The sequence below is a fragment of the Pseudomonas sp. C5pp genome (assembly GCF_000814065.1).
Classification (GTDB): Bacteria; Pseudomonadota; Gammaproteobacteria; order Pseudomonadales; family Pseudomonadaceae; genus Aquipseudomonas; species Aquipseudomonas asiatica.
The window spans coordinates 1-54,980 of sequence record NZ_JWLN01000017.1; the positions used below are offsets into that span (position 1 = coordinate 1).

Sequence of the window (54,980 nt, forward strand, 5' to 3'; positions counted from 1 at the left end):
TTTTCTCTATTCGCCCCGATTCCGCCGACACTTACGATCCGGCCAGGATTTCCGGTACGCGTGATGGTGACGCGCGATCTAATCCTCGAACCGCAAGGAGATGCCCGATGAGCAAGTTGAAGCTAGGCGACATTCGCGACGACAAGCCCGTCAAGCTGACGATCGAGCTACCAGCGCAGGTGCATCGGGATCTGACAGCTTATGCGGAGATTCTTGCGGCTGAGAACGGGCGCAAACTCGAACCGGCCAAGCTCATCGCGCCCATGCTGGAGCGTTTCATGAAGACCGATCGCGGGTTCGCTAAGCTCAAGAAAGAGAACCGTTCGTCTTTGCTTCGATCTTCGCCAGACTGATGAATCGTCGAAGTGCCGGGTTATCGTTTTCTGGAAGCCATGTCAGAGAAAAAGGAGTTGGCTCACCATCACCCCCAATGGGAACATAGGTGACATTAGGGTAGGTAATCCCTCTACAGTGCTCGTAGACAAATGTGATGCCCAACCCCAGACCGACCAAACCCATGATCTCTTCGCGACTCAGCCGATTTCGGTGAACGAGTTCTGATTTTGCGAAAGCCGCAACGTGCCCTAGCCTGTGTGTATCGAAAGCCGTAAATGGCTCCGTCACCCAAAGAACATCAGAAGCCTCATTCAACTCTTCCCAGAGTATTTGATGACGTTCAGACCATTCGTGGTCCGTCGAGACCGCAAGAAGCATCCGCTCGCGCGAAAGTAAAACACTGTCTTCGACACTTGGCTTTGGCGCACGTGAAGTGATGATTGCGTCCACGAGGCGTTGGTTCAATAGAGTGGAGAGTTCGTTGCTGGACGCTCCAATCACCTGAATGGCGACATCGCAATGGGCTTCGATAAAAGCCGAAAACAGGTTTCGCACGGGTCCGCCGGAAAGGCAGGCTGTAATGCCAACGTCCAGTTTTCCAGTCATAGCAGTCCCAGCCATAGAGGCGGATTCTAGAGCGTCCTGAACCCCGGCAACAAGCATCCGGGATTGTGACATAAAACGCCATCCAAAAGGCGTCAGGCGCACTCCTGTCGTACGCCTTTCAAAGAGCGACAACCCAAGCATTTCCTCCAATTTCTGAATGCGTCTGCTCAAAGACGGTTGGCCAACGCCAATAGCCTCTGCCGCTTTACGAATGCTACCTGCCTCGCAGACAGACAGAAAACACTGCAAGTCAGATATACAAAGAGGTATGCCAGAACTCGGTTCCCCTGCACCTAATTTAAGGCGTCGAGACACGATGCAATCCCGCAACAAATACTAACTCCACCCCGTTGCTGCACGACTGGGGAGGGCGACAGGACGCGACGACTCTAGCTAGGAGATGCGCCACGTCACCGGAGCGAGTGGCGCGCGCTCTGAGTTTCGCTGCCACGATCAAACGACCCCGAGGATGACCATGGCCAGAACCACTTGGACTATCCACCCAAGGACGAAGGTCAATGTCCGAGCGACCGGAATACCCAGCGTGTAGACGACAAAGTGCGCCAGACGGGCGAAGAAGTAGAGCATGCTGAGTGTGATCGTGAGGCTAGAGGACAAATTCAGGGCGACGACTCCCAACACCAGAGCCGCGAAGATCGGAAAGTTTTCCATCGCGTTTTGATGGGCCGCCGTCGCGCGCTGCGCCCAGTCCGACAAGGGCTTATGCTCAGGGTTCGGATTTCCCAGCGATGCTGGTATCCCGATTACGGCAAAGCGGTTCAAGACATAGACCATCCAAAACAGGGCAGTCATGAGGCCAGTTGCAGCCATCCAGTGGATTTCAGTCATTATTGTTTCCTTTCGATGACGAGATCAGCCTGAAATGCGGGTCGCTCTAGCAACCCGATTTCAGGGCGGCGCGTTTTCCGGCCGATCAGGTGAGATGCCCCAAGTGGCCCCGTTTGGCCCAGATGCGACAGCCTGACGGGGATTGGATGGGCAATTCTGCCCCAGCCGGGAACCGCAGCCATGTGCCCGCGCCGCATAGGGTGTCGCCGTAAAGCAGCTCCCCTTCGATGACGAAAATCTCTTCGCCGGAAAAATCGCCGCGGTCAGCCCAATTGGTTCCTGGCGCAAGCCTCTCTGAAACGACCGTCTCGGACACATCCTGATGGAGCTGCGCGCGGGTCAGACCGTCCGTTCCGGTTGGCTCATATGCGAGGTCGTCAATATGCTTGTGGACGGTCTGGCGATCATCTTCTTGGAACTGGCGCAGCTTCACAAAAATCGTGCATCCATCCTTCGTGAAGGGCGCGTGCTTGCTGCCCGGAGGGTTGCGCACGTAACACCCGGTGCGGAAATCCCCGTCACCATCAGAAAACACTCCTTCAAGCACCAGATATTCTTCGCCCATGTCATGGGTGTGTTCCGGAAACGCACTTCCCGGCGCATAGCGGACCACCGAGCTTGCCCGGGCAACTTCGGCCCCGTCGCGTTCCAGAAAGCGGCGGTCAACCCCGGCTGTCGGAGAAGGCGACCACTCTTGTTCAGCAGAATGAACGATGGCCGGTTGAGAAAGATCAGTGTTTACACTCTCTGGTACACTGTACGTCATGATGAAGTCCTCAGAATTTCTCAGTCGCAGGGCGCATGTCGAATTCATGTGTCCAGGCTTTGGGGGATTGATTGATCAGCTGCAGATAGGCCGTCGCGATCGCGTCAGCGTCGAGACAATCTTCTTCCTTGATGTTGAAGCGTTCCTGGGCTTGGGGTCCCCAGATGATGCCATCGAGCACGGAATGCACGACGTGGATCCCTTGCGGGCCAAATTCGCGGGCAAGGGACTGTGCCAGGCCACGCAGCGCGAACTTCGCTGATGCGAAGGCTGCAAAGCGCGGATTGCCTTTGAGAGCCGCTGTTGCGCCGGTGAAGATCACTGTGCCGCTACCTGCAGAAACCATGCCGGGCAGCACGGCCCGCGCCGTGATCATTGCACCGAAGCAGGTCGACACCCAAGACGCCTGGAACTCCTCTGGTGTCAGTTCCAGAAAGGGTTTCGGGATGAGCTGCATCGCGTTGTAGATCAGCACCGTTGCAGGGCCATCCTGCCCGTCAATCAGCTCAATCGCCTTTTCGACACGCGCCTGATCGCTCAAGTCGTAAGGCAGGTGGGTGTAAGACGCGCCGAGGTCTTCTCCCTCAAGGCTGCTTTTCCGGGATAGGCCGTACACGTTGTAGCCATCCGCGATCAGCGTCTTTGCAATCGCTGCTCCAAAGCCCGGCGCCATACCGGCAATGATCGCAGATTTCTTTTGTTGTGAATCGTTCATGTTATTTCTCCTTGATCAGTTTCAGGCCTTGGCGGTCGGACGTTCAGAGACGCGCGCGTGCCACGCCGCGAGATGCGTGCAGTCAGCCGGGATCGAAATGCCAAACAGACCCGCAAAATCGACACCGCAGAGCGCCGTAATGTCGGCAAAGCTGAACGTGTCGCCAGCGACGAAGTCCCGTCCCTCCAGCTCTTGGTCTAACCAGCGCATGGTCTCTTCAACGCGCGGTTTGTTCGCCTCGCCCCATTCTTTATTGCGATAGCGATCCGCCTCGCCCAAACCGTCAGTGGCGTGATGGAAAAAGGTCGTGGCCGCCCCGACCAGGCCTTCTTCGACCCGCCGTTGCCACATCGCGACCAAAGCCTGGTCCTTCGGTGTTTTGCCAAGCAAAGACGGCTCAGGCTGCGTAGCCTCGAAGTAACGGGCAATCGCAACAGCCTCAGAGATGACCGCGCCGTCGTCGAGCTCGAGGCAGGGTACGGCTTTGAGCGGATTGAGCTTGGTGAAGCCCTCACTGTACTGCTCGCCCTTGAAGACATCGACCTGAGCGCAGTCGATATCGATCCCCTTCTCAGCAAGGAAAATTCTGATGCGACGTGGGTTCACTGCACCAGTGCAGTCATAGAGTTTCATGGCAGACCTCAAATTTAGACTAGGGTTGCATGGACTGTAGCGGTCAGGCTATTGATAGAGAAATTGCATCTCAGAATATGACCAATAGTTGGTGGCTATAAATGAACCTCAACCAGCTCCGATATGCCTCAGCGACTGCGGCCGAAGCTTCGTTCACCAAGGCGGCTGAACGATGCCATGTCACCCAGCCAACCCTTTCCAATGGGATTGCGCAGTTAGAAGAAGAACTCGGCGGAGCCCTGTTCGATCGCACAACCCGCAAAGTGAACCTGACCGCCTTTGGCAAAGACGTCTTACCGCTGATCGATGCAGTGCTTCAGTCGCAAGGAGAGTTGCAGGCCCGGGCAAAAGCCTTCTTCGATCCACAACATCAATTGCTTCGTATTGGATTGTCACCGCTGATCGACATGCGCCTCCTGACACAGGTAATTGCTCCATATCGAACAGAATTTCCCGATGTCGATGTCTTCTTTAAGGAGTGCTTTCTGGATGATCTGGATGCCCGTCTGGAAAAGGGGCAGATTGATGTGATGCTCTGCCCGTTTCTGCCGCATGAGCCCACGGCGCGCAGCACTTTCAGCACCGAGATTTACACAGAAGAGCTGCGATATCTTCCAGCCCGGTCGTCTGCCATGACCCAGGTTGATGAGGGTGCCGTCCTACTTTCACAGATCGCAGATGACACGTTCATTCTATCCTATGACGGATGCGGTCTGGCCAATGCAACGCGATCCCTTTTCTCCAGCGCGGATCTTCAGTTGAAGGAGTATTCCGGGCACACGATGAGCTATCACGTCATGCAGGAATGGGCCGATTTGGGCATCGGGTCCACCATTCTGCCGGGCTCCCGCATTTCGAGGGAGTTTCGGGATAAGACTTGTCGGGTCATGCTGGCGCCACAGCATCCAGCCTTGATCCGCATTGACGCACTTTGGAACCGTGCAGCGACCTATCCCAAACACATCAGCGCGTTCCATCAGCACCTGATCGAACGCGCGCCAAGCCTCGTGCGCGGTGCAGCCGCTGCTTGACGTTCAACCAGCCTTGGGGCGCGGTCATCTACCCCAAGGAACGGGTGATGCGAAACGCGCGACCAGTGCATCAATCGCGACCCGGATTTTGGGTGCATGGTCACGTCGTCGCGGCCACAATAGGTTGATGCTCCGGTCTACCATGTCCGAAAAAGACAACACTGGAACAAGAGCGCCTGATCGCAAGTGTTCACCGGCAAGCCAAGTAGATAGCCGCGCAATGCCATGCCCTGCCAAGGCGGCATCCAGAAGAGCCTCACCGTGATTGACTGTCAAACATCCAGCGTATGACTGCTCGACCATGTCACCGTCCTCAGTAACGAGATGCCAAGGGAGAAGGCGCCCACCATGCTCAAAGAAGATACATCGGTGCGAAGCGAGATCCTCCAGCTTGTCGGGTGTCCCGTGACGCGCGATGTAGGCTGGCGCTGCACACAGGATCGACGTCTGCTCCGCCAGCATTCTGGTGAGAATAGTGGCGCTGTCATCTGACGCGCCGATCCGCACAGAAAGGTCGAAGCCTTCCTCAACCAGATCGACAAAACGATCCGTGAAAGACAAGTTGAGAACCAAACTCGGATATTGAGTCGTAAGCTCCAAAAGCGCTGGAGCAGCCCATAGTCGCCCGAAAGAAACGGGCAAGCTTACTCTCAAAACGCCCGTCACTTCCCTGCGCCGCAAACTCATCGACGTCTCTGCAGCTTCAATGTTTTCAAGAATCTCCTTGCTCTTCAGAAAAAAGACTTTGCCCTCATCCGTAAGCGTGATCGAACGCGTCGTGCGCAGCAAAAGCTGTACACCCAGGCGTTCTTCAAGCCGAGCCACGCTCTTTGCTGCCGCAGACTTTGAAAGGCCCAAGGCCTGTGATGCTGCAGTGAAACTGCCCATCTCTACCGTGTAGACGAACGCAGAAATGCCTTCGACGCTGATAGACGGGAGGAGACGCATAAATTCACGATCCTTTTTCGCAAATGATAGGATAAGAATTCCCAACTAACTATATGAAATATACAATAGGCTGTGCCCAGATGTCACGTGATCGACAACAGATCACCTGCAATCGTGAGGTGCAGATTTCATGAAACAGAAAACGATGAGGGCGTGGGCGCTCAGGGAATTCGGCCTAAGCAACCTCGAAATGGTTGAAACACACAGACCGATTCCATCTGCGACGGAAGTTCTGATACGTGTACGAACAGTCTCGCTGAATTATCGCGACAAATTGGTGGTCGATGGGGCACTTTTGCCGGAACGGCCTAACATGCCATTCATTCCTGTCTCGGACTTTTGTGGTGCGGTCGTTGACGTTGGGCACAACGTCTCAAGCGTCGAGCCTGGAGACCGGGTGATTGGTAACTTCTGGACCGAATGGATTGACGGTCAACCGCCGCGGTCGATGCTCACCCATGGTTTGTCTTTGGGCGGACCTCTGCCTGGTGGGCTTGCTGAATACATCGTCATTCCGGAAGCGGCAGCTGTCAAAGTACCAAGTGATTTGACGGATGCGGAGGCCTCCACGCTCCCTGTAGCAGCACTGACAGCATGGTTCGCTTTCGCCGAAACCGGCAATGTCCGAGAGGGTCAAACCGTTCTCGTCCAGGGCACAGGGGGCGTTGCACTTGCCGGATTGCAGATTGCGCAAGCGATCGGCGCACGCGTAATCGTTACTTCGCGAAGTGAGAACAAACTCACCCAGACGCTCAAGCTCGGTGCTTGGGCTGGTATAAATACGAGTACCCACCCAAACTGGCCCGAAGAAGTTATCGAACTGACCGACGGTGCCGGTGTCGATCACATTCTGGAATTGATCGGCGGCGATAACCTTGCCCGATCTTTGACAGCAGCTGCGCCACAGGGCCAGATATCGCTTGTCGGCTTCCTCGGCGGGATGGATGCGCAGATCAGTGCGATTCCGTTCATGCTGCGCAGAATAAGACTGCAAGGAGTCTCGGTCGGACATCGACGCGCGCTTGAGCGATTGATCAGCTTTGTTCAGCGCAATGACATCCATCCGGTAGTCGATAAGGAATACGCTTTTGAAGATGTGCAAGACGCATTCGCACATCTCAAACACGGCCCATTTGGAAAAATCACCGTCCGGGTCAGCGACTGGCGCGAAGCCAAATCGCAAACGCTCGACGAAGACGTGCTTCACAGTTAGTCAGCTCTCTCAGAACACTGACGCAGTGTTGCAATCAGTAAACCGTTGCAAACGCAGTACAGCGTTAAGTCCGCGGAGCCAGTGGTTTGTGCGGCTGACGGTCCCTTCCAAGGCAACCGCTGACTCTCTCCCGCGATTACCGCTCTCTTCTAAATTGATCGGCTCCGACCCCACCGACAAGTGAATTCTCCAGAAGGGTGCGGCGGCTCAGCGCAAACACATCAGCGTATTCCATCAACACATGATCGAACGCGCACCAGGCCTCATACGCTGAGCCGCCTCCGCTTTACGCTAGCCGGACGTCTCGGCCTCAATTGCGGCCTTCACGGCCGGTCGATCTCCGATCCGTTGCAGATAGGCCTGTAACTTAGGCCAGGCATCCAAGCTGATATCCTTAAAACCCGCCCACCGCGCCACAACGAACAAATAGGCGTCCGCAATCGTATATGTATCTCCCATGATGTGTGTGCGGCTATCTGAAAACCGCGCTTCGATATAGTCGAAACATTTGCCCACCTTGGCAGGAGCCGCCTGGATTTGTTCTTCGGAGGCTGTCGCTGAGAACAAAGGTGAAAAGGACTTGTGAAGCTCGGCACTAATGAAATTCAGAACGCCTTGCAGCTTGGCCCGTTCAATGCTTCCGGACGGAGGGACCAAATCGGCTTCTGGAACGCCGTCTGCAATGTACTGAATGATAGCCACACCTTCGGTAATGACATCGCCGGTATCCAACGCCAGCGCTGGAACATAGCCTTTTAAGCAGATACCGAGGTAATCGTCGCCGGATTGAGTTTTCTTGGTCTGAAGATCGACGAGATCGAGTTCAAATTTCGCGCCCACCTCGCGCAGGATGATGTGCGGGGACAATGAACACGCACCGGGGGAATAGTAGAGTTTCATTTTAGGCTCCATGATTTCAGAGGGGTTGAACTGAGCTGGGAACGGCCTCACGCGATGCCGACGATCAGGTCGGCCATCAGATCGGCGGTCTTCCTGTGCTTCAGAAGCGGTGCGGCCTGATTTGCATAGAGCGAGAGGAACTCATCACCCCCTGCAGCGATGCTTGCTGCGCGCAGCGGCGCCACGAACCATGCCTGGACTGGAAACGGCGGGAGCTGAGCTGCCACGGCCTGCATGTCTTTGATCAGACGGTTGGACATGCCCCTGGCAAGTCGCCCGGTATAGGCACGTGTCAGTTCTGAACTGGCAGAGCGATCCGAATACAGTGCCGCCCGATGTTGATCCACCGTGCCGGATTCCGCGCAGGCCAGGAACGCCGTGCCCAATTGCGCGGCCCCCGCACCGAGGGACAACGCCGCCTCGATGCCCCCGGCATCCACAATCCCACCCGCCGCAATGACCGGTTTTGAACACATCTCTGAGATAACACGGGTAAGCGGCATGGTGCCCATCAAGCTGTCCTCGGCCCGGTCCAGAAAGGACGGCCTGTGCCCGCCCGCTTCGAACCCTGTGGCGAGGATCACATCGACATTTGCAGCTTCGAGCGCTTGCGCCTCGGCTAATGTTGTTGCGGCCCCCACTGTTGTGATGCCCCGGGCCTTGCAATCTGCCAACACGCGGGCTGGCGGTATTCCAAAGACGAAGCTGAACACATCCGGTTGTGCTTCAAGGATTGCCTCCACCTGCTCCTCAAAGCTGGGGTGGAACCGCGGCGGTTGCTCTGGTTTGGGAAGGTTGAGCTCACGATAAAGCGGTTCAAATAGGCGCCAAGCCCGATCGTAGGCATCAGTGGAGTAATCCCGTGCCTCTGGATCGTGATCAGACACCCAAAGGTTCAGCGCGAAAGGGTTGCTGGTCTTCTCCCGGATTTCAGAAGCGACACCCAGAATGCCTTCGGCTTCCAGATAATGCACACCAAATGACCCCAAGCCGCCGAGGTTAGAAACGGTGGAAACCAGCTCCACGGTCGAAAGCCCGCCACCAAAAGGGCCTTGAATTATAGGATGTTTGATCTTCAGCAGATCCAGGGTTTGCGTGCTTTGCATGAGTTTGCCTCCATCCGAGTTACGCACCAGATGCAGACTAGATAGGTCCAACGTTACATCTTGTAATTAGCTTTCCTCAGGTTACTCTTATTTTGAAGTTTCCAGATGGTAACCACGGAAAGGACGTGCTTTGACAGTTTTGAAGCGACGAAAAAATAGGTCTCCGGCCCACGATCCCGACTGCCCTTTGAACGAGTGTATGAGGCTTATTGGAGGTGCGTGGACCCCCAACATCATCTGGTACCTCAGCGGAGGCGCGCGCCGATTTTCCGAGCTAAAAGAAGACATTACGCCGGTATCAGCCAAAGTTCTGAGCGCACGCCTGAAAGAGCTTGAATCAAAGGGGGTTGTCGACCGAACGGTCGTGGCGACCTCTCCACCCACGGTGGAATACAGCCTAACCGATCTAGGTCAGCAACTCGTTCCTGCAATCGATGCGATCGTTACGGTTGGGAAAATGCTGAAAGAACGAGCTTGATCAACGCCATGGAGTCGGTCTGGTATCGCGCATCAAGCCCGCATCACCGCAAAGGGTTCATAGGCCAGTCGAAACTTGGGGGCCTCTCAGGACGCGACGGGTATCACAGACCCAAGAAGACACAGAGGATGATCTATGACTCCATTAACCCGCCGTCAGAGCATCGCAATGGCCGCTGTTGGTTCGGCAATCTTGGCTAATCCGACGAAAGCATTTTCCCAGAGTAAGACCGTATCCGCACTCAACCAAATCCGCGCTTTGGATTACACCATTATCTATACCCGCGACATGACCGCGATGCGAAAATTCTACGAAGAAATCATGCAGCTTGAGTTTCGCCAGGCTGCAGGAGATGGATGGGTCGAGTTCAAGGTTGGCAGCAATATCCTTGTTCTGACGAGCGAACCAGCGGGTGGCCTCTTTCCCGAGACGGTGCCTGCACCTGGTGTTGGTTCCGTTCAGCTAGCGTTTCGGGTCGCGCCCAAGATGGTCGATGCCTGCGCGGAGGAATTGGGGTATGCGGATTTAATGGTTGATGGGGCACCTTCCCCTCACCAACCTGATGCTACCCTCAGATGGTTGATAGATCGACCCCGTAGTTGAGCTCCTCTGCGAGGTCTGGCAGTCCGTAACCGATGGTTTTCTTGTAGAACGGAGAGACCTTCGCAGTCGGGGCCTTCTTCTTGTGCTTCGTGGTGTAGAGCATTCGCGCCCGCATCACCTCAAAGGAATAACCTCGTCCTTCACGGTTCTTGTCCTTGGCCAGTCGGTTGATGGACTCCGTGAAAGCGTTGGTGACAGGTATGTCCGTCTCGAAGTAGGTCATGATCTCTTCGCGCCAGTTGCCCACCGCCCTAAACAGATCGCTCCAGACTTCTTTCTGGCCCTTCGGGATGGTGGATATCCACTCGTCCAGGGCGGCTTCTGCCTGGGGTCGTGTGGTGGCGTCCCAGATGCTGTAGAAGCGCTCCTTGTGCTCGTAGGCAGCCAGCAGTTGCGGGAATGCGCCTGTCCAGGTTTCCATGATCAGCCGCTCCCGGTCTGAGACTTCGTGAGCGCGCTTCAGCAGGATTTTCCGGTCTCCCTTGAGGGTTCGGATCTGGGCTGGTTTCAGCTCTTTCCGGAGCCCCTTGCGCACCTTCTCCAGAGCATCGTTGGCCATGCGCACCACATGGAATTTATCGACCACGATGCGGGCCTGTGGCAGCACCGCCCTGACCGCCGTTCGATATGGATTCCACATGTCCATGCTGACGATATCGATCTTCTGCCGGTCTTTCAGCTTCATCAGGTAGTTAGTCACGACGTCCTGACGGCGAGTGGCCAGCAGATCGAGCAGGGTCTTCTCCTCAATGTTGGTCAGGATGCAGCGGTAGCGCTTGTTCAGGTACAGCTCGTCGATGCCCAGAATGCGAGGCGTTTCGAAGCGGTGCCAGCGGCCTAAGAACGCGGCGCGGGCGTTGAAGATGTCCCGTACCGTCTTCTCGTCCAATCCGGTTTGCTGCGCCACGAAAGTGTAGGGGTGGTTAAAGGACTCCTTCTCTACGTATTCATGTAGCCGCAGTGTCATGCGGAAGCCGTCCACCACCTCCGGTAGCTGGGGCCTGAAGGTAGCCTCGCAGGCCCGACAGATGTACCGGCGGCGGAGCACCCAGAGGGTGACCCGCTTGCCGTGGATGGGCAGATCATGATAGGGAACATCACGCTTGCCGAAACGCACGAACTCACCCTGCACCCCGCATTCCTCGCAAGCAATGGGATCGGGCGCGTCTACCTGGAAGTGCATTTCATCGTCGGTGGCTTTGCAGCCCAGCACCTGGTATGAGGGCAGGTGCAGGATGTTGTCGGGCATTTCGGTCATACGTTATTCTCTTAAGACGACTAGCAACTGGCTAAAGCGTTCTTAAGAACCTAGGCAACACGCGAAGGTTGGCGACTAAGAAGAAGCAGGATGCCGAAAGCAATCATTCCTCCACCTGAGGCGCGTTGAAACCAGTGCAGCTTGTTTGCTGCGAAAGCTGCTGCAAAACGCCCTGCTGACGCATATATCGCTATTGCAACGGCCTCTAGCGCGATAAAAACCGTCCCAAGAGTTGCATAGCTCAGCCAGTAATTCGTTATATCCACGAATTGCGGGAAGAATGCCGCGAAAATGAGGATTGCTTTGGGGTTACTGATGGCGATCAGCGCCTCACTACGGAATGCCTTACGAAGCGAAGGTTTCATTGCATCTGCGTTTAGGTTAGTCGAGCCAGATGTTGTTCTGAGGAGCTTGATGCCCATCCAGACCAGATAGGCGGCACCAACGATCTTGATCACGTTGAAGACCAACGCCGAAGCAGACAAAAGCATCCCTAAACCAAGCGCGCTAGCAGCAATCATGGGCACGAAGACGGCAAGCCGTGCTGTGCTTGCCATAAAGGAAAACCCTACGCCCTTTTGCGCACCGTGTGTCATCGCAACGAGGTTATTGGGGCCGAACGCCAGGTTCAGTGCGAAACATGCCGGGAGGAAAACAAGTAGATCGATCATTAGCTTTGTTGTGACCTCAAGGGAGTAGGTTGGATATGCATGGTCAGTGCACCTCGTTCAAGTAGGGCGTGACATTACGCAACATCCGCTCAATGTAGTCTTCCATCTTGCCGACCGGCGCGACATGGTGCAATGCACCCCGAGCCGCCTCAATACCTTCTAGCCGGGCGATGACCCAACTGGGGAGGTACTGAGCCCGTAGGCTACCACTCTTCGTGGCAATATTGCTTTTGGCGAAGAAAGGCTGGCTGAGCACAACGACACCCGCTTCTTGTACCGGGGCTATTGTCAAGACAGATATGCCTAGTTTTCAAGTGTTCCCTACATATGGCTATAGGGAAGGGGATCTGGAAAGACCGGCACGGTTAGCTATCAACCATTTAGTCCGTTGTGGATTTAGTTTTCCCTTCCGCTTTCTACTTCACATATCAACCATTAAATCCGCATACCCAGAAATTGTTGGGAGGCCCACTGCATAAACTCCTCGAGCCGGAGGAGGCTGACGCCATCCGAAAGGCCGGGGAGATCGTCCGCTCGATCAATATTCGTGTTGAGCACGCCAAAGAGATCAAGCGCCGGGAGGAGAAGCAGAGGGAGGCTCGGCTTAAAGCTCGCAAGGCCCTGATTGACGCCGAGGTTAGAGCTGCATTCCGGAGGCCCCAGGCAACGGCGGAGGACGCAATACGGATTACAACGCTGGCGATGGCGCTTCACCAGGAGAAATTCATCCTGGATTTCTATGATGTCCCAACCATGACAAGTCAGTATCAGGAGCGACTACAGCGAGCGCTCAAGGAAAAGGCACTGGGTGGCTACGTCGATTACGCTCATACAGACATCGTGCGCGGATTATCTGAAACCCTCGACTATCGGCAGAGTGGGAGTCCAAAGGCGGACATCGCGGCCGCACTTAGCTTGTGTGAAAGCTGGAAGCCAAAACACCGGACGGCGCAAGAATTCCTGGAGTTTGTCCATCGTCAAATAGCGATTGAGCACTCGGCCAACGTAGAGAGATTGCCGGTCAAGAAGAAGCCGGCCGGCAGGTAGCCACAGCAAACCTTCTCACAGCAATTCAGGCTGAGCCTGAAGGCGGGCCATGATTGGGGTTCGGGGAGCAATGGAACAGTAAACGCACTTAAGCCCAGTACCTGCCCGCAAACCAGCGCTCTGTCTGGGGAGTACGATAAAACCACCGTTTTATGAAACCGTTTCCGCTATCGCGAGGAAAGGTCACCAACACCCGAAAATCAGTGCAATAAACCTTTCTCACGAATCAAAGTTCGTTAATTCGCAGTCGCTGACGAGTAAAACGAACTCTAATTCGGCTTACGTTGGTTTTCAGTTCCATTGCTCCCCAACCCCCAACGACAAGTCGACATGCTCGTCGATCCACTCGCGGTGTAGATTTTCGCTGTCCTGGATGAGCTGAAGCGCCTGGATAAGTGAGCGATCCTGAGTCGTGGGTTCCAGTTGAAGAAGGTGGCTCAGACGGAACAACAGCGAGCGATGGGACTTGAAGTGCTTCCAGATCAGCGGCAGGTAGTTGTTACCGCCCGTAGCCTGGACTTCGGCGCAAGTCTCGCGCAACCGATCCAGGTTGCCATCGGGAGAGAGGAATTCCCGGATCAGACTGCCAGCCTCCTGGTCATCCGGTTCCTGAACAAGAATCTGCACCACGCCATCCAGGGTGGCCGCCAGTTGCTCCAGCTTCTGGCGTTGCCGCGCCTGGATTTGCTCCAACTCCTCCTTGGCGCGTTTGTGGATCGTCGAAATCCGTCGGATGAACATCTCGGCCAGGTGATCCCGAGTTCGCACCCGCATCCGATAGATCAAGGCCAGCATCAGTGTGTAGCGTTTCGGCAGCGAGCAGTCCTTCAGCTCGGCGACGTCCGACGCGGCGGCTTGGGTGGCGAAGTGGCGGATCTTAGCATCGATGACCCCCTCAAGAATGGCATCCAGATCTCCGAAGCTCTCTAACCACGCCAGGTGGTCGATCAACACCTCCAGGTGCTTGCGGGAAGGCTTCTTGGGTGCCTGCTTGAGTGCGTTGAAGTCACTCTGCCGACGCCCGAAATCCGTGTCGAGCAGCTCCTTTAGCTTGTAGATCACCTCGATTGGCGCTCGGAGCACGATCAGGTTGAAGGTAACTTCCTGAGCACTCGCCAAAGCGGTTTCTGCGATGTTGTTGAGCGTCGAATAAGCCGGAAGCTCATAGCCACGCTGAATCAGCTCATCAAGCATGGCATTAATGAGATCGACTCGCTGCTCAAGCACTACAGCGCAGTCACGTGCGATTTCCTCAGTGATCGCTAGCCCGTCGCTGCTATAGAAGGGTGTAACCTGCAGGTACTGCCGAACCGCCGCTTGGTGTCGGTAAAGGGTGCGGGGGTTGCTGTAGCGCGGAGCTATTCGTGCGCCGTAGCGAAGGCATTGTCGGACATGACTGATGAGCTCCTGAGGAAGCTCCTCGAACGGAACAAAATAGTGTAGCTGCTGAAACACCTTTAGTTGGATTGCCAGCCCAATCGATAGCGCTGGACTCTTAGCGGTGTTATTGACCCATTCGATCTCTGAATCAGACAGGGAATAGCATCGATGCAGCTCCTTAGCTGGCAACTGACTGGGCAAGAGCGGGTAGGCTGTCCTTTCCACCGAAGCCATTGAGTTCATCCCCCAAGTAAGGCAAAACATCAGCATAGACGGCTAGTCAGGCGGGGGATGACCAGCAATCAAGAACTCAATAAATTTCCTTTTAGTTCAATATCTTGCAGAACGAATGTCCTAATTTTTGCCTTATCTCGGCATAACCCCTTGTATGACTGAAGAAGGCAGTCATCCGCCTCAACGATGGCACGCATTTGCTCGAACGCTGGTTGAAATTGCATGGGGTCTCTCCTTGAAAGGCTTTTCATGATGCAAGGAGATGCACCACAAGCATGTAGAAAGGAATTTGTAGGGGCGTGTGCAGCATCTCCTGGGGTCAGTTAACAACCAACATTTGGTGAGCCCTCATGTGCCCGAACGATTCCAAGATCTCTCTGCAAGCAGTGGAAAAACTCCTGAGCGACGTCTATGCGTATGACCAGGAACTCAACGACAAGGAAGTATCCCCTGATGGGGACAGCTATAACGATCTCTTACACATGGTCACGCTCCACCTGTCCGCAATGACAGAGGCGGCCCGGGGTGGCGGCCCGCTTCACCAAGGAGGCACGGCTCAACCAGTAGAGGCAGCGCCTGCAGTCGTTCAACCGGTAGCCGCAACCGGCTCTCTGGTTGCCGTGGTGTTGGCTGCCATCGTTGGCCGGTTGTCGTTGAGCAATATCCGGTCGATTCTGCAAGCTTTTGAGCGCTGCTCACAGGAGCAACTCAACGGTAATGCAAACTCACAGCTGATCGCCGGCAAGGCGCTCTCTACGGTCATCTCGCAGGGCGTCGATGCGATGGTCGCCAGCGATCGTAAATACCTTGAGTCTCTGCTGGCGCCGCAAGCGTAAGCAGTCAACCCTACGAACCCGGCGCTGCCGGGTTTTTTTCGTCTGCACAATGAGCTCCGAGCGGGTAGGCTTTCACATCTACGCGACACCACTGAATTCGCGCCGCTATCTTGGCGATGCTGCGGTATGCCCAAAATCAGCCACCACGACGGGCATTCAGGCAAGAAATCGTTGTCATCAGTCAACCTTGCCGTTGCCGAACGATAACTCGGCAATCTCTTTCCAGGCCGATCTGTTCCCTTCCAGCCAGTCTGCTGGATCTTCACCTGCAAACAACTTTTGCAGCCAGTCCGCTTCGCTTGCCAAACGAAGATAATACTGAGGGTGATGTGCGCCTGGTTCGGTGCTCTTCTCAGGCTCTTCATACCGATAAGCCTTTAGGATACGGTCCCCGCAGTTCGTCTTCAAAAACCGGATGAACCGATGCAGATTGCCATGTCCTCCAGCGCCCATACCGCGCTTCAGGTTGAAGTGCTCGTAGATGAAGCCAGTGGCATAGGCCTGTTTGGCTCGATCGTGCCGGACGCACAAAATCATTCCATCCAATCGTCCTCCACAGACGCGCAACAGGTGGAAGGTGACCTCTTTGCTGTCCCTTTCGTACAGGAAAAACTCGCTGTACTCGCTGCCAATGTTTTTCGCTGGAAACATCGGCCCCACACCACTCTCCAACCAGTCCTGTGAGCCGCTCGACCAAGCTATTACGCGATCGAGCATGTCGAAAGATGGAGAAGCAATCCCATCAAGGCAATCCAGCAGGTGAGCAGGGGTTTCCTCACCAATCAGGCGGGCGATACCAGCCAGTGTGGGAGCGTGGCCAGGGAAGAAGACCTGGTCCTTGCGCAAATGTGCAAACAGCAGGTCCAGGCGATCACCTACACCTTTCTGCCAGATCTGCCGGAGGGTCTGGTTCGGTGCAGGCTCAGGCTCCAAGGTAGAGACGTAGGTTTGCAGAATTGCTCGAACCTCCCCCTCGATCGAGCGGTTGTTTTTCTCAGCTGACTCACAAATTGCTTCGTAAATGTGGTCCGGCAAATCCCGGATTCCGACTCTAGCCATAACCAACGCCTCCTAATGAAACCCTACACTGACGCCATAACGACGTCATTATGGCGTCATTTATACACAAAAAATGCGGTCAAAAAGAGGGCTTTTTGATGTAATTTGATTTTCGTGGGGCTGCCAGGCCTGGAAAAGGGGGGTATCCTGCCCAACCACATCCGCTGGCCACCTTCTCGAACCTCTCTTGCACCGTATTGAGGGCTTATCAAGGTGGCATGGGTAACCCTGCGGCAAATGCCGTTGTGGTCCGGGGTTGGGGAAGCCCAGTCCCATTACCCTCAATGCGCCTGCCTCAGGTTTACTGCCCTGTGTTGCACATCTCCGGTCATACAGCCAACAGGAGATTCCCCCATGCAACATTTCCAAAAAGCAGCAGTTGACCGCACCGATCGGCAAGCGATGATCAGCTTCTTGGCTGGCCACTATCGCTACGACACCATGAACCATTGGAATCGCTCCACAAGCTACGCTCACTGCGTGAAGTTCCATGCCCTCGGCTTGGATCCAGAGCTGGCGGAGAAAGCCTATGAGCTACTCAACGTCGACTTCTGGGACGAACTGCGGTTGGTGATCGAGGACTTCGTCGTCGAAATGAACGGGGAATACACCATCAGTAGCAACGGTCGATCGAATGGTTACCTGGTGCTCGTGAAGAGCCAATGGGAATCCACCGGCTACCACTCCTATTGCCGAAGCTGCTCCCAGCGCAATTACCAAGCCTGTACCGAGGGTAATAATCGCTGCGGCCGTTGCGGCGCTGAGGGAGAAGCCGGTCGCCACAACTTCCGGCACCCACCTAGAACTCTTCGAGTCTCTGGCCAATCTTTGGACCAGGAAGAGGACTTCCAAGAATGGTCCCTGGACCAGCTGGCGAGCCGTGTTGAGGTTGTCGAGGCATTCGATCGTGCCTGTGACAATGTTCGAGCAACCTTCATCAGCCTGCTGAGCCTGAACGTCGTCGAAGAGACCGTGCTTATCCCGCAGAAACGCTATGTGCTGCAATCGGCATAGCCCCACTCAACGCTCCACCCACCGCTGGCCTACGGGCTGGCGGTTTTCTTTTTCCCAATGAAAAGCCCCGACACGTGGTCGGGGCAGGGCGGAGCGTTAAGCCCTCTTGGCAGCAGCCTCAGGGTCTGCGATCAGTCGCAGCAAGTCGTCGATCGGCAACGGGCACAGCTCCCGCATGTCGTCGTTAGTGTTCTCCAGTCGCCGGCGTAGCCCCTGGAGCAGCTCATGGAGCTGTTTTTTCTCCAGCAGGTTGACCGCCAAGACCAGGACTCGCCACACAAGCTCAGATTCGTCGTCAAGGTTATCTGTGCGTTTCCGGAGATCCGAGAAGTAATCCAGGATCTCACCGCTATCGAGGTGATCGTATACGTTATCCGGGCTCCAAGTGACCTCGGTACCGTAATCGGCCGCGAGTGCAGCTGTTACTTGATTACGCAGTTGCGGCATCAGGTCCCAGTCCCAGGCCCCCTGTGCTATCGCATTGAGGACAACGTCCTGGAGATGGGACAGCGTTTCCAGCATCTGCGGGAACAACAACCGCCGCACCGAACTTGCACCTTCCCAGACAGCGACCTGCAGCGCATTGCGCATGGGCGTGCCTTCCGACTTTTGTCGGCTGAGGCCTTCGACCAGCACATCGCGCAACAAGCGGTCGAGCTCGCTGGACGTAGCGGCCGCGGGCTTGAGCGTTGTCATTGCCAGCATCTGCAGTTTCACAGGCCGACCGTAGTTATCGGAGCAGTTGAACGTATCACCGTCCCATTGACCGGCCGCGATTACGGCTGGCGACAACAGGGTCTCGCAGTTCTGTCCCCACAGCAGGCGAACCTGAGTAATGCTTGAATCAGTTTCTTCAATCTCCGCAGTGGAAAGCGTGGTGAGCCCAGGCAGCATCAGCTGCACGTGGGAGGCAGTTTTCAGCAAATCAATGAAGCCGGAGAGCAGCGCGTTGGTCATGGTGGATCCCTGAAAGTAGTTGAACTTGCCATCAGGGATGTGAAACACGCACGAATACCCCCCCCTCCCTTGTTCTGTGCGCTTTACGCCGCCGGTCAATCTCGGCCCGCACTCCCGGCGCCGGCGCTTGACCCTATTCTGGCAGTGAAAAAACCAGACGAGTACAAATGTTCTCCACTACACTCCACGGACATGCAATTAACAGTCAAAGCAGGCCGACCTAGCTCCCGTCCATCCTGTACCACCGGAGTCGCCCATGAGCGCTACTGAAGACCTCTTCAAACCTGACAATCCTTCTTGGAATGAACGGCCCAAGGAGACATTTGACCACTGGATCAGCCAGCAGGCGGGCAGGGGCACCTCTGCCCGCATCCGAGTGTCATCCGCGGAGGTGTACCGAGCGCAATGGGGCCGATTCGTCGACTGGATTGAGCAAAAAAGCATTAAATTAGACGAAGTGGATGCAAGCGATGTTTCAGACTTCCTCGATAGCCTAACCCCGGAGATCGAGAAGAACGAAAAGCGAGTGAACAATAGGCCGCAACGCGACCGCTACCGTAAGCTCATCCAGCGCGTATTGGCCGACCTCTTCAAGGAAAGGGAAGCGCCAGGCTTCCTGAACCCCGCGGCGCAGGCATTGAGGGCTGAAGGGGTCAAATGGAAGGATGTTGACGGCAACCTCCCCACGAGCTTTCTGCGGCCCCAGGAGGCTGAGTTGCTTGCCAATCTCCTGGTGGCGCCGTTGACGGCGCAAAACGACCGGGGCCGCTGGCGCGAGGCGCGGGACCGGGCCATGGTGGGCCTATGTGTCGGGGCTGGTCTCAAGGTGCAGGACATTGTTGGCCTGACTGTTAATTGCATCACCCCACAGGCCGCCCCGTGGATCACCCTTTCCTATGCGGATTCGAAGTTTGAGCACCGGACCAAGCCATTCGACTATGCCGCCCGGGCCCTGGCCACCTGGCTGCACATCCGCCTGCAGGCTGGTACCGAAGGTGACCTGGTGTTTCCCAGCGACATCACGCCAGTGATCAAGAACGGTCGGACAATCACCGCGATCAACCCGTCGACGGTGAACCGCATCACCGAGGCCGTGATCGTCGAGTCCGGGGTGAAGGCCATTCGCGATCCTGAGCACCGAGCGAGCCCACAGACCCTGCGTAATACCTTTGCGGCTGAGCTGTTCGAAAGAGGGGAAACGCCAGCCCTGGTGGCGGAGTGGATGGGCTTTGCACAGCCCGTGTCGGCCGAGAGGCTTTATGAGTCCTGGAAGCTGTGGCGGCAGACCACCAAAGGCACAGAACAAGGGGAGTAAGGGGGGCTAGGCAGAGGCGTGATCACCTCCGCCCAAAGGGCAGCAGACGCTTACGCGGACTGAGGGGCCTCGGCCTCCACGTCGCACACGCTGAGGCACACGTGGCCAACGGCTGACGCATTCAAGGCGATGCGGACTTCGCGGCAAATATCCTCATGGTAGGCATCCCGCACTTCACGGAAGGCCGAGACCAATGCGACGAGGCCGATCAGGGGAGCAAGCACGTACCGCGCCAGCTCAATGATTCTGGTCAGCGCCGCGGTGATGTCGGCAGGGCTAGTAGTCTGCAATGCTGCGAGGGTACTGGTGAATGCTTCGGGCTCCAACAAGACCGCAAGCAGCACCACGCCCAAAACGGCCGCTGGCAGGGCTGCAACAGCTCCCCGCAGGGTTCGAGTCAAAGCGCTCATCACAACGATAAGGGCTTTGACGTACGTCCGAGGATCTCGCCGCACGCGGTTTCGCATCTCTTGGTACTTCTCCATCGAGAGAGAACCCACCCCGACACCGTTGACCTCCGCCCTGACTTGCTTCTCGCTCATGCTCATATCCTGTGCTCCTAAAGGGGACTAATGGTCGGCCGCATGACCAACCCGCACAGGATAGCATTTAAAATACAAGCGCCGTATGCATTCATGTTATAGCACTCAGGCCCGGCGGGAGAGACGCGCCCGATACACGAACGCCAGAAACCACAAGGCCCACTACGAAGTAGCGGGCCTTGTGGTCGCAAGTTCAACCTTTCGGTTGATTTTCCCAGCCTTTCAGGAGATTGGGTCGGTTGAGGCTTGATCGCCTACATGGGGCCTATTAAACACGGAACATTGCGCCATTGCAACACGAAACTATAAATTTCTCCGGCGCAGCGTTCAGTGGGTGGAAAGCCATGCATTTCGGGAGATTACCACCACAAGGCTCACCTGATACGCACCCATCACGGCCCTAAAGATACTGGTAGTATCGGAATAGACAAACGCAAATCGAGCATTCAAAATCATTCAACGTATAGATACGCGTTAAATGGTGAGTCGGTACGACCTGACCTCACCGATAACCATCAATCGTTGTTTCTCCAGCAAGGGTCAAATCATGAAGCTGTTCTACTCCGATCAGATCTCCGAACCTCAGGGGGGGGAGCCCTTACACGGCACTCGCGGCATTCATTGCCGGTTATCACCTCATCAGCACCGTGTTGGGTATGTTGGTCGGCGGCCCCGCCGGCGCAGCTCTAATGAGCGACTGGGGAACCGCAGCTTTCTTCCTGGCCTTTTTCTGTACCAGAGGGTTCCGAATCCGGATAGGCAAGTCAAAAACAATCCTGGTGCTGCTGGTGGCCATTGCAGCTCTGGTGTTGGCTGAGTGGTTTACCCATCAGATATGGCCGCCTGCGCCGGAGCAAGCCAAAAGTTGGGCTGGTGTTGCGTGTAGCGTAGCCATGCTCGCACTGGCCAAGGCGCTTCAAGTCTTGGTGTGCCGGTACATCTGGCCAGGCTTCCGAGCAACGCTCGCTGATTGAGCTCACCAGGCTCTCATAACCACCGAACTCGCATTCCGGACCTCGCAGGTGGCCGACACCTGCATCCATCCAAGAGGGACAATGATGGCCACCATACTCTCCCAGCAACAGCAGCAGCGTCGGGGGCATGCCGAGCTCAGCATGCAGCCCATCAGCCGGGAAAAGCCTCCAACCATCAGCAAAGAGTCGACGCTCTGCGAGGTGTTCATCAAAGAGTTCAACCAGATCCCGGGGTGGACGTGTTACCCCGAAGCAGCGGGGTTCGATGTGCTGGTGGTGCACGACGATGGCCGTCAAATTGGCGTCGAGGCGAAGCTTTCGCTGAATGCCAAAGTCGCCGACCAGATCCTGCCCAATCACGGGGACGACTTTTGGGAAAGCCCGGGGCCAGATCATCGCCTGGTCATCGTCAGCAAAATTACCGATGCCAGTGCCGGCATAGCCAAGATGCTCCGTCGGCTTGGTGTCAAAGTACTCTGCCCTTATGAATCATGGACAGCGCAGGGCTATGTGCACACGTTCGGACTTGATCATCGGCTCTTCTACGCAGAACGCAGTGCTGCCTCTGATGAACGCATGTTCGACTGGTCGCCTGCAGAGCGCTGCCGAGTACCCTCCATTGTTACAAACCTGCCAGCAGGGGTTCCATCACCTTTGCGGCTCACGCCCTGGAAAGAATCGGCACTGAAAGTAGTGGTCCTCATGCGCAAGCAAGGGTTCATTACCGCCAAACAAATCGCGTCATTCGGCATTGGCGTCAGCGCGTGGACCCAGCCGTCAGGTAGTAAGAGACCGTGGCTCGCTAAAGGCGAGGTCCGCGGTCAGTGGGTTGAAACCGAGCATATGCCGGCCTTCGACAAACAGCATCCTGATATGTACGCCAAGGCGCTTACCGAATTCGAAGCCGAGGCAGGGCAGAGCAAGGTGTCACCATGACCAGTTCAACATATTCGCGTGCGCGAAAGACGGCCGGCGAAGTCGGATTTTGGGCAGTGCTAGTCTGCAGCATCTTCGTGTACCCGACAGAGCTCAATGAGCTGCTGGGTATTTCGTCCCTGCTGGCGCCTGGTGAACTCTTGAATGGGCCCAACGACTGGACACTGTTGGTGCGAGCTAGCCTTGGTCTCGTGGTTGGCGTGGCAGTAACAATCATAGTGTGGAAGCTGCTGGCGGTACTGCTCCCAATGACGGTACAGCATCAACCTGCTGAAGACGGCGGCTCCGGTCAAGGTGAGTGAAATGGCGCCCTTGCACTCATAGACGCTGATGGAGCTGCCCATAATCTGATTCGTAAATCTGTCGAGCCGTTTGCCAATGATCAGCGCCAGGCATTAGCAAGCTATGACCGCACTTTGCTCAATACATCCTCGATCCAGCCTGGCTCACCATATGCCGGCCGGGCGAACGGCTTCCAGTTTTCAGCCTCCTCGATCGCGACAGCCAAGCCCGCAGCGGAGATTTTGAAGCTGAGTTTTCGCCTATCAGCTACCAGAAGCCCCTTGTTCGCTAGTCCACGGGCGATGCCAAGCACGACCAGGGGAGGGGGATAGTAGCTTCGCCCGATCCATGGTTCGAACGGATCGAGGTACTCAGTGGGCTGCTGTTGTCCCTGGTGCAGAATGCGCAGGGCAGTAAGCGACATCGGCTTGCTGGCCGCGTCAATTTTAGGCTTCTGCATTGGCAGGCCTTTGAGCACCCTGGCTACCCTCCTGCCGTCAGTTGTGAGCCTGACAAATAGAGAGAGCAAGTCGCCCATGCCTATCGGCCGGTGATCCGTGCTCAACAATCCTCGGTTTTCTAGGGAGTGCCACGTTGAGCCGGCGCCATGACCGACCAGCTTCATTTCAGCGAGTGCGTATCGTAACGGGCCATCGTACGTCATCTTTCGGACCCGTCCGTCAGGACCATACTCCAGCCACCGCCATTGACTCGCTGGGGCGGAGCCTGGCCCAGAGTTCACTTCCTCGGCTCGCTGGTCTTCGTCATACGCCACAATGAGGTAGGCACGCTGGCGCTCGTTGAGTGATTCAGCGATCTCGGATATTCGGGTGATCAGCTTTTCTTTAGCCATGGTCCTGTTTCGATTCTTGGCACCTACTTAACTTAAGCACTGACGCTTGCCTTTGCCCCGCGGGCCGATCGCCGGCCTAGTCGAGATCGCGGTCTCCACCGCTCTCACCCGCTGCCACTCATACCTCCCTCCACTTTATTGCTCGATGCTCAACATCTCCATGGACCAGGTCATCGCAAGACCTGCTTCATCCAGGAGATCAGCATGTCCCAGAAAATCCAAGCAACTCAAACTGCAGTTCTGGTCGGTGACCGTGAGCAAGGTACGATGCTCGCTGCACTTCGCCACTACCAGGAGTTTCTCCGGAGTGGTGCGTCTGCAGCCCCCGGCCTGCTTGATATCGCAAGCAACGCCGGTCAGCTCACCCCTCTGTCAACCCAAGAGATCGAAGTGCTGTGCGAGAAGGTTAATTTCGGGTCGACCGTCAAGGAGCTCGAATCGTTCGTCGCCAACGCAAAAGCTAAGTGACGGGTGGCGGTATGCATCCCATCATCGAAGCCTCGCGATTGATGAAAGGCGCCCAGATCACCCGCAAAGCAGCAGTTCATGCCAATGGGGGCACCATCTTCCTCTGGGAGCTATCAACCGGAGACACGCTGGAAACCATTCGTTCAACGCATGGCTTCTGTTCAACCGCGTTGAAGGCCATCCCCTTTATCGAACGCGTCAATTACTACAGCGCCATGCGCGGCACCAAGGTAACGGGTAGCTACCAGCTACACGCTTAAAAACGCTCCATCCAACCCGGCCAAGCGCCGGGTTTTTTCTTGTGGATTTACGCGGGCATGAAACGCATCTCCCTAGGCAAGTTCAACGCCTGATGGCGGCACGGTGCCCCGGCACCTCACATGTATGGAGCAGGCGATGGCCACTCTCACCGCAGTTCAAGCACGCAACAAGATTCAGGATCACCTGTTGAAGGGGGCGGGTATCTACGCCTACCACCCGCAGCTGGGTGAGCGCTACTTCAAAGCCCGTGTGTGTGACGGGAAGTTAGAGGTTTACAACGGCTACAGCTGGTTCGAGGTGCCTCGCGGTACGAAGTTCAACAACGGCAATGGTTCGGCGGGTGACTTGTTCACCTATTGATCTGCCAGCAAAAAACGCCTTTCAGGAGATACACATGAGCACCCGCACCCCTGTCGCAAAACTGGGCAAGACCATCAACGCCGCTTCAGTCGAATTCAAGGTAGGCCGCACCGTTTACCAGGTTGACGTACCTGCCGGCACCAAATGCTGTTACCTCGTAGGGGGGAGCAATGGTGGTCGCTGGGTCGTAGATGATCTGTCGTTCCTCAACCCCAACTCGACGCTGTATCACGATGCCGAGCACTACGGCATTCCAGTTCCGGCAGACAACGTAACGGAGGCACCTCGGCGCACGTAGTCGGCCGAGTTCTTGCGACTCACCAGCACAGCTTAACTGCTACACCGACACCCTCGAACCAATGGTTCGAGGGTTTTTTTATGCCGCCGACTGGGTCCGGGAACCGGGCGCAGGATGTAGCAGTCCACCCGTCGAGGGCGTTTCGCTTTCGAGGCCCCCTCCAGAGGCGAGTTCTGGCGCTAGAGGCAGCTGGCAATCACCACACACCAGGTCGTACTGGTCACCACCAAGGACAGATTTTTTGCAGCCCGCGCACGTGTATTTCGTTCGTGCCCAGGCTTGTTTTCTCGCACCTCGGCGCCCGCCGCCCGGACCGACCGCTGCAGCGAGTGTGATATCCAGACCTTGATCGAGCAGCTCACGAATGAGGAGACTCATTCCCCCGTTCTCAACCAGGTAGTGCGACACCTTTTGCCCGGTCATTCGACCACCCGGCAGACCGGTACTGGACGGTTGCAGGCCGATTTCAACCATCTTATCGGCCCAGACCTGGTCGTGATATGCCCGCCGCGGGGGCTGCCCGGCATGCTGGCGATACTGATGACAGGCTTGATGCGCCAGCGATTCGATCATCTTGCTGCTCGATAGGTGCGCCCCAATAGCGATCAGGTCGAGGGCCGGGCAGAGCTCACCACTCGGAAGAGCGCCAGGCCGATAGTGGCCATCGGATCCTAGCCGTGTCGAAAATCTGATTTCACAGCCAGGCAATGCCCCAGAAAAGAAGCGCTCGTTGATGACGCGATAGGCCTGGTGCAGCTGCTGCAACGGGTGAGATGGCGGCTGTACGGTTTCCATAACTCTCATTTAATACTGGCTGCGTATAGTCACGCGTTGACGGTATTGTTAGTATATGTTCACACGTACACATAATCTATCTGCATCATTTCCAATTCTGAGGTTGACGATGAAAAAGCTCGCTGTTGCTATCGCTCTCGCCAGTTGCTCGCTGGCTGCATTCGCCCAGGCCCCTGCGCCCGCAGCAGAGGCGGCTCAGGCCCCTGCAGCAGCCGCTCCAGCAGCAGTTGCAGCGCCAGCAGCTGCCGCTGACATCGAGATCATGACCGTGATCAACACGCTCAAGAGCAAATACCCCTCCACCAACTTCACCAACGTGGAGCGAGCGCCGATCGACGGCATCTACGAGATCACCATGGGCAAGAACATTGCCTACACCGATTCCTCCGGTCGCTACCTGATGTTCGGCAGCATCTACGACATGCAGACCCGCAAGGACCTGACGGCGCCCAAGCGTGCTGCCGCCGAAAAAATCGACGTCTCGAAGTTTCCGCTGGCCGATGCGTTCACCCGCGTGAAGGGCGATGGCTCCCGGAAGCTCTACCTGTTCTCCGACCCGGATTGCCCGTACTGCAAGAAGCTGGAAACCGAGGTCCTCAGCAAGTTGGACAACGTGACCATTTACACCTTCATGTATCCGCTGGAGTCGCTGCACCCACAGGCTCGTGCCAAAGCTGAATCGGTCTGGTGCCTGCCTGAAGCTGGGCGTGCTGCTGCATGGGAAGCGTTGGCGCAAGGGACCCAGCCGCCAGCGAAGAATTGCGACAACCCAATCGAGCGCAATATCGCGCTGGCCGAAAGCATCGGCTTCCAGGGCACCCCTGCGATGGTGAGCGAAGACGGGCGGAAAATGCCGGGCCTGGTATCGGCCGAACGTCTGGAAGCCTGGCTCAACGGCGGCTCCTGATCCCCTCCGACAGTCTTCTCCACGTGGCCATTTCGATGGCCACGTTGGTTTTTGATCACCCGATCATCAAGAGCCCCGGGCTGGGCATTCTCATTGGAGTTGTGATGAAGCTACGCCGCTTATGCGTATCCGCTTTCTTTACCGCCCTCTACCTCGCGTCATCCACCCTTCATGCCGAAGAGCTCGGCAAGTACGGAAACACCTGGGAGATCCAGGAGCAGGATGCAATCGACATGATCCAAGGTCGGTTGAGAGCGATGGACAAGAAAGGCGAACTCGACAAGTTCTGGAACGACTACCGCGACAAGCAGTTGGCCGGAGCCGAAAACCCCAAGCCATTACCCGGCATTGGCCCCGTCGTTGAGCCACAGATCAGGATGTACGACCCGACCTACACGTACCCTGAAACCGTCAAAGACCATTTGGGCAACATCCTGGTGCCGGCGGGCACTCGCATCAATCCGCTGGACCACATCACCCTGAGCAAAGCGATCATCTTCATCGACGCCCGCGATCCCAAGCAGCTGCAGTACGCCAAGAAGCGTACCGACGAGCACCCCCGGGACAAAGTTGTACTGGTCGCAGGTTCGTTCCTGAAGCTCGATCGGGAGTGGGGGCGCCCGGTCTACTTCGACCAGATGGGCATTCTCACGAAGAAATTCGGGATCGAGCGCGTTCCCGCGGTCCTGACCCAAAAGGGTAGGGAACTCCAGATCGAGGAGTTGAAGCTATGAAAAAACTGCTTATGGCCCTGGGCTTTGTCGCAACGACCCTGCTCAGTACGGTCAGCTCTGCTGAAGAAGGCGTGTGCACCGGTAAATTCCCGAACCTGATCTCGGACGTCTGCTGGTCCTGCATGTTCCCGATCAAGCTTTTCGGTTCGACGGAGCTCATCTCCGATGGCCAGGAAGACTTCGACAGTGGCAACAAAAGCGCATTCTGCACGTGCGACAACCCGCCCAAGGTCGGCATTCCCACCTCGTTCTGGGAGTTCGACATGATGACCGACGTTACCACGGTACCGGGATGCTTCCCCTTGCTTGGTGGGGTGAAGGTCAACGTAGGCGTGAACGCAGATGCCTTCGGCTACATCTCTGACGATCAGAGCAGCGGCATCGGCAGCACCCGCGACTCGTTCATGCAGGTCAACTTCTATATCAACCCGGCCATGTATGTGATGGGCGCCATCCTGGATGACACGTGCATGGACAACCGCGGTATCGACGTGCCCTGGATGTCGTTCGCGGACCCCACCCACAACGATGACGAGCTCGCCGGCATCCTGACCCCCTACGCGTTCCCCTTCGGGAGCATGCTGGCGATCGGGGCCATGTCCGCCGATGCCGTTGCAGCGTCTGCAGGCTTCCCGCTGTCGACGATCTTCTGGGCCGCCGGCTCGTACGGCCACATGTACCCGTTGACCGGCCGTAACGAGGCCCACCTGAGCATGGAGCAAACCGCCAGGCTGCAAACCACGCGCATCCTCGCAAAACTGCACGCTGCTGGCACCCAATGGGCAGCAATGGGGGGTGACGCCATGTGCGGCTACTACCCGCAGATCATCATGGACAAGCGGCAGTACAAGCTGACTCGCCTCTACCCCAAGCCTGAGACCGCAAAAATCGCAGGCAAGTGCTGCTCCCCTATCGGGCGGTCGACCATTTTGACCGAATCGAACACTGAGTTCCCTCTCCCAGGATACAAGGACTTTGGCTATGGCATTTTCCGTAAACGCGACTGCTGCGGCGGCGCTACTCTTAGCAACTAGCCTCTTCGCCGGGCCTGCCGTGTCCCAGCAGCTGGAAATGCCTTCCAACGAAGCTATCCAGAAGATCATGCAGGAGCAGGCGGCATCTCGTAGTGCCGCTCTGAACGGGAAGATTGACCCAGTGAAGGCGGGCACGTTCAAGGCCACTGTACCGGTCATCGACGCGCCACCTCCCACCAAAACCGAGTCGCTCGACGACGTCATTGCGCGATTCAACGCTGCCAAGGACGGGAACAAGGGTGGCCATGGCGCGAACGACTTCATCATCTTCGTGTCGTTCTCGATGCCCAAGGACAAGCTTGAGCGACTGGCGCAACAAGCCCGCGAAACCGGTGCCGTCATGGTCGTGAGAGGGTTCAAGAACGGCTCCCAGATGCAGACCAAACAGGCTGCGCTGGAAGTGAATAAGGCCGGCGTGCCGTGGGAGATCAACCCCAATCTGTTCAAGGCCTTCAAAGTCGAATCGGTACCTACGTTCGTTGTGGCTTCTGCAGAAGCAGAGTCCGTTCTGGACGATGGCTGCTCACCAGATGCCACCTTCACGTCGATCACCGGCGACATCAGCGCCATGCTGGCCCTGGATACCATCCGCCTCCGTGCGCAGCCTGAGATCGCGAAGCTTGCTGAGGCCAGGTTGCAGAAGATCTACAAACAACAAGCCCCTGGCACCGTCCACTGACATGATCGAGCCCGGCATCACGCCGGGCTTCGGGAGAAACTATGCAAACCGAACTGACCACCATTGCTTGGGAGCCAGGCTTCAAACTCAACCTGAGTTCCTGGGCTGATTTGGAGATTGCGAAGCGTCGGGGAGAAGGCCCGGGCGAACTATCAGCTTGCGCGTTGAATTCCTGCATCTACTTCCAGGGGCGCTATGTCATGACCCGCGACCTGGTCGAGCACGTCGAAAAGGGCATCACCTGGAACGCGCAGGTTTATGAGGCGTGGAACTATGGCCGGTGCGAAGAAATTCACAGAATCTGCCGAGGGCTTTCACCGTCAGACGCCGACGCTCTGCTGCATGCCAGCGGGTATGCGGACGTCAGCCTGGATGAGCTCAGCGACGCCTCGGACGAAGCAGTCCAAGAGGCGTGGGACGCGCTGTACGGCGAGTAATAAAAAACCCGGCCTCAGGTGAGGCCGGGTGCTGTAAAACGTTAATCAGCTTGAGCCAAGCGCCCAGAACCGAATGCCACACGGCGGGCCACTGCATCCCATTCCTGCACAGTAACCAGCATGCTGGTGCGAGCCTTCTCGTGACCGTTTACCGTCTGGCGATAGTGCAAACGCACATGGCCAGGCGTGACGCTGGGATACCCTTCGAGCTCGAACACGTTACGGAAGCCGTCTACATCGATGTTGCTGGTGGTGTAGATCTGCGAAAAGAACATCCTGAAATAACCGGCCTTAGCCAGCATCACAGCAATCTCAACGATCAGTTTCAAGCGATTGCAGCACGCGCTGATGAACAGAGCGAGCTCAAGCGACAGAGCTTGAACTTTGCGTTTGCAAACATCGGTATCGATAGTCAGTTTCATGGTCATTCTCCCGGGGTGAGTGGCTAAGCCTTGCGTTCGCCTAGTACCCGGTAATGCACATCACGCGACTACAAATCTGATTACCCTTGTGCGGACTCCTCACCGCCCAGAGCTTCCATGAGTGCGGGCACGAGCTTTGACAGCACGCCGACGTAAGTCACGAACATCGCGCCAAAGGCAGCTTCTTCATCCTCCTCATCGGGAATTTCTTTGTTCACGCTCTCCAGGAATACGATGCGCTTGAGGGTCGACTTGTCGGTCAGGATGAAGGACACCTCTTCATTGAATGTCATGGCCAGCCGTACGGGGCGCCGACCTTCGAGCAAGTGCTGTCGGATCTCTTCGCGCTCCAGGCTGATCGAGGCGTAGCCGACCTTGGATTTTTCAAGGTCCAGCCCCTGCAGGTTGACCTCGCGGTCGACCGTGAATTCGTCGGGAGACTCGTTGTTCATCAACCAGGTGGCCATCGCTGAGGAGGGGTCCATCGCTGTTCGGATCAGCGATGCGGGTATGCCAATCGCATCATGGATTTGAGTAACGACATCATCGGCTTTCGCCGGTGAGCTGCAGTCAATGCCGATCAGGCCGGCCGCAGTGTCGATCCATACCTTCTCCGTGCTCTGTGCCTCGAATGCCCTGGGCAGAAGTTCGATAAACGCCTCTTCCTTCATGGCCTTGAGCTGGTCTCGGCTTGGCTTGTAGCCCTTTTCGGAAAGCATCTTCGCAGCCTTCTTTGCCACGTGTCGCTGCAACACCGGCTCGGGGATTTTCTTCTCTTCAAAGCACAGTGTCAGAAGTATCTGCTTCTGCACCTCCAGCACAAGGCCGCCCCCTACTCGCGGTTCTACCCACCCCTGAGTTTTGGTGACACTGCCTGCGCAGGGCGTGAATGCCCTTTTTTCCAGGCGCTTCGCAAGTTCGGCAGGCGCCAAGCTCCAGGGTTCGGTAATCCGGTAGAGGTGAAGGTTCGAGAACATGATGCAACTCACTCCTGGCCGGCTTGCTACCAGCACGATTTGGTGCGCGAAATAAACATGTACGCATAATACTGTCAGATTTATTATCATGCACACACCTATCCTGCCAGTGGAAAAACCATGTCTGAATTCGCCCAGGTTGAGCAACGCGTTCTTCAACTCCGCGCAGAGGTCGCTGAACACATGGATGCGTACCACCGACTCGATGCCCCCCTGATCCCGGACGGGGAATACAACCTCCTGTTTCGTGAACTGGAGCAACTGGAAGCAGCGCACCCAGCTCTCGCTGCCCCAGACTCTCCGACGCAGCGGGTCGGCGGTGGGGTACTCGATGATTTCGAGCAAGCTCAACACGATGTGCCGATGCTGTCGCTCAAAGACGCCATGGACGAGGAGGAGGCCAGGGCATTCGCAAGCGCTGTAGTGGACGAGCTCTCACAGCCGGCGGATATCGAGATGACCGCGGAGCTCAAGTACGACGGCCTGGCGCTGTCGACTCGCTACGTGGCAGGGGTCTTTGTTCGCGCAGTCACGCGAGGTGATGGTACGACCGGCGAGGACGTGACAGCACAGGCCAAAACCATTCTGAATTTGCCGCTGAGGCTTCCTACGCCCATCGACCTTGAGGTACGTGGCGAAGTCGTGATGTTGAATCGCGATTTTGAAATCGTGAACGAACGCCTCAAGAGCATGGGCCTGAAACCACTGGCTAACCCCCGCAACGGCGCAGTCGGCAGCATGCGCCAGCTAGACCCGAAGGTAACTGCCTCCAGGCGTCTGTCGTTCTACGCCTATGGTGCCCAGGAGCTCGACGGCACGGCTGCGTTCAAGGCAACCAAACAATCGGAGATCATCGAAGGCCTGAGGACTCTCGGCTTTAGCGTTGCACCGGAAACGGCCGTTGTCCGTGGCTGGGAAGGCATCAAGGCATTCTTCGATGAGGTAGGTTCGAATCGCTCCAACCTCCCGGTCGCTATCGACGGCGTCGTCTTCAAGGTCAACTCCCTTGCTGACCAAGAGCAGCTGGGTTGGAACAATCGAACACCACGGTTCGCCATCGCGTTCAAGTATCCGGCAGAAGAAGCCGTCTCCGTCGTCGAAGACATCGTGGTGCAGATCGGCCGGACTGGTCCTGCTACCCCCGTGGCGAAGATCAAGCCAGTGCGAGTCGGTGGCGTCGTTGTCTCCAGTGCCACCCTCCATAACGCCGATCAGATCGAGGCCAAGGGCATCATGGTAGGTAGTAAGGTCATCGTTCGTCGAGCGGGGGATGTGGTACCGGAGATAGTCCGTACAGTGCCCTCGGCCGGCGATGAATTCCTCTCCCGCTATTTGATGCCGTCGGCGTGCCCTTCGTGTGGTAGTCATCTGGTGCGCCTGCAGGGCGCCGTGGAGCTGCATTGCCCTGGTGGAATCAAATGTCCAGCACAGAAGCAGGGCAAACTCGCTCATTTCGCATCTCGACTGGGGATGAACATCGACAACCTGGGCGACAAGTCGGTCTCAACCCTGATCTCCGCCGGCCTGATCAGCATGCCATCTGATTTGTACAGCCTGAACGACAAGGCCGTCGCAGCGCTGCCCGGTTTTGGGCCGGTCTCCGCAAAAAACCTCATCGCGGGCATTGAAGGCTCGATGTCGCCCGACCTCCCACGTTTCATCTTCTCGCTGGGGATCGAGGGCGTGGGCGAAGCCACAAGTAAAGCGCTGGCGGCGCAGTTCGGGTCCTGGTCAGCATTCCGGGCCGCGACGTACGCGCAACTGCTGGCCACCGCCGATGTGGGGGACGGTACCGCCACCAACATCACCCGATTCTTTGAGGATTCGACACTCGGTGCTGAGGCGGACCGACTTGCGTTGATCACCACACCCAATGACTTCACTGCCATCGGTGGCGCCTCATTGAAGGGGATGATCGTCGTCCTCACCGGCACTTTCCCCACCCTGAGCAGAGAGGCTGCCAAGGCCCTGGTCGAAGGGGCAGGAGGCAAGGTTTCCAGCAAGGTCTCCAGCAAAACCAGCTTTGTCGTTGCTGGCGAAGCAGCGGGCTCGAAACTCGAAGCTGCCCGGGATCTAGACATTGGCGTCTGGGATGAAGCCCGGCTGCTGGCCACTGTCGCTGGGTGAGGATTACAGGCCGGCGTAAAGCATCACAGAGCATTAAGATTTCATCTGGAGAACCAGAAAATGTCAGTAACTAATGGACCCTACAAGCGCGATGCTAATGGAGTCGCCTATGAAGTCGACTTTGAGTATGTGCGAGATAATGTCCCGCTCGACTGGTTCTTCGAGCACATGCTCGGTGCGAGAGCGAGACCATCAGCAGGTGCAATTCGATACAACATCTGTCCAAACCCCGGGTGTGGAGCTTCTTCCATTCACTCGGTGAAAGTCAGCGTGAAGAACGGTGGGTGGCTGTGTTACTCGTGCGGCGAACAAGGTGATGTAGTCGCTGCAGCAGCTTTTTACTGGGAGAAGTCCCACCGTGAAGCTGGCCTGGACCTAATGGGCGCCGATGTGGAACTGCTCAAGCACTACATTCCACCCAAGCCTATGGACGCTATCCAACGTGATGACAGTGCACTCGCGCTCGTATTGCAACGCGTAGCAGAAGCTCGCACATATCCGTCGAAAGACGCTCTCAAGTACTTTGCTGGCCGTGGGATTTCCGAGGGAGTGGCCCGTGAGGCTTGCAACCGAGGCATCCTGATCACCATCCCAAACAACCCTATGGAGGCCAAGGAGTTCTTAACCGAAGTCGCAGGGCAGGAACTGATGGTGAAAGCGGGTCTGTGGAACCCCGAAAAGAAGGCGCCAGCCTGTGCATTTCGCCCATTGTGGTTCCGGTCGCAATCGCACTGTGCTGCAGAGTTCCGGCTCATGCGTGAGCCCAAAGAAGGGGAGAAGAAGGCCATGCGCTATGGCGGGAAATCTCCTTGGATTTGGGAAGGCTCTGATAGTGAGTTCATGATCGTAGAAGGGCCGATCGACATGTTGTCTGCAGTCGAAATGGGCTCCAAACGTACCATCTTCGCGCTACCTGGATGCGAGAACTGGGAACCTGATTGGTTCAACATGATGGCCAAGAAAAACGTGCTTCAGGCTCTGGATCCTGACAAACCAGGCTTCAAGGCCGCGGAGAACCTCAAGCCAGTGCTAGAGGCCCTGGAAGTCAAGCTTGGAACCTTCAATCCACCCAACAGGGTCGGCGATTTAAACGAGCAGCTCAAGCACATGCGAGGGCTCTTAAACTAACCCACCAAACCCGGCTCATGCCGGGTTTTTTTATGCTCGCAGTGTAGTGATCAGTGAGGCGACTCGAAGGCAGCTCTAGCATAATCTGTAAATTCTCAACACGTACACATACGATATGCGCAGTGATAAACTCCGCTTCACTGTTAGTGGAGCTCTGCCTTGGACCGTCGATCATTCCTGCACTATGCCCTCGGCTTGGCCGCCACCTCAACACCACTGCTCTCAAGCGCCAGCACCTTCTGGGATCAGCCGAGACGCCTCTGGCTGAAGCGTGAGGTCAAACCCGGGCAATGGGAAGAGGTCGACAAGGTCTATTGGAACGGCAGACTCATTTGGTCCGGCTATGACCCCGTGTGCCGGCTCATGCGTGATGTTCACACCGGCAGAGCAGTGCAAATGTCGCCTGTGCTTTTGGACATTCTCGCTGGGATTCAAGGCTGGTTCAAAATCCACGGAATCACGAAACCCATCATTGTACTTTCAGGGTATCGCGAAGAGTCGACCAACCAGAAAGTGGGTGGCAAAAAACACTCAGCCCACCTAAGAGGTGGCGCCTGCGATCTGACGGTGCCAGGCGTCCCGGTAGACTACCTCCGACGACTAGCCCTATACCTTGAGGGTGGCGGTGTGGGTGTGTACCCAGGCCAGGGCTTCATCCATGTTGACGACGGAAATTTGAGGGTCTGGCGGGGGTAGGGAAGTCCCCAGGTGGGTGATTGCACTGACCTGACCTGACCACCTGTTTGAATTCGATTTGACCGCCATGCTTTTCAGTCTGCTGCTTGACTAAGTGGATAGTCCCTGTGACCGGGTTTGCAGAACCGTTGACACGAGATACGCCAGCAGGCGCTGGAAGGGTTGCAGTTAAGGTAGCAGCGCCCCGATTTAGCGGCTCGCCAGTGGCGGCCGACCAGCAGAAGTCTCCCCCTTCAACTATCGTAATTAGCGCGTAGCGCTGATATTTAGACTAGAAAGCCGGCTCATAATTTATTTGGAGAAATGCAATGATAAGCCTCAAAATGGCAAGTGCAGCTTTATCGTTTGTATTGTTTTCAAGCATTACCGCTGGCGTTGCTGCCAAAGATGCGAGTGAGTTGACTGAGTCAGACAGAAAAACTCTGCTCTATGTTGGAGATGCTCCCTGCAATAACGGCGAAGTCACAACGTATGAAAAGCATAAGGGATGTGCCACTAAAAAAATTGGATATACGATCGACGACGCAAGCGCCACTCCTGCCGCTAATTACATAGAGGTTTTCGCGGGAAACGACACAGTAAATAACAAAATGGTCAGCCCGGATTCCAACCATAAAAATGGATCAATGGAGAGCATTGGTTATCTCTCAAAGAGCCCGATTCCCCATGGAGTCAGAATTTACAAAGGTGATGAGCCTTGCAACATGGGTGAAGCAACACTCAGCACTAGAGCTAAGGGGTGCAATGCGGTGTTCTTAGGTTACGCGCTGCCTCTTCAATAGCCAGGTTACTGATTTGGAGACATGTGGCCAAGTGGAGTGCAATATCACCAGGCTCTCGCTCAAAGGAGAGCCTGGTTGCCATGAGCCTGCTTAGAACATGCTGGACCAGGAGATCTGGTTAACCAAGGGCTTGTGTGGCAACAGAGCCAGGTCCACGGCCCTCAGTGCTGGGTTACGGCCAGTGAGGTACCAACAATCATTCTGCTGACTCAGCATGTACCGATCACAAAGTCTCTCCAGAGCCGAACGATAGGCCTCAGTGACATTGCCCTGGGACGCCTGAGCCAGGAGCTCTGCAGATCGGATGCCGGGCTGCCCCCATGCTACCCGAGCAAGATCGAACCCCTCATTACCGGCCAGAATGAAGATCTCATCTGCAACAGCTTCGGGCACGGGGTCGATCATGAAAGGGAACTCGACCGGGAACACATACCAGCGTAGCCAGAATTCGTAGTGGATCCGCAAGCGGATGACATCCTTGCGAGCGCCGAGCACTTCACAGCACTTGTCAAATGCCCAGTCTCCAAGGGTCGGTCCAAATACCCACTGCGCCGCAGTGACATACACCTCGGTTGGAAGCTTTTTCGCGAACAAGGCCTCGACGTTGGCCTTGATGATGCGGAAAGCAAGGCGCGCAACCCCATCCTCGAAATCCTCCTCATCAAGCCGGCGCAGCTCATCCTTCCTCAGTTTTCGTCTTTGCGCTCCAGTGTTGGATAGATTATTGAGTGCGGCGAGCCCAAGTTCTTCAGCAAAAGGATATGACTCGACCACAGTTTCGTCAGCCCCCAGAAAATCCACTTGAGCGTCGTCTGCAGCGCCATCAAGATCGAAGGCGTCAAGACCTTCGAAAAGATTGGCGCTATCAAAGCTCTCAAGCCAGTTACGAACATCGCTAGGATCAGAAAGACCGCCAGAATCGTCAGATAGAAGCTCAGATCCGAAGACATCATTTTCTTCCTCGTTGCCCAGTTGCATATCAGTGAATTCGTTCATTGGCCCCACCCTTAAACCGGAACTGTTTGCGTGAATTGGTCTGCGCCGGCTACCCGGGCATGCAGGCGTCTGGTAGGCCTTCTGATGTCCGCACTGGTGGTGACCCTCTCTTCGCCCGGGGCAGCTACATGTGCCCAAATAACCTGGTTTTCACCGGAAACAATTGCGTAGTCAGTGCTGCTCATCGAGCTCAGTTTTTGAATCAGTTTCCCCTCGCTCTGGACCTGTTCCGATTCAGTCGCCAACAGCTGGGAGTAGACCTGTGCCGTCGCATCGGATTGGGGTTTAAAAAGCACCACGTTGCGCGCCCGGCTCAGACAAGCCTCGCGAAGGTCCAAAGACTCACGCCCAAGATCGTCAAGCGACCCAGCCGCAACCCAAACGCTCAATACCTGTTCAGTCTCTGGCGAGAGCAACTGCTCGATGCTGGGGTCATTGCAACCACCAGGATCAGTGAACACCGCCAGCGCAGTGGGATCGGAAGGCTCACCAATCGAACGCGCTACGGCATCCGCCAAATTCGAGATCACAATGCGGCGAAGGTTTGACGCAGCTCGGCCTCGGCCAATGTAGGGAATTGCGAGATACACGATCTTCCGCGTTACCAGAGCCCCATGTAGCACCACGTCTGGGTGATAGCTGTTGAACACTTCACCCGCTCTACCGGCGCCGAGCATGCACAAGCTCCCAGCGAGCCCCGAGAAGCTTCCTTTCAGCTTTTCCACACAGATATCACCGGCTGCGTCCTGGAAAGCTTTGCAGGCCTGCTGAAGGGCTCCCAGCTGAACTGAATGGGGGAATGCCGAGGCCATATACTCCTCCAGCGCTTCGATAGCGTCTGGCTTCATCACGAACATGCCGAGATCAAGGTACGAGTAGGGCAGGCCAGCAAGCTGCAGCGAGGACACAATCGCTCGAACGAGCGCTGCACTTGGAGCTGAACTGTATGCGCCCGTCGCGTCCTTATCCGCGAGGAAATTCAAGACATGGCTGGCAACCTTGGTTGGAGCAGTGTGCAGCACCGGATTGTAGGTGTGGCTCAACGCCGGACTGCTAGGGTTTACGATGAGTAGATCGGCACCCCGGCCAACGGCTGTGCTGGCGCTGATCATGGTTGCCAGCAGTGATTCGTCGATCGACGCCCCAACCACGAAGACGGCAGCGCCGGCAGTAATTCGACTCCGAATCACCGCCCTGATCAGTTGCCCCTGACCTTCGGAATGTTCATCGAGCACAAGGGTATGCCCGGGCACAACATCACCGCCCTTTGACGTGAGGCTATTCATCTCTCAACTGCTCCTGTGGTTTTTTCCGCCCGCCAGTGGGCAGACCGCTGCCACCGAGGTACTTGTCGCTGTTCTTGAAGAAATCTGCGCCCTTCACGGGCGCCCTGCGGAAGTGATTAATTCGGATGGGGCCGATTTCCTTCTGCAGCTTCCGGTCGATGCTGATCATCGGTACCCGAACGTTGAAGATCTGATCGCCGCCGTACTGGATGATGCATTCGCCCTTGCCGAGCGCTTTGAGGTCATCCGGCGAGACTTTGTATTCCTCTTGCTCACGCTCGCCGATCGACATGCCCGCGGCGGCCCCGGTGCCACCCTCTGGTGCCACATTGAGAAGCGGCGTGCTGCTGCTCTCATTCTGTGTGCCACTCAATGACTTCGTGACGCCGATCTTCATACCGATCAGGTCTGCACACTCGACGGCTGTCGCCTGAGTACCGATCTTGAAAAAGATCTTGGTCCAGGTGTTACCGATGACCATCTCTTTGAAGTCAGGGGAAACCACATCCAGGTTGGCCAAGGTCTGGGCGGCAGGGAACAGCGCCATCTGTGCGCTTCGCCCCTGCTCGAAGGGACGAGCCAAGGATTGAACAGCGTAGCTACCCAGCTCATCCATGAAATTGAAATGCGGGGGGTTAGGGCGCTCTTCTTCTGGCAGCGCCTGGATCCATGAGATGGCCGTCCGCATGTCACCGAGGAACATTTTGCCGAAGTTGGCGGCAGCTTCGTTTTTACCCATCGTTGGGAGCGCGACATAGATGATCTTCTTCGCCCGAATAGCTTCGAACAGATCGATCTCCGGGGCATAGGTGTTCATCACATCACCGAATTTTCCCGTACCGAACATGTACATCCGGCCGCCAAGACCACCGAAGGTCTCCTTCATCCGCTTGATGTCGACCATGTTCTCCATGCCCGGCTTTCCACCAACCTTGTACTGCTCAAGGAACAGGGAAAGGTTTTTGGTGGCTGGGTTGTGTGGCTGGGACTTCTTCAGCAGTGTTTCCAGCTCCTCGATCGCTTTGTGGTTCATCAACAGGATGGTGAAGTCGATGAAGTTGTAGGCGAGGCCTGCAGCTTGCATTGCCGCTACGAGGGTAGTGATGCCTTGGTTCGCCGACTGTTTGTAGTGGTCAGCGCCAGGGTTATTTTCGGTGGACGGGATGATCGACAGGATGCGAGCGGCGACCTCATCAGGGTCACCACGCAGAATTGGGTTGTAGGTGTTACTGAGCGATGGGTTGCCCGGGTTAAGGATCAAAAGGTCCTGCTCGCGGCCCGCCCAGCAACAGTATTGGTAGATCGTTTGAATGTCGTCCGCGTTCATCTTGCCGTCGATGAACGTCAGACCTCCGCCACGCTGGATCTGCTGGAACATCATCAGCTTACCCAAGACAGTTTTACCGACGCCCGACTGGCCCAGGATAAAACCATGTCGCATGAAGTCTTCATCAGGGACACGTACAGGCTGGCCTGTGTCAGTGGTGAAGCCAAGCAGCAAGCCATCACCGTTCGCCAGGTCGGTAGCCGAACGGATATTGATCTTCGACTCAAGGAGGAGCTGGTTTTTCCAGAAATCAAAGACACGGTTGCCCATGTATGCCGCACCCGCAGCGCCCATGGCGAGGGCGAGGGTGGCCGGCACTGAGCTGAAGAAAGGCGATGTCAAAAGACCTCCAGCACCGATCGAGCTCAGTGCCAGAGTGTCTTTGAAGCCGCCAATTTTCGAGCGAAGTATCTGATCCATACTCATGGAGGTGAGCCTTTAGCTACGCACAAAAAAAACCCGGGCGCCGTGAGGCACTCGGGTTGTGGGGGTTAGAGAAACACGCTCGACTTATCAGTCTGCGCATTGGCTTGGTCATGCTCATCTGCTGGTAAGCGCAACAGTGGCGATTGCAAGAGCGTTTGGATTTCCATCTGCGACAGGAGCTTGTCCTGCGCGATGACTTCCCGCGTACCACGAACGTCTTTCACGGTCTGACCCGTTTGTTCAATATGTGTCAGTTGGTCCTTGTACTTCTGATACCGAGTCTTCTCGGGAGGTTGCGAAGTTGCCTGCTCCTGGGTGTCCGACTGGCCAGCCCCGTCCGGGGTGGTCGTACCTGCAGTTGCATCGCTTGCCTGTCCTTGCTGCTTGTCCGCCCGCAGGCCTTCGACGTATTTCGAGTCATCAAACTTGCCAGTGAAGACATCAGCACTGAAGCCGAGCAACGACAGGCATTTCGAGGTCGCGTCCGTAAAGCTCTTCTTGGCGTGGTCCTCATCACTAGAGATGATTCCGAAGGCATCTCGGGTGATGTAGACGGTCGCTCCGAACTGCTTCACTGAGCCGCGGAAACCGTGCTGCAGATACCACAGCTCTACGTAGACTTTGTGAATGACCTCTTTGCCAACTACTTGGCCATCCACTACGAACGGCTTCCCGTCGATGTACGCTTCGCTGATCAGCTCGACACCCCAGCCAAGACCAATCGGCCCGAAGGCCTCAGTGGCACGTTTGACCTGGTAGATGGGTGCAATCGCGGTCCCTTGGAACCCCCCCTTGTTGAATGACTTGGTCTCATCAGGGTCGGTTACCTCTACCTTTTTCCACACCTCCAGGCCGATAGAAGCCGCGGCTTGGCCCTGGCCGACCCACAGCGAATCGCCGTTGGCCTGACTTTGGTGGGATGCTGCTTCTGTTCTGGTTTGCATTTTTGACTCCTACGACTCTGCAAAGAGGGAATACCTAATGCAGAGGTATGAAGCACAGCTGCTGATAAGGTGGGGCGGGTTAGACGTCTAACGCATCAAAAGCGATTGCAATACGTAACACGTCACTATATTTTAGGCGCCACAACAGACTGTTGCAACAAAAAGCATCCTGACTGTATTATCGCTACGTGTTATTTCGCAATCAAAACCAACGAGTATCCTATGAACACCTTGAACAGAGCCATTCTGCTTGCATCGCTTGCGCTCTCAGCAAGCACCGCAGGTGCCGTTGATGTGCGACAGGTAGTGGTTCCCGATAGCTACGGCGTTGCGATTGAACCCGCGCATGCAGGTCACGCGCTCGTTGAATCTATTCGTGACACCCAGCAGAAAGCCGAACGCCCAATCTGGACCGTGACTGAGCCAGCTAAGCCTCGCGCTCTGATGCCGGCAGAAGAGGCTCTGCTCGATGCAGAGGATGCAAGGATCGCCGAGGAAGCACGTCACACACGGACCACGCTCTATTTCGACTTCGACAAAACCAAACCAACCGGTTGGTGGCCGCTGACAAACGTGATCGCTGACGCTCTCCGCATCGGTAGCACCATTACCCTGATCGGTTATGCGGACGAAGTGGGTGAGGCGATTTACAACCAGCACCTGTCCGAGAGCCGGGCAATCGAAGCTGCGCGCTACCTGATCCGGCAAGGTGTTAAGAAGCAAAGCATCAAGGTTTACGGCCGGGGCAAGCGCGACCCAGTTTCGAATTCCGACAGTTCGTTGAACCGTCGGGTTGAGGTCGACATCGTGAAAGCTGCGGAGAAGTCTCTGTGAAAGAGATCGATATCCCGCGCTACGTAGACAGCCAGACGCAATTACTCTTCTGGGAGATCGATGAAGCGGTGATCTTCATTGGCTGCCTGGGCGCAGGCATCGCGCTAGGGGGCTGGGCAACGATCGCTTCCCTCGCTGGCGGCTGGTATGCAGTGAAGCGGTTCAAGCGGTTCAAAAGCGGTGCGCTGGATGGTGTTCTTCGCCACCTTTGCTACTGGGCAGGCGTTATGCCGCTGAACAAGCACTACGACGATTCCTTGAAGCGCGACTACTTCTACTAATGCTTTAACATGCTTTTATTCGTACGCGTTATGTATCAAGTAACGCACAGGGGCCGCAATGAAAATCAAGTCCATGCAGAAAACGATGGAGGGGCTGAAAAGTCTCACCAGCTTCCTGATCTTGTCGAACGTAGGCCTTTCGGTAGCAGTTGCGCTGCTTTCCATCAACCAAATGGGGCAGCACGAAACAACCCGCTTAGTTCCACCAACCCTGGACAAGGCGGTGAAAGTGGGCTGGAACAACGCGGACGACGAGTACCTCAAGTCCTTTGGCCTCTATGCCTCAACGCTGATGGGCAACGTCACGCCGAAGAACGTGAACTTCATCGCCGACTCCGTGAGCGCCTTCGTTGATCCGAAGATCTACGCGGACGTTCGCAAGCAGATGTTTGTGCTGGCCAACGATCCCGTATTCGCAACGAATGCCGGCTCCGTGTCCTGGACCCCCACGGACATCAGCTACGAGAAGGACACGAAGAAGGTCTTCATTCTCGGCTCGATGGAAACGCGCAGCGCAGTTGGCAGGCCGAAGCAGGACTACCAGGTGGTCGAGTACGTCATCGAGATGCGCGCAGGCCGCCCATGGATTGAGGGCTTTAACCACTATCCGGGCAACAACCCCAAAACACTCAAGTGGCTTCAGTCTCACCCACCTAAGCCAGCAGAACCTACCAAGGAGGCGCTTCAGTGAAACGCTCAGCCATTGCTTTAGTCGTGCTGGCCACCATCCATGCATCCATCTCATGGGCTGATGGGATGGCGGAAGTCAAGCTACCGCCTGTTCCTACAGCCGCAAAACGTGTCAAACCTGTCGAAGCGCAGCCACTTCCAGGCTTGGGCGTGATGCCCGGTGCCGACTCAGATTCGCGCACCCAGGTTGTTCGCGTGAGCTCAGACCGGAACGAAGTTATCTACGTTTCGAACATCTTGCCGAACCGTATTTCCACACCGTTCGCTTTACCTAAAGCTGTAGACCAACAACCTGACGATTTGGATATCTCCCAGATCGGCCAATCTCTTTATGCGACGATGAAAACCAAGGATAAGCCAGTCGCACTTTACGTGACCGGCTCCAATCCAAATGACCCAGTTATTTCCTTGACCCTGATTCCAAAGGAACTTCCGCAGCAGACGATTACGTTGCAGCTGGACAAGCCAATGGCAGAGCCTGGTGGTCATGGGTCTGAAAACCACGCTCCCGACAGCAACAATTACACCGACACTATCCGCTATGTGCTCCGTGAAGCAGCCCTCGGAAAAACCCCTGAAGGTTTCAGCGAAGGTTTGCTGCCGGCATCGGCAGCTAACATCGGCAATGTAATTGCTTACCCGAAAGTCCGCTACTCCGGGCCAGAATACGATATCTATCGTTATAGTCTGCAAGGAACCTCTAAAACTGACGTTGACCTTGACGAGGGCACTTTCTACAGCGAAGGCGTCCGGGCCGTTTCATTCTTCCCAACCGCCACTCTTCGTGCCGGCATGACCACTGACGTATTCATCGTCTCTGATAAGTCGGCAACGAGGAACTAAACATGGCGATTAATGACCAGTTGAAGGAAAAGTGGAACGAACTCAGTCCGCGTATGCGAACCATCGTCGCCATTGCCGGCCTTTTCAGTTTTCTGATGATTGTCGGCACGGTAATTGTCGGCAACGACAAACCTAAGGCCAACACGAAAGCCAGCACGACGTCCGATACAAAACTGCTGTTGCCTCGCGGGGATAACAATACTCCCGAGCAACTCATGGCTTTGATGGCTGCACAGAACAAACGGCTCGATGAGTTCGGCAGATCGATCAAGCAGATGGATCAGGATCGCAGGGATGATCGGCTACGTGCACTCGAAGAACAGCAGCGTATGCAGAAACCAGACCCAGTGACTCAGGACACGCTTCGCGAGCTGAAGCGCGTGAGTGATCGACTGGAAAAGCTGGAGCAGGGCAAGACTAGTGCAGCTCCAGCTCTGAATGGCGCATTGCCTGGTTATGAAAGTGCCACTGGCACTGCTGAAGCCGTGCAGGAGGCGAAGCCGAAAGTAGCAACTCTGCGAATCACCGGTGGCACGCAAACTACACGTAGCGAGGCCCCAAAGCAGGCAGAGAAGCCAACTCCAGCAATGCCTGCCGGCTCGTTCTTCGAAGCGGTGCTGCTGAACGGTATGGATGCTCCGACCAGTTCCACGACGCAGAAGAACCCTGTGCCAACAACTATGCGCATCAAGTCTGACGCAGTGCTTCCTAACAAGTACAACGTCGACGTCAAAGAATGCTTTGCGCTGGCTTCAGGCTACGGCGTTCTCTCCAGCGAACGCGCCATGCTCCGGACCGAAACGTTCTCCTGCGTACGCAAGGACGGCAAGATCATTGAAGGAAAGATGGAAGGTTACATCGTTGGCGAAGACGGGCGTGTAGGTATGCGTGGCCGTCTCGTATCGAAGCAGGGCCAAATGATTGCCAAGACTTTGGTCGCCGGCGGCCTCTCCGGCCTGGCTCAAGGTATGACCCCGCAAACAATCCCTCAATTGAGCCTGAGTGATAGCAGCACGACTCAAACACAAAGCGCTGACGCTTCGACCATTCTGCAAACTGGTGTTGCTAAAGGCTTCTCTACTTCCGCGAACGAGATCGCCAAATTCTATATGGAGATGGCTCGCGAAATGACACCGGTTGTTGAAATCGACGCCGGCCGAAAAGTTACGGTCATGCTGGTGAAAGGGATCGAACTGAAATGATGAAAGGTAATCATATGAAACGTTCAGCATTAGCCGCAGCGCTGTTGCCTATTGCTCTTCTGAGTGGCTGTTCGTCCTGGCTGAATACCGCCGGTGAAGACGAGTTCTCGTGCCCAGGCATGCCGCAAGGCATCATCTGTAAGTCGCCAATGGCTGTTTACAAGTCTACTGAACAAAGTCCCGCGCTGACAGACAGCGATATGCCAATTGGTCAAAAGGCACCGAGCGTAAAGTACGGTGACAATATGGGAAAGACTGCCGGCTCTGAGCATAACCTCAAGGTGTCGAACGGTGTGCCAGGGCCAGTTGTTGCAGATCTTGCCCGTCCGGTTCGAGTTCCGGCCCAGGTTATGCGGATCTGGATCGCTCCCTGGATCGACAGTAAAGACGATTTGCACTTTCCGTCCTATCTCTTCACCGAGATCCAGCCACGCACCTGGTCGTTTGGTAAGTCCGAATATTCCGGCCAAGGCATGGTGGTTCCACATCTTGAGTTAACCGCTGTACCACCAGTTAACGTTCCAGCCCCTAAACCGGAAAACGTTGCTGCAGAACCAACCAATTACGGACCGCAAGTTTCGTCGTCCGCAATCCCATCCACAACTGACATCAATCTGAACTGATAACACTGGGAGCTACACAATGACCGCACAAATCGCACAAATCGAGACCACCGCAGTAGCAGCTGCTCCATTCAAGAAAATCGACAAGCGTGCACTGCTGAGCATGGCTGTTATCGGCCTGGCTGTGGCCGCCGACGTGACCGCAGGCGCCGACTCCACCTTCAACGAGATCGTTACCAGTCTCGACGGCTGGATGACCGGCTCCCTCGGTAAGGTCTTTGCTCTCGGCGCTCTGGGTACCGGCCTGGCAATCGGCGTGGTCAAGCAATCGGTCATGGCCGTTGTGACCGGGGTAGCTGTAGCGCTCTCCGCAAGCGTTGGCCCAGGCGTGCTGACGAACATCTTCACCGCAACGCTGTAACGCCCCTCAAGGCGCACTAGGTCGCTAGTGCGCCTTTTTCAACTGGCTCTGCCTGCGGGTTGCCCTCCAGGCCTTCCAAGCCTACTCAACCACCAATTATGGCGAACAGTGAAATGGCAGCCTCGAAAGCGACGCTCAAAGGGGACAGAAAATCTACCCCTCAAGAAAAACTCAATGTTCGGGCGATTGATCCCGACTCCAAAATCTTCTTTTGCTCCGACGGTAATGAACATTATCTCGGGGCATGTTTTGTTTCCGACGCCCTGACAGGCGCCAGCGCTTCGACTGTTGACAAGCTCCAGTCTGCTCTGAGCATGAGCTTTGCTCCAGGCACCTACATTCAGATTGCGATGCTTGAGAGCCCCGATGTCGGCGAATACATCGATGCATATCTGAACAGCAAACCTGCGCTCAACCCGATCCTCAAGGCACTCTCACGCCAGCATGCGAATCTGATTAGTGGCGGAGTCGATGTCCCGCTGGTCCAGCGCAGCGGTGTGATGCTCAACCGTCAGCGCATTATCGTTACGGTCAAATTCCCGTGCCGTAACGATCGCCCAGACGATGCTGACATCGCGGCCACGAAAGAATCGGCCGACCGGGTCACAGAGGCTCTCAAGGCAGCGTCGCTTAACCTGTTCCAGCTCGATGCTGTAGGTTATCTGGTGCTCATGCGGATCCTCACAAACCTGTGGGACTCTCCCCGGTCACACTACGACGAAGAGCAACTGATCAAGGATCAGATCTATTACCCAGGCGACTCCATCAATTACGATGATCCGTCGACCATCAATTTCAATGACGGCACTCACTACGCGAAAGCGCTGAGCGTTAAACACTTCCCGCAGCGCACCAGCCTCGCGATCATGAACCACATGATCGGCGATCCCAACGGACTCTCGAACCAGATCACCGAGCCGTACTACATGGTGTTGACCATCCACTATCCGGATCAGGTCGTGAAGAAGGACGAAGTCAAGCAAACGTCCTCAATCATCAACCACCAGGTCTTTGGGCCGACAGCACACCTGATACCCATCCTCAGCTACAAGAAAAAAGGTATCGACACTCTAATCCACGAGATCGACGGCAAAGGCGCGATCATCGTTGAGGTGAACTTCACGATTTTCCTCTTCTCGCGTGACAAGCAGCGCCTGAACAAGCTGTCCGCGGGCCTGCAGGCCTACTACACGTCTCTGGCTTTCGAGCTCCGGGAAGACCGGCGCATTTTGGAAGCTCTCTGGAACAACCTGCTGCCTCTGAATACAACAAAGGAAGGGGTCAAGAACCTCTATCGTTTCCACACGATGGCAGTGCGACATGCCTGCCAGTTCCTCCCGATACTCGGTGAGTGGACTGGCAGCGGAATGGCCGGCGCAATGCTCATGCTCACCCGCCGCGGCCAGCCGGCTCTGGTTGATCTGTATGAATCGAACACCAACTACAGCGGGATCATTTTTGCTGAGGCTGGTGCTGGCAAGTCGTTCTTCACACAAAAAATCGCCGCGGATTACCTCGCTGCTGGCGCCAAGCTGTGGGTGATTGACGCCGGCCGAAGTTACCTCAAGCTGTGCAAGATGGTTGGCGGTGAATTCATCGAGTTCAAGCCTGACTCGGATGTGTGTCTGAACCCCTTCACGCACGTTGAAGACCTGCACGAAGAAATGGATATCCTCAAAGCCACCATCGCCAAGATGGCCGCCCCCGAGGACACGCTTGACGACTACCAGCTGTCCCGAGTTGAACAGGCCATCACCAGTACCTGGGAGAAGTTCGGCAACCGCGCAAACATTACCACCGTCGCTGATTGGTTCATCAACCAGTCAGACGACCCAGAGTGCCTGCGACTGGGGCGCCAGCTGTTCCCGTTCGCCGGCGGCCAATACACCAAGTGGTTCGATGGCGAGAACAACCTGGATATGAGCAATGCGTTCATCTGCATGGAGCTGAGCGACCTGAAAGGGCGCCCAGCGCTTCAACAGGTGGTGTTGCTGCAGCTGATCTCGCGTATCAACCATGACATGTACAAAGCTCAACTGGGCGAGCGGGGCCGGAAAAAAATCCTGATTGTCGATGAGGCCTGGGAGATGCTCGACGACCCAATGATGGCCAAGGCAATGGTCGCCGCATACCGTAAAGCGCGGAAAGAAGACGGGGCGGTGCTGGTGGTCACGCAGGCTATCGGCGATGTCTATGCGTCGAAAAACACCGAGGCTATCGCCGCAAACTCGGCCTGGCAGTTCATCCTGCAGCAAAAATCTGAGTCGATTGACTCTGCTATCGACAGCAAGCAGTTCAAGATCGAACCTTACGGGGCTCACATGCTGAAGACGGTGCACACCATGCCCGGCAAGTACAGCGAGATCATGGTCAAGCGTAGCGAAACCGACTGGGGCATCGTGCGCCTTGTTGTAGATGAATTCCACAACGTGACGTTCTCCTCGAAAGGCGCAGCTCGTAACGAGATCCTCGACGATCTTGACCGTGGCATTGATGCGGTAGAGGCCGTCAATAACTTCATGGCTCGCCAGAGCTCAGCAGCCTAGTAGGCAGCAGATAACGCCTGCTCACAGCCCGGTCATCAGCCGGGCTTTTTGTTGTCTTAAACAATACTGCTGTCGTAATGCTACGTGTTATGCTTCCACGAACAACTGCGCGCTGAGCGCTGCCTCTTTACATCGCTACTAGGAAACGCCGAGATGACTGATACCGCGGACAGCCAACAACAACCCGGGGAACAAATCCGCCCTGATGACGACCAGGTGAGGACGAAGCCAGCGAGTGTTAGTAAAACCCAGCAATCACCTGGTGGTGTTTCCTTTCTGACATGCGCCGTCGTGGCTCTCGCTGTATCCGGCTTTACCAGCTTTATGGCCTATCACTACGCCGGACAGAACATCAACTCTGGCGCCCAGGTAGTGCTGGTGGACGGCACAAAACTCGCCAATGCGCAGATGAAGCGAACGCTCGATAAGGCCGGAATGAGCCCCGAGCAAGCGCAGGCAGACGGTCTCACATTTGTGACTGACCTTCAGAATGTGCTGAAGGCATACACCGATTCAGGGGTACTGGTCATCAACTCCTCGGTAGCCCTCAATGCCCCTGCAGGGTTGAACGTAACCGATCAGGTTGCCCAACACCTCGGCCTTGAGCTGGAGTGATCTCATGCGCGCTAAAGCACTGGCGACTCGACTAGTCTCCCCATTCAAAACCTTGCGAACGGACAAACCACGTCTCCGCTTTCTCCGAAATTCGATCCTTGGTATCGCAGCAGCTTTCATCGTCGCTATTGCAGCGGTTACGACATTTCGCCAGGACTACCGGATTGGCGTTGACCTTGCGTCAGTCCGCTGCTTGCCCTGGCGCCTTTACATGATCACTTACGGCCGGCCTGCTGACCTGAAGCGTGGCGATTTTGTAGCGTTCGTGCCAAAGGATGGCCTTATGGGCGAACACTTTGAAGGGAAGACCGTCGGAAAAATGGTTGCTGGACTCCCGGGCGATAAACTGGTCGTGAAGAATAACGTCGCTTACATCGGTGATCGCTTGATCGGTGAGCTGGACCTCATCGAGAAACTGGGCAAAAAGCCTGGCGATTTGGATCGAGTCATGACGGTGCCGGCGGGCAAGATTCTTGTCATCGGAACAGAGCCTCGGAGCTACGACGGTCGTTACTGGGGCTTTCTTGATGAGAAGCTGATCATTGGCAGGGTAGGGCCCATCATCTGATGAAAGCCTCATTCAAACGATTTAATAGTATGCGTACGCGTTATGCATTGACTAAATGCTTGTTGGTATTCGCTGCTGCATCTCTCGCCGTTTTACCAGGTGCTGCCTCTGCTGAATCCGACAGTGGCTCTCCAAGGTTCATCGAACGCAAGGCAGAAGGCTGGTTCTTCTACAAAGACCCTAAAGAGAATCCACCGCCTCCGCCGCTGATCCGTCAAGAACCCAAAGCTCCCGTAGGAAAGCCTGCCTCCGAAGAGCCCAAGATTCAGCCGTTCTCTGTTTCGTGGTTACGGGAAAACATGCCGAAACTGCTGGATGCCGCGATCGACGATCCTAGCAAGGAAAACGTTGAGGCTTACCTATATGCGCAACGCGTTGCCATGGACAAGTCACAGCGCTATGCAGAGATGACAACCCGAGTTGTGGCCGCCGACCCATTTTTGGATGAAAACAACCGCGTCCCTATCGCGACCTACACGAAACCGTTCTTCCTGCGCAACGCTCAGGCTGGTGTAACCGAAGCACTAAAGCATGTTGCGACCGTTGGCGGTTTGTGGGTTTTCTTCGATTCGAAGTGTGAGTTCTGCCGACCTCAAGTTAATACCGTTCAAAAGCTGGCCCAGGAATACGGATTTGTCACGAAATTTATTTCCATGGATGGCAAGCCACTCCCGAATGTGACTGAATTCGAGAGAAACTCCGGGCAAGCTAGCATCCTGAACCTTCGTATTACACCAACTACTGTTCTTGTTGTTCCGCCGAATAATTACTACATCGTATCGCAAGGGATGATGGCCCAAGATCAGCTTGCAGAGCGGATCATCATTGCAGCTGATAGCAACAATTTACTACCCAAAGACATTGCTCAGAAGATCAATTCCTATGACCGAGGCGTCTTGACTAATGAAGACACTCAACAGGGTGCAAGTGAAGATCCAAAGCAATGGGTTAAATACCTGAAGGACAAACTGGAAGGCCGCTACGAGGGGGGCAGCAATAATGCGGAATAAATTTAAGCAGCTGGTTTCGTTACTACTTGTGGCGACGCTTAGCATGGTTTCAATACCAGCGTCAGCAGGGCTGGCTGACGCATTAGACGGTATGTTCATGTCGAACAGCACCAGCGCTGGGGCTTTCTCCAGCCAGAGCCGGGGGGGTATGGTCGGCGGTGGCGCAGCCCTCCGAAGTCCAGTTCGAAACATTAACCTAGTCGCGTTCGATCCACCCCGATTCTCCGCCGGCTGTGGCGGGATTGATATGTTTGCGGGGTCATTTTCGTTCATTAACGCCGACGCCCTGGTTGCACTTTTCCGTCAGATTGCCGCTAACGCTGTTGGCGTGGCGTTCAAAGCTGCCATCGACGCGATCAACCCGGCGCTAGGCAAGCTAATGCAGGATTTCCAGAATAAACTGCAAGCCCTGAACCAGATGATGAAGAACACCTGCGCAGTCGCTAACTCGATTGTTAAGTCGTTCACAGATCCGTCAGCTCGAAAAGAGATGGTGGATCAAGCATCGACGGCAGCATCTGCTGCAACCGGTTCTTTCTCTGATCTGTTTGCTGGATTGTCGGATCTATTCAGCTCTCCGAACAGCAGTTCTGACAAAGGTACGAATAACGGAAGTTGCGAAGAGTGCGGCAATCCTGTTTGGAAGGCACTTACAGACACCTCTTCCGGCCAATACCTAGGTAATCCTGATAGTGGAGAGGCCGATAGCAACCTCGCTAACGAAGTTGTGATGAGTATGATTGGCGCAGTTGTAATGACTGCCCCAGACAGCTCCTCGAAAAACTCTGATGGTTCTGAGAAGCCTAAAGTTGGACAGATCTATAGCCCCACTTTGACGTTGATGAACTTCAAAAATGGCTCAAGCACCAACAGCACCCCGCTCAAAATACTGCACTGCAACAACGGGTACGAGCGCACCAAGTGCACGAGCATTAACCCCAACAAAACTCTGAGCTTTGATGGCACCTTGGGCTACACCAACAAAATGCTCTTCGGTTACGCACAAGGCGCAACTAGTGGCACGGCTAGCACGTCGATCGTAGGAAAGCTTACGAGCTGCACGGGCAGTTCCTGTGGCTTCACCGCAGCTCAGAAGCAGTTCATCGAATCTATCAATACGCCAGCTCTGGCATTGATCAGAAAAGTTCAACAATTCCCGGGGGCTATTCAGGGTGTTGCTGAGCAAATGGCTCCAATTATCGCCAATGAGTTAGCGGTTAAATATGGTGAGGCTGCTTTGTACGCCGCCAATCAGACATTCAACGGAGTCAAGGGCATAAAGCCAGACTTTGTAGATCAAAACATTAACAAACTAACTCAAGAACTGGCAGCAATCAGGTCTGAACATGCGAACTTCCAACCTAAAATTGTTGCCACTGAGCAATATATCAACATGATCCTTACCAGCAACCCAGCCATCTTCGTCAAGCCGGGCCTCTAGGAAATATTATGGACTTCACTGTATATGTACTGGGTGATGTTTCTACCTTTTATAACACGCTCAACAGCGTAGCAATGGTATTCAACGCCAAAGGCTTCATGACTGGCGTATACTTGGTAGGAGGCTTCATTGCATTGATCTCTGGGATTATGTTCGTAATCCAGAAGGGTGCCTCGGAACAGTTCATACCGGCAAACGGTCCTGTTGGGGGGCTCTTTGGTTTTGCCATGATGGTTGCTTGCTGCACCATCACAGCCGATGTGAAAATTGAAGACATTTACACTGGGACGGTTAACAAAGTTGACAACGTTCCGCTAGTCATAGCGGCACCAGCCAGCCTATTCACAACAACCATGTATGGCCTATTTGAGAAGATCAACACGGCTTATCAAAGTACTTCTGGAAGTTATATGGCTGTTACTCAAAATGGCTTTGTGACCCCATTGAAATTACTGCTCACTCTGCGTAAAGGCGTGGAGAATGTTGATCCGTATCTTGTGGCTAGCCTGAAACAATATGTGATTGACTGCGTTCCTGGATCGACGACTTTCAGCATAGAGGACTTCCAGCAGTCCACGAATATTGTCTCTTACGTGCTAGGCCATTCCCGTGGCTCGGGCCTAACCACCTACTGGGACAATGTGAATATTGGTGGCAAAGCGCTTTCTTGCCCGGAAGCGCAGACAACGCTATCAGCCAAGGTTGACGCGTTCCCATCTTCGGCAAATGCGAAGAAGATGATCAATGCAGGCATGAAGGATAAAAGCCCGTCGGGCAGTGCCTACACACCTGACGATGTAATGGCTGCGATTACCAACCTGGTACCTTCGCTCTGGTCGTCAGCCCAAAGCGCTGACGACTTCATGGTAAACGCACTGTTCTTTAATTCTATCGTGGGAACATATAACTGCCTGGACAGCATTTCCGATCAAAACAGTTTCAACCTTTGCATGACTTCCTTGACTCAGCAAGACGAGCAGTTCCGCTCCGATGCTGCGGCATCTGGTAGTTTCTTTGCCAAAATGATGATGCCGACAATGGTCTTCCTTCAAATCCTTTTCTTCGGATTCGCCCCTATCGTCATCATTTACAGCCTTTTCAAAGGGGCTGGATCTCTGATGATGTATGTAAAATTCTTAGGTTTCGGAATTTGGACAACATCTTGGTTGCCATTTTCCGCAGTCATTCAGATGTACATTCAAAACGATGTCGCTGAAAAGATGGCTGAATTCACCGAGAAAGGCCTCGTTCCAAGCAACCTGAAGGCCGTCTACTACGACGTCCTGGCGACACGACTCGGTACTGCCTCGGACATGCTGGCGGCAACACCGCTAATTTCTGCAGCAATGCTCGGGCTGACAGCCTACGGCATGGTGAGCCTCGCCAGCCGCTGGTCCGGCCGAGACCACAATGACGAGAAATTGCAATCTCCGGATATTCTGAAGAACGGCCCCCACGTCGATGTTGCAAGCCGTAACCAATACCAGTCGGAGCATTCCGGTAGCGTCAAAAACGGGCTATCGCTGAATGGCGCCACCTGGAGCAAAGCAGATCTGAAAAATACGCTCAGTACCTCCACCCAAAGTGCATTCGGCTCCGATCATTCGAAGCGGAGCGAAAGCTCTTCTGCAGTCGAAGCGGCTCTACGGCAAATGTATTCGCATAAATCTGGTGATAGTTGGACGGATCAGCGTATGCAATCGCTTGATCGACAGCACACCAACATCTCCCAACAGGCAATGAAGCTTGGAGATAGCATTGGTCAATCCTTGGGCTTCTCTGGTAAGGAGCTGAGTCAGTTCAGGGAGGCATTCGATGCCAAGGTCGGAATCAGCGGCATTTTCGGAGGTGTTTCTGCCGGTATTCAGAACGCAACTGCTAAGGAAATGACCAAAGCCCAGGCGTCTACGATCGCATCCCAATTTGGTGCGGAGATCTCTAAGAACGAGAGCGACATGTCTGGTTGGAAGGCTGCGGTTGCTAGTACATTCTCTCACAGCACTGGAAGAGAAGCCGCTACGGAAAACGCGCTGGGTCGCCGCCTCAGTGCAACCACCGCCGATACCCAGTCGTCTTTCAATCGCTTCCAACAAGCTACCTCGGCGGAAGCTGGCGTTTCTGCAAATGTGCAGATCAGTGAGGAGACCACAGGCGGGAATCTCACGCGGTCCCCGCAGGGCATGCAGGCCCTCAACCAGGCTATCGCCGGGCTTAGTGATTCGCAGCGCAGTGCGTTCAACCAGAAATTCCCCGAGCTGGAAACACGCTATGCCCAAAATTCCACGGGAATGGTAGGTGCACGTGAGTCCGCTCAACTGTGGGCTCTCAAGTCGATCGGCGCTGAAACTGAATTCGCGAATGTCATTTCGGCTATGACGGGCAACGTTGTGGGTGGTCCAACCGAAGGAGATGCTGGAAAATTCAAAGGCGTAGGTGGAAAAGCAGCCCAGGTCAGTGACAACCCAGCCGGTCCGGTCTCTCGTGCGAACATCGGCAACCCGTCGATGAATGTTCCTGGAGTCAATCCAGATCAGATCGGACCTACAGGCGCTCCGCAGCAAAGCGAACTCAGAGAGGTATCGTCGGGAATGGATCCATACCGCTCTTACGAAGACCGCGAGACATATGTTTCGTCCCAACTGCCGAGTAGCCATGCCAAATCGCAGGAGCAGATGCGGGCAGGTAAAACGGCAATTGAAAATTCTGACCCTACGATTAGCCCGGAACAGATTCGCGACACAATGTCGACGAAACCTATCACTAACACAATGGTGGGCGTTGGCCAGGCAGAGCAACAATGGGAACAAGAGAACCCTAAAACTGCGATGGCCGTGACGGCTGCTACGATGCTTGTCCCCGGCGCAGGGTGGGGAGGCGCAGCCCTCAAAGGTGTGCAAGCTGGAAGGGCCGCTATGGCTGCGCGAGGGGCGGCAACTGCTCTCAAGACCGCAGAGGCTGGTACTGAGGTTGCGCAGGCAGCACGCGTTGTCAACGCCGCCGGCCACGAAGTACCAGCTTTGCTCCGTGGCCAAGGTCAAGCTTCGCGTGTTGTGAACGCCGAGCATGTGGCAGAGGCGGCAAAAACCGCAAAAGACGCCACGACGGCCGCGCGCACAGCGGGTCGTGAATTTACCGGCGCTACTAAGCTTGCTGGGAACGTATCAGTGGTTCCGGGCATGATGATCGCTTCCGACCAGATGGCAGATAGCTACAACGCTGATGTGGCCGCCAACGGCAAGCCCGAGCGTTATGAGCCTGGTTCGAGCGTGCGCTCAGTGCTTCAAAGCGAAGCTGCTCCGGCACAGAGTGGTCAGCCTCTTGTAGCTCCAATGCCGGCGCC

General features: G+C 55.6%; 60 protein-coding genes and 1 pseudogene (1 of these 61 running past the window's edge). 38 read left to right on the forward strand and 23 right to left on the reverse strand.

The genetic code is table 11. The features are described from left to right. The first annotated feature begins 107 nt into the window (after positions 1-107). On the forward strand, positions 108-353 hold the full coding sequence (locus RR51_RS15335; protein WP_017516414.1) for a DUF2274 domain-containing protein: 246 nt from the start codon (positions 108-110) through the stop codon (positions 351-353). Here the strand turns inward: RR51_RS15335 and RR51_RS29325 are convergent. The 5 genes from RR51_RS29325 to RR51_RS15355 form a co-directional block, all read right to left on the reverse strand. After that, positions 307-1,257, reverse strand: coding sequence for a LysR family transcriptional regulator (locus tag RR51_RS29325; RefSeq protein ID WP_161795745.1), 951 nt, complete (start codon positions 1,255-1,257; stop codon positions 307-309). The genes RR51_RS15335 and RR51_RS29325 overlap by 47 nt on opposite strands. 138 nt (positions 1,258-1,395) lie before the next feature. Next, positions 1,396-1,791 carry an MAPEG family protein gene (locus tag RR51_RS15340; protein ID WP_017516415.1) on the reverse strand — a complete coding sequence of 132 codons (396 nt, stop codon included), beginning with the start codon at positions 1,789-1,791 and terminating at the stop codon, positions 1,396-1,398. 85 nt (positions 1,792-1,876) lie between these two features. Next, positions 1,877-2,557 (reverse strand): cupin domain-containing protein, encoded by a 681-nt coding sequence (locus RR51_RS15345; protein ID WP_081596628.1) that lies wholly within the window; start codon positions 2,555-2,557, stop codon positions 1,877-1,879. 10 nt (positions 2,558-2,567) lie between these two features. Continuing rightward, positions 2,568-3,272, reverse strand: coding sequence for an SDR family NAD(P)-dependent oxidoreductase (locus tag RR51_RS15350; protein WP_017516417.1), 705 nt, complete (start codon positions 3,270-3,272; stop codon positions 2,568-2,570). A 21-nt stretch (positions 3,273-3,293) separates the two neighbouring features. Further along, complete coding sequence (locus tag RR51_RS15355; protein WP_017516418.1) at positions 3,294-3,905, reverse strand: glutathione S-transferase family protein; 612 nt, start codon at positions 3,903-3,905, stop codon at positions 3,294-3,296. Between the two features lie 101 nt (positions 3,906-4,006). Between RR51_RS15355 and RR51_RS15360 the strand changes: the two genes are divergently transcribed. After that, the gene (locus RR51_RS15360) at positions 4,007-4,936 is read left to right on the forward strand and encodes a LysR family transcriptional regulator (protein WP_017516419.1); all 930 of its coding nucleotides are present in this window, start codon (positions 4,007-4,009) and stop codon (positions 4,934-4,936) included. Positions 4,937-4,960: 24 nt separating this feature from the next. Here the strand turns inward: RR51_RS15360 and RR51_RS15365 are convergent, their stop codons facing one another. After that, the gene (locus RR51_RS15365) at positions 4,961-5,884 is read right to left on the reverse strand and encodes a LysR family transcriptional regulator (RefSeq protein WP_017516420.1); all 924 of its coding nucleotides are present in this window, start codon (positions 5,882-5,884) and stop codon (positions 4,961-4,963) included. Positions 5,885-6,014: 130 nt separating this feature from the next. Here RR51_RS15365 and RR51_RS15370 point away from each other — a divergent pair, with 130 nt between their 5' ends. Then, a complete protein-coding gene (locus RR51_RS15370) occupies positions 6,015-7,097 on the forward strand; it encodes a zinc-dependent alcohol dehydrogenase family protein (RefSeq protein ID WP_052261069.1) in 1,083 nt (360 codons plus the stop codon). Between the two features lie 291 nt (positions 7,098-7,388). Here the strand turns inward: RR51_RS15370 and gstA are convergent, their stop codons facing one another. Together gstA and RR51_RS15380 are read right to left on the reverse strand one after the other, a co-directional pair. Beyond that, positions 7,389-7,997, reverse strand: a complete 609-nt coding sequence (gene gstA / locus RR51_RS15375; RefSeq protein WP_017516422.1) for a glutathione transferase GstA — start codon at positions 7,995-7,997, stop codon at positions 7,389-7,391. 47 nt (positions 7,998-8,044) lie between these two features. Continuing rightward, positions 8,045-9,103, reverse strand: coding sequence for an NAD(P)H-dependent flavin oxidoreductase (locus RR51_RS15380; RefSeq protein ID WP_025828123.1), 1,059 nt, complete (start codon positions 9,101-9,103; stop codon positions 8,045-8,047). Positions 9,104-9,302: 199 nt separating this feature from the next. Here RR51_RS15380 and RR51_RS15385 point away from each other — a divergent pair, with 199 nt between their 5' ends. Together RR51_RS15385 and RR51_RS31405 are read left to right on the forward strand one after the other, a co-directional pair. After that, positions 9,303-9,581 (forward strand): winged helix-turn-helix transcriptional regulator, encoded by a 279-nt coding sequence (locus RR51_RS15385; RefSeq protein WP_025828124.1) that lies wholly within the window; start codon positions 9,303-9,305, stop codon positions 9,579-9,581. A 135-nt stretch (positions 9,582-9,716) separates the two neighbouring features. Next, complete coding sequence (locus RR51_RS31405; protein WP_052261070.1) at positions 9,717-10,184, forward strand: VOC family protein; 468 nt, start codon at positions 9,717-9,719, stop codon at positions 10,182-10,184. Here the strand turns inward: RR51_RS31405 and RR51_RS15395 are convergent. Both RR51_RS15395 and RR51_RS15400 read right to left on the reverse strand, forming a co-directional pair. Then, positions 10,153-11,442, reverse strand: coding sequence for an ISL3-like element ISPst9 family transposase (locus RR51_RS15395; RefSeq protein ID WP_033939138.1), 1,290 nt, complete (start codon positions 11,440-11,442; stop codon positions 10,153-10,155). The two genes, RR51_RS31405 and RR51_RS15395, sit on opposite strands and share 32 nt — an antisense overlap. Before the next feature lie 50 nt (positions 11,443-11,492). Next, positions 11,493-12,113, reverse strand: coding sequence for a LysE family translocator (locus RR51_RS15400; protein ID WP_014819627.1), 621 nt, complete (start codon positions 12,111-12,113; stop codon positions 11,493-11,495). A 390-nt stretch (positions 12,114-12,503) separates the two neighbouring features. Between RR51_RS15400 and RR51_RS15410 the strand changes: the two genes are divergently transcribed. Beyond that, a complete protein-coding gene (locus RR51_RS15410; protein WP_039614006.1) occupies positions 12,504-13,160 on the forward strand; it encodes a hypothetical protein in 657 nt (218 codons plus the stop codon). 297 nt (positions 13,161-13,457) lie between these two features. Here RR51_RS15410 and RR51_RS15415 read toward each other — a convergent pair. Together RR51_RS15415 and RR51_RS31055 are read right to left on the reverse strand one after the other, a co-directional pair. Next, a pseudogene (locus RR51_RS15415) lies at positions 13,458-14,774 on the reverse strand (DUF4158 domain-containing protein); the annotation flags it as partial. 68 nt (positions 14,775-14,842) lie between these two features. Continuing rightward, positions 14,843-14,998 carry a hypothetical protein gene (locus RR51_RS31055; RefSeq protein WP_161795746.1) on the reverse strand — a complete coding sequence of 52 codons (156 nt, stop codon included), beginning with the start codon at positions 14,996-14,998 and terminating at the stop codon, positions 14,843-14,845. A gap of 126 nt (positions 14,999-15,124) precedes the next feature. Here RR51_RS31055 and RR51_RS15420 point away from each other — a divergent pair, with 126 nt between their 5' ends. Beyond that, entirely contained in the window at positions 15,125-15,610 is a 486-nt protein-coding gene (locus RR51_RS15420; RefSeq protein WP_023662269.1) for a hypothetical protein, read from the forward strand. Between the two features lie 177 nt (positions 15,611-15,787). Here the strand turns inward: RR51_RS15420 and RR51_RS15425 are convergent, their stop codons facing one another. Then, a complete protein-coding gene (locus tag RR51_RS15425) occupies positions 15,788-16,669 on the reverse strand; it encodes a FitA-like ribbon-helix-helix domain-containing protein (protein ID WP_023662268.1) in 882 nt (293 codons plus the stop codon). 354 nt (positions 16,670-17,023) lie between these two features. Here RR51_RS15425 and RR51_RS15430 point away from each other — a divergent pair, with 354 nt between their 5' ends. Further along, entirely contained in the window at positions 17,024-17,683 is a 660-nt protein-coding gene (locus RR51_RS15430; RefSeq protein ID WP_023662267.1) for a hypothetical protein, read from the forward strand. Between the two features lie 96 nt (positions 17,684-17,779). Here the strand turns inward: RR51_RS15430 and RR51_RS15435 are convergent, their stop codons facing one another. Next, positions 17,780-18,640 carry a hypothetical protein gene (locus RR51_RS15435; protein WP_031325020.1) on the reverse strand — a complete coding sequence of 287 codons (861 nt, stop codon included), beginning with the start codon at positions 18,638-18,640 and terminating at the stop codon, positions 17,780-17,782. A 256-nt stretch (positions 18,641-18,896) separates the two neighbouring features. Between RR51_RS15435 and RR51_RS15440 the strand changes: the two genes are divergently transcribed. Further along, entirely contained in the window at positions 18,897-19,955 is a 1,059-nt protein-coding gene (locus RR51_RS15440; RefSeq protein WP_023662265.1) for a tyrosine-type recombinase/integrase, read from the forward strand. Between the two features lie 50 nt (positions 19,956-20,005). Here RR51_RS15440 and RR51_RS15445 read toward each other — a convergent pair whose 3' ends face one another. Beyond that, positions 20,006-20,497, reverse strand: a complete 492-nt coding sequence (locus RR51_RS15445) for a hypothetical protein (RefSeq protein ID WP_177328660.1) — start codon at positions 20,495-20,497, stop codon at positions 20,006-20,008. A gap of 689 nt (positions 20,498-21,186) precedes the next feature. Between RR51_RS15445 and RR51_RS15450 the strand changes: the two genes are divergently transcribed. From RR51_RS15450 to RR51_RS30510, 3 genes are all read left to right on the forward strand, one after another. Beyond that, positions 21,187-21,471 carry a hypothetical protein gene (locus tag RR51_RS15450; protein WP_054903738.1) on the forward strand — a complete coding sequence of 95 codons (285 nt, stop codon included), beginning with the start codon at positions 21,187-21,189 and terminating at the stop codon, positions 21,469-21,471. A gap of 81 nt (positions 21,472-21,552) precedes the next feature. After that, positions 21,553-22,407, forward strand: coding sequence for a hypothetical protein (locus RR51_RS15455; RefSeq protein WP_081259065.1), 855 nt, complete (start codon positions 21,553-21,555; stop codon positions 22,405-22,407). Beyond that, positions 22,404-22,709, forward strand: coding sequence for a hypothetical protein (locus RR51_RS30510; RefSeq protein WP_016486936.1), 306 nt, complete (start codon positions 22,404-22,406; stop codon positions 22,707-22,709). Before RR51_RS15455 ends, RR51_RS30510 begins: the two co-directional genes overlap by 4 nt. Positions 22,710-22,810: 101 nt before the next feature. On the opposite strand, the gene RR51_RS15465 is transcribed toward RR51_RS30510, so the two are convergent. Beyond that, positions 22,811-23,542 (reverse strand): hypothetical protein, encoded by a 732-nt coding sequence (locus RR51_RS15465; protein ID WP_023662260.1) that lies wholly within the window; start codon positions 23,540-23,542, stop codon positions 22,811-22,813. A gap of 204 nt (positions 23,543-23,746) precedes the next feature. Between RR51_RS15465 and RR51_RS15470 the strand changes: the two genes are divergently transcribed. From RR51_RS15470 to RR51_RS15485, 4 genes are all read left to right on the forward strand, one after another. After that, positions 23,747-24,010 (forward strand): hypothetical protein, encoded by a 264-nt coding sequence (locus RR51_RS15470; RefSeq protein WP_023662259.1) that lies wholly within the window; start codon positions 23,747-23,749, stop codon positions 24,008-24,010. Positions 24,011-24,021: 11 nt separating this feature from the next. Further along, complete coding sequence (locus RR51_RS15475; RefSeq protein WP_031325018.1) at positions 24,022-24,270, forward strand: hypothetical protein; 249 nt, start codon at positions 24,022-24,024, stop codon at positions 24,268-24,270. 136 nt (positions 24,271-24,406) lie between these two features. Then, on the forward strand, positions 24,407-24,631 hold the full coding sequence (locus RR51_RS15480; protein WP_023662258.1) for a hypothetical protein: 225 nt from the start codon (positions 24,407-24,409) through the stop codon (positions 24,629-24,631). 34 nt (positions 24,632-24,665) lie between these two features. Then, positions 24,666-24,929 (forward strand): hypothetical protein, encoded by a 264-nt coding sequence (locus RR51_RS15485; protein WP_023662257.1) that lies wholly within the window; start codon positions 24,666-24,668, stop codon positions 24,927-24,929. A 78-nt stretch (positions 24,930-25,007) separates the two neighbouring features. On the opposite strand, the gene RR51_RS15490 is transcribed toward RR51_RS15485, so the two are convergent. Further along, positions 25,008-25,724 carry a hypothetical protein gene (locus RR51_RS15490; protein ID WP_039614008.1) on the reverse strand — a complete coding sequence of 239 codons (717 nt, stop codon included), beginning with the start codon at positions 25,722-25,724 and terminating at the stop codon, positions 25,008-25,010. Between the two features lie 109 nt (positions 25,725-25,833). Here RR51_RS15490 and RR51_RS15495 point away from each other — a divergent pair, with 109 nt between their 5' ends. The 5 genes from RR51_RS15495 to RR51_RS15515 are packed head-to-tail and all read left to right on the forward strand — an operon-like array spanning position 25,834 to position 29,515. Then, positions 25,834-26,631: a DsbC family protein gene (locus tag RR51_RS15495; RefSeq protein ID WP_016486943.1), complete on the forward strand. Its 798-nt coding sequence runs from the start codon at positions 25,834-25,836 to the stop codon at positions 26,629-26,631. Between the two features lie 35 nt (positions 26,632-26,666). After that, on the forward strand, positions 26,667-27,365 hold the full coding sequence (gene traW, locus RR51_RS15500; RefSeq protein ID WP_023662255.1) for a type-F conjugative transfer system protein TraW: 699 nt from the start codon (positions 26,667-26,669) through the stop codon (positions 27,363-27,365). Then, the gene (locus RR51_RS15505) at positions 27,362-28,399 is read left to right on the forward strand and encodes a TraU family protein (protein WP_016486945.1); all 1,038 of its coding nucleotides are present in this window, start codon (positions 27,362-27,364) and stop codon (positions 28,397-28,399) included. Before traW ends, RR51_RS15505 begins: the two co-directional genes overlap by 4 nt. Continuing rightward, positions 28,347-29,078, forward strand: coding sequence for a type-F conjugative transfer system pilin assembly protein TrbC (gene trbC / locus RR51_RS15510; protein ID WP_023662254.1), 732 nt, complete (start codon positions 28,347-28,349; stop codon positions 29,076-29,078). Before RR51_RS15505 ends, trbC begins: the two co-directional genes overlap by 53 nt. 41 nt (positions 29,079-29,119) lie before the next feature. Next, positions 29,120-29,515: a hypothetical protein gene (locus RR51_RS15515; RefSeq protein WP_023662253.1), complete on the forward strand. Its 396-nt coding sequence runs from the start codon at positions 29,120-29,122 to the stop codon at positions 29,513-29,515. Positions 29,516-29,556: 41 nt separating this feature from the next. On the opposite strand, the gene RR51_RS15520 is transcribed toward RR51_RS15515, so the two are convergent. Then, positions 29,557-29,937: a hypothetical protein gene (locus tag RR51_RS15520; RefSeq protein WP_023662252.1), complete on the reverse strand. Its 381-nt coding sequence runs from the start codon at positions 29,935-29,937 to the stop codon at positions 29,557-29,559. Between the two features lie 80 nt (positions 29,938-30,017). Further along, a complete protein-coding gene (locus RR51_RS15525) occupies positions 30,018-30,914 on the reverse strand; it encodes a recombination-associated protein RdgC (RefSeq protein ID WP_023662251.1) in 897 nt (298 codons plus the stop codon). Positions 30,915-31,034: 120 nt separating this feature from the next. On the opposite strand from RR51_RS15525, the gene ligA reads away from it, so the two are divergent. The 4 genes from ligA to RR51_RS30515 all read left to right on the forward strand — a co-directional run bounded on the left by ligA (position 31,035) and on the right by RR51_RS30515 (position 35,647). After that, the gene (ligA, locus tag RR51_RS15530) at positions 31,035-33,041 is read left to right on the forward strand and encodes an NAD-dependent DNA ligase LigA (protein WP_039614009.1); all 2,007 of its coding nucleotides are present in this window, start codon (positions 31,035-31,037) and stop codon (positions 33,039-33,041) included. Positions 33,042-33,101: 60 nt separating this feature from the next. Further along, positions 33,102-34,169, forward strand: a complete 1,068-nt coding sequence (locus RR51_RS15535; protein ID WP_023662249.1) for a toprim domain-containing protein — start codon at positions 33,102-33,104, stop codon at positions 34,167-34,169. A 195-nt stretch (positions 34,170-34,364) separates the two neighbouring features. Continuing rightward, complete coding sequence (locus RR51_RS15540; RefSeq protein WP_223817438.1) at positions 34,365-34,865, forward strand: YcbK family protein; 501 nt, start codon at positions 34,365-34,367, stop codon at positions 34,863-34,865. A 308-nt stretch (positions 34,866-35,173) separates the two neighbouring features. Beyond that, complete coding sequence (locus RR51_RS30515) at positions 35,174-35,647, forward strand: hypothetical protein (RefSeq protein ID WP_128637251.1); 474 nt, start codon at positions 35,174-35,176, stop codon at positions 35,645-35,647. Between the two features lie 90 nt (positions 35,648-35,737). On the opposite strand, the gene RR51_RS15545 is transcribed toward RR51_RS30515, so the two are convergent. The 4 genes from RR51_RS15545 to RR51_RS28540 all read right to left on the reverse strand — a co-directional run bounded on the left by RR51_RS15545 (position 35,738) and on the right by RR51_RS28540 (position 40,626). Next, complete coding sequence (locus RR51_RS15545) at positions 35,738-36,643, reverse strand: hypothetical protein (protein WP_016486953.1); 906 nt, start codon at positions 36,641-36,643, stop codon at positions 35,738-35,740. A gap of 11 nt (positions 36,644-36,654) precedes the next feature. Then, positions 36,655-37,929 (reverse strand): hypothetical protein, encoded by a 1,275-nt coding sequence (locus tag RR51_RS15550; RefSeq protein WP_023662248.1) that lies wholly within the window; start codon positions 37,927-37,929, stop codon positions 36,655-36,657. Next, positions 37,922-39,682 (reverse strand): type IV secretory system conjugative DNA transfer family protein, encoded by a 1,761-nt coding sequence (locus RR51_RS15555; RefSeq protein WP_039614010.1) that lies wholly within the window; start codon positions 39,680-39,682, stop codon positions 37,922-37,924. Before RR51_RS15555 ends, RR51_RS15550 begins: the two co-directional genes overlap by 8 nt. Before the next feature lie 65 nt (positions 39,683-39,747). Next, on the reverse strand, positions 39,748-40,626 hold the full coding sequence (locus tag RR51_RS28540) for a hypothetical protein (protein WP_023662246.1): 879 nt from the start codon (positions 40,624-40,626) through the stop codon (positions 39,748-39,750). A 222-nt stretch (positions 40,627-40,848) separates the two neighbouring features. Here RR51_RS28540 and RR51_RS15565 point away from each other — a divergent pair, with 222 nt between their 5' ends. The 13 genes from RR51_RS15565 to RR51_RS15620 all read left to right on the forward strand — a co-directional run. Beyond that, positions 40,849-41,460, forward strand: coding sequence for an OmpA family protein (locus RR51_RS15565; protein WP_023662245.1), 612 nt, complete (start codon positions 40,849-40,851; stop codon positions 41,458-41,460). Next, entirely contained in the window at positions 41,457-41,741 is a 285-nt protein-coding gene (traL, locus tag RR51_RS15570; RefSeq protein ID WP_016486958.1) for a type IV conjugative transfer system protein TraL, read from the forward strand. The genes RR51_RS15565 and traL overlap by 4 nt, the downstream gene beginning before the upstream one ends. Positions 41,742-41,799: 58 nt before the next feature. Beyond that, positions 41,800-42,432, forward strand: a complete 633-nt coding sequence (locus RR51_RS15575; RefSeq protein WP_016486959.1) for a TraE/TraK family type IV conjugative transfer system protein — start codon at positions 41,800-41,802, stop codon at positions 42,430-42,432. Continuing rightward, the gene (locus RR51_RS15580) at positions 42,429-43,274 is read left to right on the forward strand and encodes a TraK domain-containing protein (RefSeq protein WP_023662244.1); all 846 of its coding nucleotides are present in this window, start codon (positions 42,429-42,431) and stop codon (positions 43,272-43,274) included. Before RR51_RS15575 ends, RR51_RS15580 begins: the two co-directional genes overlap by 4 nt. A 2-nt stretch (positions 43,275-43,276) precedes the next feature. After that, positions 43,277-44,476 (forward strand): TraB/VirB10 family protein, encoded by a 1,200-nt coding sequence (locus RR51_RS15585; RefSeq protein ID WP_039614011.1) that lies wholly within the window; start codon positions 43,277-43,279, stop codon positions 44,474-44,476. A 14-nt stretch (positions 44,477-44,490) separates the two neighbouring features. Beyond that, positions 44,491-45,099 carry a type IV conjugative transfer system lipoprotein TraV gene (gene traV, locus RR51_RS29335; protein WP_081259067.1) on the forward strand — a complete coding sequence of 203 codons (609 nt, stop codon included), beginning with the start codon at positions 44,491-44,493 and terminating at the stop codon, positions 45,097-45,099. Positions 45,100-45,118: 19 nt separating this feature from the next. After that, complete coding sequence (gene traA, locus RR51_RS15590) at positions 45,119-45,460, forward strand: TraA family conjugative transfer protein (protein ID WP_039614012.1); 342 nt, start codon at positions 45,119-45,121, stop codon at positions 45,458-45,460. Between the two features lie 113 nt (positions 45,461-45,573). Next, the gene (traC, locus tag RR51_RS15595) at positions 45,574-48,006 is read left to right on the forward strand and encodes a type IV secretion system protein TraC (protein WP_023662242.1); all 2,433 of its coding nucleotides are present in this window, start codon (positions 45,574-45,576) and stop codon (positions 48,004-48,006) included. A gap of 153 nt (positions 48,007-48,159) precedes the next feature. Beyond that, on the forward strand, positions 48,160-48,621 hold the full coding sequence (locus tag RR51_RS15600) for a hypothetical protein (RefSeq protein ID WP_023662241.1): 462 nt from the start codon (positions 48,160-48,162) through the stop codon (positions 48,619-48,621). 4 nt (positions 48,622-48,625) lie between these two features. Beyond that, positions 48,626-49,189 (forward strand): S26 family signal peptidase, encoded by a 564-nt coding sequence (locus RR51_RS15605; protein WP_023662240.1) that lies wholly within the window; start codon positions 48,626-48,628, stop codon positions 49,187-49,189. 29 nt (positions 49,190-49,218) lie between these two features. Further along, positions 49,219-50,199: a conjugal transfer protein TraF gene (traF, locus tag RR51_RS15610; protein WP_023662239.1), complete on the forward strand. Its 981-nt coding sequence runs from the start codon at positions 49,219-49,221 to the stop codon at positions 50,197-50,199. Between the two features lie 43 nt (positions 50,200-50,242). Continuing rightward, entirely contained in the window at positions 50,243-51,640 is a 1,398-nt protein-coding gene (locus RR51_RS15615; protein WP_223817439.1) for a conjugal transfer protein TraH, read from the forward strand. A gap of 8 nt (positions 51,641-51,648) precedes the next feature. Further along, positions 51,649-54,980, forward strand: partial view of a conjugal transfer protein TraG N-terminal domain-containing protein gene (locus tag RR51_RS15620; RefSeq protein ID WP_023662237.1) — the 5' portion only. It continues 418 nt past the right edge of the window; 3,332 of the gene's 3,750 nt are visible here — the first part of the coding sequence; it begins with the start codon at positions 51,649-51,651; the stop codon falls past the right edge of the window.

Excerpts from the sequence above, each read along its gene's own strand:
- RR51_RS15555 (WP_039614010.1), bottom strand. The coding sequence starts at position 39,682 with ATGAGTATGGATCAGATACTTCGCTCGAAAATTGGCGGCTTCAAAGAC.
- RR51_RS30510 (WP_016486936.1), top strand. The coding sequence starts at position 22,404 with ATGACCAGTTCAACATATTCGCGTGCGCGAAAGACGGCCGGCGAAGTC.
- RR51_RS15545 (WP_016486953.1), bottom strand. The coding sequence starts at position 36,643 with ATGAACGAATTCACTGATATGCAACTGGGCAACGAGGAAGAAAATGAT.
- RR51_RS15365 (WP_017516420.1), bottom strand. The coding sequence starts at position 5,884 with ATGCGTCTCCTCCCGTCTATCAGCGTCGAAGGCATTTCTGCGTTCGTC.
- RR51_RS15425 (WP_023662268.1), bottom strand. The coding sequence starts at position 16,669 with ATGGCTAGAGTCGGAATCCGGGATTTGCCGGACCACATTTACGAAGCA.
- RR51_RS15485 (WP_023662257.1), top strand. The coding sequence starts at position 24,666 with ATGAGCACCCGCACCCCTGTCGCAAAACTGGGCAAGACCATCAACGCC.
- RR51_RS15605 (WP_023662240.1), top strand. The coding sequence starts at position 48,626 with ATGCGCGCTAAAGCACTGGCGACTCGACTAGTCTCCCCATTCAAAACC.
- RR51_RS15515 (WP_023662253.1), top strand. The coding sequence starts at position 29,120 with ATGCAAACCGAACTGACCACCATTGCTTGGGAGCCAGGCTTCAAACTC.
- RR51_RS15370 (WP_052261069.1), top strand. The coding sequence starts at position 6,015 with ATGAAACAGAAAACGATGAGGGCGTGGGCGCTCAGGGAATTCGGCCTA.
- RR51_RS15360 (WP_017516419.1), top strand. The coding sequence starts at position 4,007 with ATGAACCTCAACCAGCTCCGATATGCCTCAGCGACTGCGGCCGAAGCT.
- RR51_RS15455 (WP_081259065.1), top strand. The coding sequence starts at position 21,553 with ATGATGGCCACCATACTCTCCCAGCAACAGCAGCAGCGTCGGGGGCAT.
- trbC (WP_023662254.1), top strand. The coding sequence starts at position 28,347 with ATGGCATTTTCCGTAAACGCGACTGCTGCGGCGGCGCTACTCTTAGCA.
- RR51_RS28540 (WP_023662246.1), bottom strand. The coding sequence starts at position 40,626 with ATGCAAACCAGAACAGAAGCAGCATCCCACCAAAGTCAGGCCAACGGC.
- traV (WP_081259067.1), top strand. The coding sequence starts at position 44,491 with ATGAAACGTTCAGCATTAGCCGCAGCGCTGTTGCCTATTGCTCTTCTG.
- RR51_RS15340 (WP_017516415.1), bottom strand. The coding sequence starts at position 1,791 with ATGACTGAAATCCACTGGATGGCTGCAACTGGCCTCATGACTGCCCTG.
- traF (WP_023662239.1), top strand. The coding sequence starts at position 49,219 with ATGCGTACGCGTTATGCATTGACTAAATGCTTGTTGGTATTCGCTGCT.
- RR51_RS15345 (WP_081596628.1), bottom strand. The coding sequence starts at position 2,557 with ATGACGTACAGTGTACCAGAGAGTGTAAACACTGATCTTTCTCAACCG.
- RR51_RS15385 (WP_025828124.1), top strand. The coding sequence starts at position 9,303 with ATGAGGCTTATTGGAGGTGCGTGGACCCCCAACATCATCTGGTACCTC.
- RR51_RS15490 (WP_039614008.1), bottom strand. The coding sequence starts at position 25,724 with ATGGAAACCGTACAGCCGCCATCTCACCCGTTGCAGCAGCTGCACCAG.
- RR51_RS31405 (WP_052261070.1), top strand. The coding sequence starts at position 9,717 with ATGACTCCATTAACCCGCCGTCAGAGCATCGCAATGGCCGCTGTTGGT.
- RR51_RS15400 (WP_014819627.1), bottom strand. The coding sequence starts at position 12,113 with ATGATCGATCTACTTGTTTTCCTCCCGGCATGTTTCGCACTGAACCTG.
- RR51_RS15465 (WP_023662260.1), bottom strand. The coding sequence starts at position 23,542 with ATGGCTAAAGAAAAGCTGATCACCCGAATATCCGAGATCGCTGAATCA.
- RR51_RS15380 (WP_025828123.1), bottom strand. The coding sequence starts at position 9,103 with ATGCAAAGCACGCAAACCCTGGATCTGCTGAAGATCAAACATCCTATA.
- RR51_RS15535 (WP_023662249.1), top strand. The coding sequence starts at position 33,102 with ATGTCAGTAACTAATGGACCCTACAAGCGCGATGCTAATGGAGTCGCC.
- RR51_RS15335 (WP_017516414.1), top strand. The coding sequence starts at position 108 with ATGAGCAAGTTGAAGCTAGGCGACATTCGCGACGACAAGCCCGTCAAG.
- RR51_RS15420 (WP_023662269.1), top strand. The coding sequence starts at position 15,125 with ATGTGCCCGAACGATTCCAAGATCTCTCTGCAAGCAGTGGAAAAACTC.
- RR51_RS15615 (WP_223817439.1), top strand. The coding sequence starts at position 50,243 with ATGGTTTCAATACCAGCGTCAGCAGGGCTGGCTGACGCATTAGACGGT.
- RR51_RS15550 (WP_023662248.1), bottom strand. The coding sequence starts at position 37,929 with ATGAATAGCCTCACGTCAAAGGGCGGTGATGTTGTGCCCGGGCATACC.
- RR51_RS15450 (WP_054903738.1), top strand. The coding sequence starts at position 21,187 with ATGAGCGACTGGGGAACCGCAGCTTTCTTCCTGGCCTTTTTCTGTACC.
- RR51_RS15505 (WP_016486945.1), top strand. The coding sequence starts at position 27,362 with ATGAAAAAACTGCTTATGGCCCTGGGCTTTGTCGCAACGACCCTGCTC.
- RR51_RS31055 (WP_161795746.1), bottom strand. The coding sequence starts at position 14,998 with ATGCAATTTCAACCAGCGTTCGAGCAAATGCGTGCCATCGTTGAGGCG.
- traC (WP_023662242.1), top strand. The coding sequence starts at position 45,574 with ATGGCAGCCTCGAAAGCGACGCTCAAAGGGGACAGAAAATCTACCCCT.
- RR51_RS15480 (WP_023662258.1), top strand. The coding sequence starts at position 24,407 with ATGGCCACTCTCACCGCAGTTCAAGCACGCAACAAGATTCAGGATCAC.
- RR51_RS15445 (WP_177328660.1), bottom strand. The coding sequence starts at position 20,497 with ATGAGCGAGAAGCAAGTCAGGGCGGAGGTCAACGGTGTCGGGGTGGGT.
- RR51_RS15355 (WP_017516418.1), bottom strand. The coding sequence starts at position 3,905 with ATGAAACTCTATGACTGCACTGGTGCAGTGAACCCACGTCGCATCAGA.
- RR51_RS15525 (WP_023662251.1), bottom strand. The coding sequence starts at position 30,914 with ATGTTCTCGAACCTTCACCTCTACCGGATTACCGAACCCTGGAGCTTG.
- RR51_RS15430 (WP_023662267.1), top strand. The coding sequence starts at position 17,024 with ATGCAACATTTCCAAAAAGCAGCAGTTGACCGCACCGATCGGCAAGCG.
- RR51_RS15565 (WP_023662245.1), top strand. The coding sequence starts at position 40,849 with ATGAACACCTTGAACAGAGCCATTCTGCTTGCATCGCTTGCGCTCTCA.
- RR51_RS15575 (WP_016486959.1), top strand. The coding sequence starts at position 41,800 with ATGAAAATCAAGTCCATGCAGAAAACGATGGAGGGGCTGAAAAGTCTC.
- RR51_RS15600 (WP_023662241.1), top strand. The coding sequence starts at position 48,160 with ATGACTGATACCGCGGACAGCCAACAACAACCCGGGGAACAAATCCGC.
- RR51_RS15395 (WP_033939138.1), bottom strand. The coding sequence starts at position 11,442 with ATGACCGAAATGCCCGACAACATCCTGCACCTGCCCTCATACCAGGTG.
- traW (WP_023662255.1), top strand. The coding sequence starts at position 26,667 with ATGGCCACGTTGGTTTTTGATCACCCGATCATCAAGAGCCCCGGGCTG.
- RR51_RS15440 (WP_023662265.1), top strand. The coding sequence starts at position 18,897 with ATGAGCGCTACTGAAGACCTCTTCAAACCTGACAATCCTTCTTGGAAT.
- RR51_RS15350 (WP_017516417.1), bottom strand. The coding sequence starts at position 3,272 with ATGAACGATTCACAACAAAAGAAATCTGCGATCATTGCCGGTATGGCG.
- RR51_RS15470 (WP_023662259.1), top strand. The coding sequence starts at position 23,747 with ATGTCCCAGAAAATCCAAGCAACTCAAACTGCAGTTCTGGTCGGTGAC.
- traA (WP_039614012.1), top strand. The coding sequence starts at position 45,119 with ATGACCGCACAAATCGCACAAATCGAGACCACCGCAGTAGCAGCTGCT.
- RR51_RS15585 (WP_039614011.1), top strand. The coding sequence starts at position 43,277 with ATGGCGATTAATGACCAGTTGAAGGAAAAGTGGAACGAACTCAGTCCG.
- RR51_RS15495 (WP_016486943.1), top strand. The coding sequence starts at position 25,834 with ATGAAAAAGCTCGCTGTTGCTATCGCTCTCGCCAGTTGCTCGCTGGCT.
- ligA (WP_039614009.1), top strand. The coding sequence starts at position 31,035 with ATGTCTGAATTCGCCCAGGTTGAGCAACGCGTTCTTCAACTCCGCGCA.
- RR51_RS30515 (WP_128637251.1), top strand. The coding sequence starts at position 35,174 with ATGATAAGCCTCAAAATGGCAAGTGCAGCTTTATCGTTTGTATTGTTT.
- gstA (WP_017516422.1), bottom strand. The coding sequence starts at position 7,997 with ATGAAACTCTACTATTCCCCCGGTGCGTGTTCATTGTCCCCGCACATC.
- RR51_RS15520 (WP_023662252.1), bottom strand. The coding sequence starts at position 29,937 with ATGAAACTGACTATCGATACCGATGTTTGCAAACGCAAAGTTCAAGCT.
- RR51_RS15435 (WP_031325020.1), bottom strand. The coding sequence starts at position 18,640 with ATGACCAACGCGCTGCTCTCCGGCTTCATTGATTTGCTGAAAACTGCC.
- RR51_RS15475 (WP_031325018.1), top strand. The coding sequence starts at position 24,022 with ATGCATCCCATCATCGAAGCCTCGCGATTGATGAAAGGCGCCCAGATC.